The 57,671-nt window shown below is 52.2% G+C and carries 60 protein-coding genes (2 of these 60 only partly in view); 33 read left to right on the top strand and 27 right to left on the bottom strand.

What is annotated here, in order from left to right; all coding sequences use genetic code 11:
* A protein-coding gene (locus M1136_12370; protein ID MCL5076419.1) for an NAD-dependent epimerase/dehydratase family protein crosses the window boundary here: on the bottom strand, positions 1-36 show its start. Its footprint begins 879 nt before the window's first position; only the first 36 of its 915 coding nucleotides appear in the window; the start codon lies at positions 34-36; its stop codon lies off the left edge, out of view.
* A protein-coding gene (locus tag M1136_12365) for a radical SAM protein (GenBank protein MCL5076418.1) crosses the window boundary here: on the bottom strand, positions 1-1,333 show its 5' portion. The gene continues 14 nt to the left of window position 1, outside the view; the window shows 1,333 of its 1,347 coding nt (coding positions 1-1,333); it begins with the start codon at positions 1,331-1,333; its stop codon lies off the left edge, out of view. The genes M1136_12370 and M1136_12365 overlap by 50 nt, the downstream gene beginning before the upstream one ends.
* 10 nt (positions 1,334-1,343) lie before the next feature.
* Positions 1,344-2,024: a glycosyltransferase family 2 protein gene (locus tag M1136_12360; GenBank protein MCL5076417.1), complete on the bottom strand. Its 681-nt coding sequence runs from the start codon at positions 2,022-2,024 to the stop codon at positions 1,344-1,346.
* A gap of 183 nt (positions 2,025-2,207) precedes the next feature.
* Positions 2,208-3,515: a glycosyltransferase family 39 protein gene (locus M1136_12355; GenBank protein ID MCL5076416.1), complete on the bottom strand. Its 1,308-nt coding sequence runs from the start codon at positions 3,513-3,515 to the stop codon at positions 2,208-2,210.
* Positions 3,516-3,732: 217 nt separating this feature from the next.
* Positions 3,733-5,238 (bottom strand): hypothetical protein, encoded by a 1,506-nt coding sequence (locus tag M1136_12350; GenBank protein ID MCL5076415.1) that lies wholly within the window; start codon positions 5,236-5,238, stop codon positions 3,733-3,735.
* A gap of 13 nt (positions 5,239-5,251) precedes the next feature.
* Positions 5,252-6,421, bottom strand: a complete 1,170-nt coding sequence (locus M1136_12345; protein MCL5076414.1) for a glycosyltransferase family 4 protein — start codon at positions 6,419-6,421, stop codon at positions 5,252-5,254.
* Between the two features lie 11 nt (positions 6,422-6,432).
* Positions 6,433-7,515: a glycosyltransferase family 4 protein gene (locus M1136_12340; GenBank protein ID MCL5076413.1), complete on the bottom strand. Its 1,083-nt coding sequence runs from the start codon at positions 7,513-7,515 to the stop codon at positions 6,433-6,435.
* A gap of 18 nt (positions 7,516-7,533) precedes the next feature.
* Complete coding sequence (locus tag M1136_12335; protein MCL5076412.1) at positions 7,534-8,646, bottom strand: DegT/DnrJ/EryC1/StrS family aminotransferase; 1,113 nt, start codon at positions 8,644-8,646, stop codon at positions 7,534-7,536.
* A gap of 57 nt (positions 8,647-8,703) precedes the next feature.
* On the bottom strand, positions 8,704-9,270 hold the full coding sequence (locus tag M1136_12330) for a methyltransferase domain-containing protein (protein ID MCL5076411.1): 567 nt from the start codon (positions 9,268-9,270) through the stop codon (positions 8,704-8,706).
* A 6-nt stretch (positions 9,271-9,276) separates the two neighbouring features.
* Positions 9,277-10,065 carry a class I SAM-dependent methyltransferase gene (locus M1136_12325; GenBank protein MCL5076410.1) on the bottom strand — a complete coding sequence of 263 codons (789 nt, stop codon included), beginning with the start codon at positions 10,063-10,065 and terminating at the stop codon, positions 9,277-9,279.
* 2 nt (positions 10,066-10,067) lie between these two features.
* Complete coding sequence (gene murJ, locus M1136_12320; protein ID MCL5076409.1) at positions 10,068-11,681, bottom strand: murein biosynthesis integral membrane protein MurJ; 1,614 nt, start codon at positions 11,679-11,681, stop codon at positions 10,068-10,070.
* On the bottom strand, positions 11,668-12,618 hold the full coding sequence (locus M1136_12315) for a GDP-mannose 4,6-dehydratase (GenBank protein ID MCL5076408.1): 951 nt from the start codon (positions 12,616-12,618) through the stop codon (positions 11,668-11,670). The genes murJ and M1136_12315 overlap by 14 nt, the downstream gene beginning before the upstream one ends.
* Entirely contained in the window at positions 12,615-13,874 is a 1,260-nt protein-coding gene (locus tag M1136_12310) for a Wzz/FepE/Etk N-terminal domain-containing protein (protein ID MCL5076407.1), read from the bottom strand. Before M1136_12310 ends, M1136_12315 begins: the two co-directional genes overlap by 4 nt.
* 587 nt (positions 13,875-14,461) lie before the next feature.
* Positions 14,462-14,758 (bottom strand): hypothetical protein, encoded by a 297-nt coding sequence (locus tag M1136_12305; protein MCL5076406.1) that lies wholly within the window; start codon positions 14,756-14,758, stop codon positions 14,462-14,464.
* Positions 14,759-14,786: 28 nt separating this feature from the next.
* On the opposite strand from M1136_12305, the gene M1136_12300 reads away from it, so the two are divergent.
* The 6 genes from M1136_12300 to holA all read left to right on the top strand — a co-directional run bounded on the left by M1136_12300 (position 14,787) and on the right by holA (position 19,163).
* Positions 14,787-15,338, top strand: a complete 552-nt coding sequence (locus M1136_12300) for an FxLYD domain-containing protein (GenBank protein ID MCL5076405.1) — start codon at positions 14,787-14,789, stop codon at positions 15,336-15,338.
* A 198-nt stretch (positions 15,339-15,536) separates the two neighbouring features.
* Positions 15,537-15,926, top strand: coding sequence for an adenosylmethionine decarboxylase (gene speD / locus M1136_12295; protein MCL5076404.1), 390 nt, complete (start codon positions 15,537-15,539; stop codon positions 15,924-15,926).
* A gap of 39 nt (positions 15,927-15,965) precedes the next feature.
* Positions 15,966-16,871 (top strand): fused MFS/spermidine synthase, encoded by a 906-nt coding sequence (locus tag M1136_12290; GenBank protein ID MCL5076403.1) that lies wholly within the window; start codon positions 15,966-15,968, stop codon positions 16,869-16,871.
* A 16-nt stretch (positions 16,872-16,887) separates the two neighbouring features.
* Positions 16,888-17,265 (top strand): adenosylmethionine decarboxylase, encoded by a 378-nt coding sequence (gene speD, locus M1136_12285; GenBank protein ID MCL5076402.1) that lies wholly within the window; start codon positions 16,888-16,890, stop codon positions 17,263-17,265.
* 89 nt (positions 17,266-17,354) lie between these two features.
* Positions 17,355-18,152, top strand: coding sequence for an agmatinase (gene speB / locus M1136_12280; GenBank protein ID MCL5076401.1), 798 nt, complete (start codon positions 17,355-17,357; stop codon positions 18,150-18,152).
* An 18-nt stretch (positions 18,153-18,170) separates the two neighbouring features.
* Complete coding sequence (gene holA / locus M1136_12275; protein ID MCL5076400.1) at positions 18,171-19,163, top strand: DNA polymerase III subunit delta; 993 nt, start codon at positions 18,171-18,173, stop codon at positions 19,161-19,163.
* Between the two features lie 23 nt (positions 19,164-19,186).
* Here holA and lexA read toward each other — a convergent pair whose 3' ends face one another.
* On the bottom strand, positions 19,187-19,828 hold the full coding sequence (gene lexA, locus M1136_12270; protein MCL5076399.1) for a transcriptional repressor LexA: 642 nt from the start codon (positions 19,826-19,828) through the stop codon (positions 19,187-19,189).
* Positions 19,829-20,090: 262 nt separating this feature from the next.
* On the opposite strand from lexA, the gene M1136_12265 reads away from it, so the two are divergent.
* From M1136_12265 to dtd, 14 genes are all read left to right on the top strand, one after another.
* Positions 20,091-20,363: an AtpZ/AtpI family protein gene (locus M1136_12265; GenBank protein MCL5076398.1), complete on the top strand. Its 273-nt coding sequence runs from the start codon at positions 20,091-20,093 to the stop codon at positions 20,361-20,363.
* Positions 20,363-21,226, top strand: coding sequence for a F0F1 ATP synthase subunit A (gene atpB, locus M1136_12260; GenBank protein ID MCL5076397.1), 864 nt, complete (start codon positions 20,363-20,365; stop codon positions 21,224-21,226). The genes M1136_12265 and atpB overlap by 1 nt, the downstream gene beginning before the upstream one ends.
* Positions 21,227-21,319: 93 nt before the next feature.
* Positions 21,320-21,514 carry an ATP synthase F0 subunit C gene (atpE, locus tag M1136_12255; GenBank protein MCL5076396.1) on the top strand — a complete coding sequence of 65 codons (195 nt, stop codon included), beginning with the start codon at positions 21,320-21,322 and terminating at the stop codon, positions 21,512-21,514.
* A 50-nt stretch (positions 21,515-21,564) separates the two neighbouring features.
* On the top strand, positions 21,565-22,074 hold the full coding sequence (gene atpF, locus M1136_12250; protein ID MCL5076395.1) for a F0F1 ATP synthase subunit B: 510 nt from the start codon (positions 21,565-21,567) through the stop codon (positions 22,072-22,074).
* Between the two features lie 71 nt (positions 22,075-22,145).
* Complete coding sequence (gene atpH, locus M1136_12245; GenBank protein MCL5076394.1) at positions 22,146-22,673, top strand: ATP synthase F1 subunit delta; 528 nt, start codon at positions 22,146-22,148, stop codon at positions 22,671-22,673.
* A gap of 63 nt (positions 22,674-22,736) precedes the next feature.
* On the top strand, positions 22,737-24,245 hold the full coding sequence (gene atpA / locus M1136_12240; GenBank protein MCL5076393.1) for a F0F1 ATP synthase subunit alpha: 1,509 nt from the start codon (positions 22,737-22,739) through the stop codon (positions 24,243-24,245).
* 15 nt (positions 24,246-24,260) lie between these two features.
* A complete protein-coding gene (gene atpG / locus M1136_12235) occupies positions 24,261-25,118 on the top strand; it encodes an ATP synthase F1 subunit gamma (protein MCL5076392.1) in 858 nt (285 codons plus the stop codon).
* A gap of 81 nt (positions 25,119-25,199) precedes the next feature.
* Positions 25,200-26,588 (top strand): F0F1 ATP synthase subunit beta, encoded by a 1,389-nt coding sequence (atpD, locus tag M1136_12230; GenBank protein ID MCL5076391.1) that lies wholly within the window; start codon positions 25,200-25,202, stop codon positions 26,586-26,588.
* A 4-nt stretch (positions 26,589-26,592) separates the two neighbouring features.
* A complete protein-coding gene (locus tag M1136_12225) occupies positions 26,593-27,009 on the top strand; it encodes a F0F1 ATP synthase subunit epsilon (GenBank protein ID MCL5076390.1) in 417 nt (138 codons plus the stop codon).
* Positions 27,010-27,119: 110 nt separating this feature from the next.
* Positions 27,120-28,373: a UDP-N-acetylglucosamine 1-carboxyvinyltransferase gene (murA, locus tag M1136_12220; protein ID MCL5076389.1), complete on the top strand. Its 1,254-nt coding sequence runs from the start codon at positions 27,120-27,122 to the stop codon at positions 28,371-28,373.
* A gap of 83 nt (positions 28,374-28,456) precedes the next feature.
* Positions 28,457-29,467: a rod shape-determining protein gene (locus tag M1136_12215; protein ID MCL5076388.1), complete on the top strand. Its 1,011-nt coding sequence runs from the start codon at positions 28,457-28,459 to the stop codon at positions 29,465-29,467.
* 101 nt (positions 29,468-29,568) lie between these two features.
* Positions 29,569-31,125: a bifunctional phosphoribosylaminoimidazolecarboxamide formyltransferase/IMP cyclohydrolase gene (gene purH / locus M1136_12210; protein MCL5076387.1), complete on the top strand. Its 1,557-nt coding sequence runs from the start codon at positions 29,569-29,571 to the stop codon at positions 31,123-31,125.
* A gap of 23 nt (positions 31,126-31,148) precedes the next feature.
* Positions 31,149-31,418 (top strand): zinc ribbon domain-containing protein, encoded by a 270-nt coding sequence (locus M1136_12205; protein MCL5076386.1) that lies wholly within the window; start codon positions 31,149-31,151, stop codon positions 31,416-31,418.
* Positions 31,419-31,856 (top strand): D-aminoacyl-tRNA deacylase, encoded by a 438-nt coding sequence (gene dtd, locus M1136_12200; protein ID MCL5076385.1) that lies wholly within the window; start codon positions 31,419-31,421, stop codon positions 31,854-31,856.
* Here the strand turns inward: dtd and M1136_12195 are convergent.
* The 7 genes from M1136_12195 to M1136_12165 all read right to left on the bottom strand — a co-directional run bounded on the left by M1136_12195 (position 31,853) and on the right by M1136_12165 (position 38,673).
* Positions 31,853-33,052, bottom strand: coding sequence for a hypothetical protein (locus M1136_12195; GenBank protein ID MCL5076384.1), 1,200 nt, complete (start codon positions 33,050-33,052; stop codon positions 31,853-31,855). The two genes, dtd and M1136_12195, sit on opposite strands and share 4 nt — an antisense overlap.
* A 3-nt stretch (positions 33,053-33,055) precedes the next feature.
* Positions 33,056-33,646: an SH3 domain-containing protein gene (locus tag M1136_12190; GenBank protein ID MCL5076383.1), complete on the bottom strand. Its 591-nt coding sequence runs from the start codon at positions 33,644-33,646 to the stop codon at positions 33,056-33,058.
* Between the two features lie 226 nt (positions 33,647-33,872).
* Positions 33,873-35,288: a penicillin-binding transpeptidase domain-containing protein gene (locus M1136_12185; GenBank protein ID MCL5076382.1), complete on the bottom strand. Its 1,416-nt coding sequence runs from the start codon at positions 35,286-35,288 to the stop codon at positions 33,873-33,875.
* Complete coding sequence (locus tag M1136_12180) at positions 35,285-36,430, bottom strand: FtsW/RodA/SpoVE family cell cycle protein (GenBank protein MCL5076381.1); 1,146 nt, start codon at positions 36,428-36,430, stop codon at positions 35,285-35,287. The genes M1136_12185 and M1136_12180 overlap by 4 nt, the downstream gene beginning before the upstream one ends.
* A gap of 130 nt (positions 36,431-36,560) precedes the next feature.
* Complete coding sequence (gene mtnP, locus M1136_12175) at positions 36,561-37,421, bottom strand: S-methyl-5'-thioadenosine phosphorylase (protein ID MCL5076380.1); 861 nt, start codon at positions 37,419-37,421, stop codon at positions 36,561-36,563.
* Between the two features lie 41 nt (positions 37,422-37,462).
* Complete coding sequence (locus tag M1136_12170) at positions 37,463-37,900, bottom strand: FHA domain-containing protein (protein ID MCL5076379.1); 438 nt, start codon at positions 37,898-37,900, stop codon at positions 37,463-37,465.
* Positions 37,897-38,673 (bottom strand): DUF3662 and FHA domain-containing protein, encoded by a 777-nt coding sequence (locus M1136_12165; GenBank protein MCL5076378.1) that lies wholly within the window; start codon positions 38,671-38,673, stop codon positions 37,897-37,899. Before M1136_12165 ends, M1136_12170 begins: the two co-directional genes overlap by 4 nt.
* A 282-nt stretch (positions 38,674-38,955) precedes the next feature.
* On the opposite strand from M1136_12165, the gene M1136_12160 reads away from it, so the two are divergent.
* Complete coding sequence (locus M1136_12160; protein MCL5076377.1) at positions 38,956-39,192, top strand: Lrp/AsnC ligand binding domain-containing protein; 237 nt, start codon at positions 38,956-38,958, stop codon at positions 39,190-39,192.
* Positions 39,193-39,310: 118 nt separating this feature from the next.
* On the top strand, positions 39,311-40,654 hold the full coding sequence (locus tag M1136_12155) for an MFS transporter (protein ID MCL5076376.1): 1,344 nt from the start codon (positions 39,311-39,313) through the stop codon (positions 40,652-40,654).
* Between the two features lie 24 nt (positions 40,655-40,678).
* Here M1136_12155 and M1136_12150 read toward each other — a convergent pair whose 3' ends face one another.
* Positions 40,679-42,052 carry an FAD-binding protein gene (locus tag M1136_12150; protein ID MCL5076375.1) on the bottom strand — a complete coding sequence of 458 codons (1,374 nt, stop codon included), beginning with the start codon at positions 42,050-42,052 and terminating at the stop codon, positions 40,679-40,681.
* Between the two features lie 2 nt (positions 42,053-42,054).
* Complete coding sequence (locus M1136_12145; GenBank protein ID MCL5076374.1) at positions 42,055-43,173, bottom strand: NADH:flavin oxidoreductase; 1,119 nt, start codon at positions 43,171-43,173, stop codon at positions 42,055-42,057.
* A gap of 241 nt (positions 43,174-43,414) precedes the next feature.
* Here M1136_12145 and M1136_12140 point away from each other — a divergent pair, with 241 nt between their 5' ends.
* Positions 43,415-44,308, top strand: coding sequence for an NAD(P)-dependent oxidoreductase (locus tag M1136_12140; protein MCL5076373.1), 894 nt, complete (start codon positions 43,415-43,417; stop codon positions 44,306-44,308).
* A gap of 123 nt (positions 44,309-44,431) precedes the next feature.
* Here M1136_12140 and M1136_12135 read toward each other — a convergent pair whose 3' ends face one another.
* Positions 44,432-45,628, bottom strand: coding sequence for an IS256 family transposase (locus tag M1136_12135; protein MCL5076372.1), 1,197 nt, complete (start codon positions 45,626-45,628; stop codon positions 44,432-44,434).
* A 166-nt stretch (positions 45,629-45,794) separates the two neighbouring features.
* On the opposite strand from M1136_12135, the gene M1136_12130 reads away from it, so the two are divergent.
* The 10 genes from M1136_12130 (at position 45,795) to M1136_12085 (ending at position 54,576) form a co-directional block, all read left to right on the top strand.
* On the top strand, positions 45,795-45,956 hold the full coding sequence (locus M1136_12130; GenBank protein MCL5076371.1) for a hypothetical protein: 162 nt from the start codon (positions 45,795-45,797) through the stop codon (positions 45,954-45,956).
* Positions 45,957-46,011: 55 nt separating this feature from the next.
* Positions 46,012-47,394 carry an extracellular solute-binding protein gene (locus tag M1136_12125; GenBank protein MCL5076370.1) on the top strand — a complete coding sequence of 461 codons (1,383 nt, stop codon included), beginning with the start codon at positions 46,012-46,014 and terminating at the stop codon, positions 47,392-47,394.
* Between the two features lie 81 nt (positions 47,395-47,475).
* Positions 47,476-48,375, top strand: coding sequence for a sugar ABC transporter permease (locus M1136_12120; protein MCL5076369.1), 900 nt, complete (start codon positions 47,476-47,478; stop codon positions 48,373-48,375).
* Between the two features lie 30 nt (positions 48,376-48,405).
* Entirely contained in the window at positions 48,406-49,329 is a 924-nt protein-coding gene (locus tag M1136_12115; GenBank protein ID MCL5076368.1) for a carbohydrate ABC transporter permease, read from the top strand.
* A gap of 121 nt (positions 49,330-49,450) precedes the next feature.
* Positions 49,451-50,434, top strand: a complete 984-nt coding sequence (locus M1136_12110; protein MCL5076367.1) for a nucleoside hydrolase — start codon at positions 49,451-49,453, stop codon at positions 50,432-50,434.
* 153 nt (positions 50,435-50,587) lie between these two features.
* Entirely contained in the window at positions 50,588-51,652 is a 1,065-nt protein-coding gene (locus M1136_12105) for an ADP-ribosylglycohydrolase family protein (protein MCL5076366.1), read from the top strand.
* On the top strand, positions 51,649-52,692 hold the full coding sequence (gene add / locus M1136_12100; protein MCL5076365.1) for an adenosine deaminase: 1,044 nt from the start codon (positions 51,649-51,651) through the stop codon (positions 52,690-52,692). The genes M1136_12105 and add overlap by 4 nt, the downstream gene beginning before the upstream one ends.
* Positions 52,661-53,638, top strand: coding sequence for a sugar phosphate isomerase/epimerase (locus M1136_12095; GenBank protein MCL5076364.1), 978 nt, complete (start codon positions 52,661-52,663; stop codon positions 53,636-53,638). Before add ends, M1136_12095 begins: the two co-directional genes overlap by 32 nt.
* Before the next feature lie 10 nt (positions 53,639-53,648).
* Positions 53,649-54,119, top strand: a complete 471-nt coding sequence (locus M1136_12090; GenBank protein ID MCL5076363.1) for a nucleoside 2-deoxyribosyltransferase — start codon at positions 53,649-53,651, stop codon at positions 54,117-54,119.
* Positions 54,120-54,123: 4 nt separating this feature from the next.
* The gene (locus M1136_12085; GenBank protein MCL5076362.1) at positions 54,124-54,576 is read left to right on the top strand and encodes a nucleoside 2-deoxyribosyltransferase; all 453 of its coding nucleotides are present in this window, start codon (positions 54,124-54,126) and stop codon (positions 54,574-54,576) included.
* A 165-nt stretch (positions 54,577-54,741) separates the two neighbouring features.
* Here M1136_12085 and M1136_12080 read toward each other — a convergent pair whose 3' ends face one another.
* Both M1136_12080 and M1136_12075 read right to left on the bottom strand, forming a co-directional pair.
* Positions 54,742-56,241 (bottom strand): leucyl aminopeptidase, encoded by a 1,500-nt coding sequence (locus M1136_12080; protein MCL5076361.1) that lies wholly within the window; start codon positions 56,239-56,241, stop codon positions 54,742-54,744.
* A gap of 95 nt (positions 56,242-56,336) precedes the next feature.
* Positions 56,337-57,320, bottom strand: a complete 984-nt coding sequence (locus tag M1136_12075) for an HD domain-containing protein (GenBank protein MCL5076360.1) — start codon at positions 57,318-57,320, stop codon at positions 56,337-56,339.
* Positions 57,321-57,671: the final 351 nt, after the last annotated feature.

Below are 57,671 nucleotides of genomic sequence, written 5' to 3'. Positions count from 1 at the left end.
TCCGACGAATCCAGTGGCGCCTGTTACAAAAATCATAGGCTAATTCCTTAAGAAATTTTGCGATCCAACGCGGCCGATAATAGTAGCGCAAGAAGGCCTTCTCTTTAAGATTTAGAATCTCTTGTTTAGACAAATGCCAGTGACGAAAAACCAGTGTATAGGCGTTGAACTGTTCCCAATCCTCATCAACTATACGTTCCTTGACATCGTCGTAGAACTGTGTCCCCGGGTAGGGGGTACACACGGTGAATTGAGCAAAACTAGTATTCAGGCGAATGGCGTAGGCGATTGTCCTTTCGATGCTCTCGCGCGTTTGATCGGGCAAACCGAGAATATAAAAAGCCCCAATACGTATGCCCTTTCTTTCGCAATATCTGATAATCCTTTCCTGGTGGTCATGTCCTATTGGTTTTCTCTTAGCCTCCCGTAGTACCTCATCGTCGGCTGCCTCTATCCCCACGTTAATAGCTCGCAGTCCTGATTTATAGAGGTTGTCTATCATCCTCTCATCCAATAAGTTCAGATGTGTTTCACAGGCCCAGACGATAGCAGCGGCTTCCTTGATCCCTCTGGCTATCGCTTGGGCTCTTTCCTTATCGAGGGTAAACACGGGGTCTCGAAATAGCAAGCCCTTGATCTTATATTTTTCAACGAGGTATTTTACTTCCTTGACAACATTATCCACACTTCTATGTCGCCACCTTGTTCCCTCGTAGAGTGGGTAGGGACAATAGTATCGGCAAGAGAAGCTACATCCCCGACTAGACAAGATGGGTAGGAACGGCCTTTGATTCACCTGAGCATAGGTGTATTCCTGAACGGGGAAGACGCTCCAATCCGGAAACGGTAGACTATCAAGATCTTCGATCTGCTCACTAACGACCTCCCCGTTTGGCAGCCAACCCCCTGAAATGCGCCTGGCTGCTGCTTCTGGCTCACCCTTGATTACGAAATCGGCGTAATCCAGAAAAAGCTCTGGTTTCAGCGAGGAAAAGGGCCCGATGAACCCCACTTTGGCTTGAGTCAATTTCTTGATCTTCGCCGCCATAGCCCTTTCGGTCCTGTAGTCCACGATGGATGACGGGATGATGACCAGGTCCGCTTGAGGCACCCGATTGCGCACCACCTCGACTTCCCAGCCGGCATCACGGAAGATCGCTGCTAGGTAACCTAAGGATATTATGGGCAGATGGAAGGTTCTCCGTTTAGCAAACATTAGTAGCTTCGCTGCAAACGATACTCCATAGTTACTGGCTGTACCGAAACCCCCGGCCAAGTCTTTGTTCATCCGCTCCGGTCGTGCTGATTCTACTTCGAGTAGAGCTACCTTCATTTAAGATCTTTCACTCGATAAAGCGGAACTTAATGAGAGTCCAAAGCGCCTGCCAACCATCCTTCCAGGTGATTTTCTTGCCTTCAGCCACACTCCTAGCCCTGTAAGTGATGGGCACCTCAAAGATTCGGTGACCCCTTTTCAGTACCTTGGCCGTGACCTCTGGGCAGATATCAAAACGATTGGCCCTGATCCGGAAGCTTTTAATAACCTCTTTGTCGAAGACTTTATAGCAGGTCGCCTCATCCGATATTTTCGCCCCATATAGCAGGAGAACGGCCAGCGCGAGGATCTTGTTGGCCAACCAATTAGCGAAGCGCATCCCTTCGATTCTCCCCTTGAATCTAGACCCATATACAACTGAGGCCTCGCCTTGGACTATCGGTCGTACCAATTTCGGATATTCTATGGGATCGTATTCTAGGTCTGCATCTTGTAGGATAACTATGTCGCCTGTTACGTAGCCCAAACCCTCTCTGATGGCTGCCCCTTTACCGCCATTTTTCTCACACAGGTGGATCGTGATATCTTCGTATCCTTTATAGTTTTCGAGCACGGCGCGTGTTCCGTCAGTGGAACCGTCATCCACGACGATGATCTCTTTGGGTATATCTATGGCTCTGACCCTTTCGATGACCTCACCTATGTGCTTGGCTTCATTATAAACGGGGATGATCACAGATACTTTCATCGTAACAGCCTCCGGTTTCATATTTTGGCCCATAGGAGATCCATCCAAGGTTATGATAGACATTAGGTAGGTATTAAATTAGCTACGGTTTGCTTACTGTACGAACCTTCTCTTATAACTTAGTTGCTGCTTGGAAGGCACGAAGGTCTGAGTCGTAACTAGCTAATTAGCTCAAGTTATCCATTAAGTTCTATGAGCAACCTCAAGATGATGGATATTACGCATCTGGCTCCAGGCTGTTACAAGAAAGTAACTGGCAGTCAGCATAAAAACCGGAACTATGGGTAATCTATAGCGTGGGACTCCCTGAGAGATGATCAGGGAAGCCGCCTGCGAAAGAACTATTGCGTACAGGAGGGCTCTCTCACGGAGATTGGCGGTTGGATGGGTGGCCATGCCAAGTAATCCCAGAATCAAGATCGTGTACCAGAAATAGGGGTCTTGCCTTGTCCGTAATATGAAGGGCTCGTCCCTCGGACCTGGGTTTTTTACAGGATCACCGAGGTATGTAGAGTAATCAAGGAACATATTATTGAACCGCTCCAATAAGATTTGGGGCAGCTCTTGGGGGTGACGCCGGAGGTAGAATTCGGTCAGGGTGTAAAAGAGGCGATCCTCACTTGCCTCAGACAGGCCCAAGTTTCTTATCTCCCCTTTTGTCTGAAGCACAGCTGTATCTCGCAATCCCGGCAATGAGACAACACCAGCCCAGACGCCATACCCTCCGTGCGTATCAGTAGCTACGAAGACACCGTGAATCTGATAGCTCTTTACGACTGTGGGAGGGAGATACACAAGGGCTACAGCCAAGGTCAACCAAAAGGAATTAATAATCCATTTCTTGAGCTGTCTTTGGGAGAAGGCTAGCCAAAGGAGGAGCAGGGGAAGGAGAAGGAGGAGGACCCCTCGCGTGATGGCTAGATAGCCAAAGAGCATGCCCAGGCTAAAAGCCTGGGCTAGGTTAAGGTTCCTTCCCCATCGGAGGGCCAACAGCGTGAGGGCATAAAGCAGGAAAAGGAAAAGGGGCTCTGACTGAAGGTGGGACGGCATCTGTATGAAAGGCGAGTAGATAGCGAAAAGTAGGGCGGCGATCAGGCCGGTGCTCCGGCCGAAGACCCTGTCGCCAATTAGAAAAATGAGGAGGCAGGTGACTGCATCCAGGACGGACTGGAAGGGTTTGGCGATGCCTACACTATAACCAAAGAGCGTATAAATTGCGGCTAGGAAGTAGATATAGCCCGGGGGACCATAAGTGAATGGGCCGAGGGGATGATTCTGGTACATTCCCCAATCAGTTATCATCCCTCTGCCTTGCTGCATCTCCACGGCAAATTTGCGGTACCAGTCATCATCGCCCGGATAAGCTACATTGTAGTTATAAATAGCGAAGGCTAGCCTCGGTAATAAAGCGATAAGGAAGATAAGGATGGAGAGAATCAACCCGTCGTGTTTTTTGTAGATATCAGCCGCCCGCTGCACCCACCGTATCATTCGTCTCCTTGGGTTGCTTCCCTTGATCGGATGGCCAGGCCTGAATTATGGGGAGCCTAGTGTACCCGATGGGATACATATATACATATTAATCTAATGACCCATGGGCATAGCTAACGACTAGTCTGCCCCATCGTGGGCTTGCAACGATTATATTCAAACGCCTTAATCCGGTCAAGCCTGGTGGTCCACTGGCAGAAATAATTGCAGAGCGTCTTCACTGAGAGGGTGGAGAATTTGAGTTATCGCCAGGTCTGGCGCTTCCCTTGTTGACTTCCCCCCTCGATCCCAGCCGATCCGCCCGAGAGAGAGTACCCAGCAGTAGCCAGAGATAGGCCTGGACGGGGCGCAAAGGAAGGACCGTCGTGGCTACGGCATTGGCGATCAGAATACCGATGATGATTGAGTACATAGCGATGGTCGCCCGGCGGGGAAAACCGGGGGGAACCTGCCTGATTCGTTGCCAACCAACCCTTAGAAAACGCCAGATGAACCAGAGGAACAGGGTTAAGCCGACCAAGCCCAGCTCGTAGGATATATCGATCAGACCGATATGTGACACTTGCTGGAATTGCACAGCTCCTGTCCGCCAGGCAGCCCACATCATTCCCGTGCCATTTCCTGCTATCTTGTAGTATGAAGGATCTTGCAAGAATCCCCGAATAGTGTTAATCCGGGCGGCGTAGGTGCCCGTCGTAAGAGCCCGTTCCATAAAGGGGTTCTGGGCCAGGGGAAGACGACTGATGACCTGGGTGATCACTAAGAAACTGATGATCAGACTGAACGCCAGAAGTCCAGTGTAAAGCAATCGTCTTCGCCTCTCTTGGAGCAGGAGAAATGAGCTCGTCGCTCCCACCAGGAAGGTCAGCCAGGAGGCGCGGGAGAGCGTTCGAAGGAGAGCGCCAACGATGTAGGTGAGTATGAGGCCTCCGGATGGTTTATTCACGGGGAGCATGGCTATGGTGAAGATGCCGGCGAAACTGAGATAAAAACCGAATTGTTCGTGACTGGCGAAGGTGGAGAAGATACGGGCGATGCCATAGAGGGCTATTGTCCCCGGCGCAGCCAGCTCGGTGAGGCCGCTGGCCAGCCACTCTCTTTCAAACCAGGCGAATCCAAATAGGGCTTGATAGAAGCCGTAGGTGGCAGCTATAAGAGCACAGGCTATGGTTAGCTTGAAGACCCTCGCCAGGTCAGCCCAGGTGCGCATGATGATAGCTGCAGCGAAGTAAAGGAGAATATAAATTTCGAACAGCTTGAATCCAATGAGCCCAACTATGATGGAACCGGCTGGGTTAAATATATCTATGATCGACCAGAGGAAAAAAAGTAAAATGGGTAAATCCAGGTACCCCAAACGATAGCTGATACTCCTTCTCAGCAAAAGGTTATAAGCCAGGTTGATCACTAGCCCAATGAGGATAAGGTCGGGAAGCAGCAAGATCCATTGATATTCCAGTCCAGTAGCGCCCGGGACGAGGAATAACAATCGTTTGGCCAGATCGACAAATGGCACAAATAAAAGAAAGAGGACCAGCCCCTTTCGAGCATTGGTCAGGGCGATGCCTACCATAAAGAGCACCAGGGCGGTCACCAACACCAACCAGGGGTTGAATTCTAAATAAACGAAAAGGCCCAGGGCGGCCACAGCCGCTAAGATGATAAATAACTGTTGAGGCGATAGCAGTTTATAGGGACTATTGTTCGTTTGGGAAATGTTCAACTTAATCTTCCCCTCAGTTTCCTTCGGACAGTGAGGCGTAGAGCTCCTCAATCTGGGAGACTGTTTTATCCAGTGTAAACATCTCCTCTAAGCGCCTTCGCGCCCCAGCCCTCAGGCTGTACTGGAGGGCCTTGTCTGTTAAAATTCTCTCTATGGCCCTGGCTAACTGTTCTGCACTATCGGTGGGAACCAGGATTCCAGATCGTTCGTGCTCTATCTGCTCCAGAGTCCCCCCCACATTGGTGGCTACGATAGCTTTGCGCATGGCCATGGCCTCCAGAACGACCCCTCCAAAGGGTTCGCCGAGGATGGAGGGGAGAACGAAGACATCGGCCCGGGCAAGTACCGGGCGGGTATCAGCGATGAATCCAGTGAAAATCACCTGCTTTTCGAGGCCAAGCTCTTTGACTAGGCGCTGCAGATTTTCCAGATAGGCTTCATTGCCCGGAAAGCAATCGCCCACGATCATGAACTTAGCCCTGGGAATTCTATCCTTGAGCAGAGCACAAGCTTTCAAGAAGAAGTCATGTCCCTTCCAGGAGCTGATGCGGCCTATAGCTACCACCAGCTTTTCCTCAGGGTCAAGTCCAAAGCGATTTTGGAAGTCAATCACGGCTTCCTGAGGTAAATTGTCGTACGTCCTTAGGTCCAGTCCATTATAAATCAGGCGAACATCATCGTTCGCCTTCGATCCGAACTGATCCCGCACAGCCTTGGAGACGCAGATGATCCTTTGTGAGGTCCAAAGTGCCAGAGGAGCAAAAAAGGACCATAGGAGTGGATATTCGGCGTAGATTTCCCGCAGGTGCCAAACGTGGGGTCGTCTCATCAGTTTTGCCGCCAGGGCGCCGGAGAGCACCACCCCATTGTTGCTGTGGACGATGTCGATGCGTCTTTGTCTGATAAGATTAGCCAGCTGGACAACGGAGATGATGATGGAGAAGAGAAAAGGCACCACTCGCCAGCTGTGGAAGAGGCGCCGCCGAATGACGCTCAATGATGGCTGTACGACCACACCGATATCGTTCGATTCCAGCTCTTTTCTGAGGGGTCCTTCGCCTGGTAAAACGACGATAGGCTCATAGCGTTGGCGGTTGAGGACGGAAAGCAGGCGCAACAAGGAGCGGCTGGCTCCGTATAAGTCTGCAGTAGCGTTTACGTATAGGATCTTGGTTCTACCCATCGCTCTCCTCGCTAATAGCGAGCGGCCGTGGCTCTGATCGTCTCTAGGAATTGTGGGGCACTGGCCCTCAGGGAATAGTGCTCCTCTACCAATCGTCTCCCGACCATGCCCATCTGGTGCCTGAGCTCCCCGTTTTCAATCAGGAGGCTTAGCTTCTCGACCCATTCCTCAGGCGAATCGGCTAGAAAGCCAGTCGTCCCTTCCTGAATCAGCTCACAGTTGATGCCTACCGGTGAGGCTACGCTGGGGATACCAATGGCCATGTATTGTAGTAGCTTATAACCACCCTTGCCTCGTGACCACTCATCATCGGGTAAGGGCATCAATCCTATATCGAAGCGTTGCAGGTCTTGCACCTCACCTTCTGATCGCCACGGCTTGATAAGGAGTGGAACACCGGCCAGGCCGACGGGGCCTGCTCCTACCAGTTCGATGGAAAGGTCCTTGTAGCGTCGACAAAGCTGGCGGAAGACAGCGTACAACGGTTCCAGGTAGACGGTGTTGGGTGGACTGCCGACCCAGCCGATGACTAACTGGGCTGATCCCTTGTCTTGCCTCGGTCGATAGTATTCCGTATCGATTGGCCCAGTGATCATCACTATATTCCGGTTATATTGGGAGGCGAATTCAGCGGTGTATCTGTTCTCCAGGATCACATATCGGCTCATTTTCAGAGAGCGTGCCAGTCTTTCTACCGCTCGTGCGGTAGAACGAAGACCGATGAGTGTTGGGTGGCTGGCGTAGATGGCATCGTCAAAATCGAAGATAATTTTGCCATTTAGGCGCTGTACCATCTTTTGTAAACCTATAGGCAGGAGCACTTTTTGGATGAAAAGTACATCGAAGTGTGACGCCAAAGCCAAGAAGAGAAGCACCCTTAGCACTCTTCCCAGTTTATGACGTAGCGCAGTGAAGTCCAGCGGAGATTTCTCAATCTGGGGGAAGAGCATCGCCCTTTGGCACTCCTCTTCCGAGAGGAGGGGGATCACCTTATAGCCGATGCCCTCTTGCTCCAAATAGGGCAGATATTGATAAACCCTAGTTCGACTACTGGCTACGATTTTGGTGCCGTATGTAAGAAAGAGAACCTTCATCGGTCGGACTTCACTCTGTTATGGCTTGAAACTGCGCACGGCGGTTATGATTCTATCGCTGTCTGAGGCGGTAAGGTCAGGATAGAGAGGCAAGGTGACCAGCTTGGTCCAGACCCTCTCGGTCAGCGGAACATCGGCTGAATACTGTTTGTACATTGCGTAGTGGTGATTCGGTATATAATGCACGCTGCTGGCAATGCCTGCCTCCTGAAGATGGGCCATGAACCTATCTCGTTTTTCGACCTTCACGACATAGTTGTGACAGGCGCTCTTAGCCCACTCCTTTTCTACAGGGGTTTGCAACCAATCAAGATCGGCGAAGGCCTCACTGTATTGCTTCACTATCTGACGCCGTCTGGCGTTGCTCTGCGCCAATTTGCGCAATTGAATAATGCCGATAGCGGCGGCTATATCGCTCATATGGTTCTTAAAACCGACCTCCTCCACCTCATAGTACCAGGAATACCTCTCGCCTGTCTCTGAACGTTTCCAAGTATCCTTAGTGATGCCCATCCAGCGGAGCTTCAACAGGCGCTTGGCCTCCTCCTCGGAATTGGTGGTGATCATACCACCTTCGCCAGTAGTGAGGTTTTTCACTGCGTGGAAACTGAAGCAGCCCAGGTTGCCGAGCGTGCCTGCCTTCCGTCCCTTATATTCTGATCCGCAGGCATGTGCCGCATCCTCGATGACCGTTATCCCTCTGGCCCGAGCTATCTCCATTATAGGATCCATATCACAAGGGTGACCACCGTAGTGTACTACCATGATCGCCCGTGTCTTAGCCGTTATTTTGCGCTCGATGTCCGCTGGGCTTACACAAAGGGTATCCTCCTCAATATCAGCGAAGACTGGTGTGGCTCCCACATAAAGTATAACGTGATTCGTCGAGATGAAGGTCAAGGAAGGACTGATGACCTCATCGCCGGGACCCAGGTTAGAAATGACAACGGACATATGCAGGGCGGCGGTGGCTGAGTTAAAGCCAACAGCGTATTTGGTGCCGATGTAGTTGGCGAACTGTTGTTCAAACTCTTTCGTTTTCGGTCCCAGCCCAATCCAGCCTGAGGCCAGCACCTCTCGAAGGGCTTCCAACTCCTCTTCGTCAACAGAAGGCTTGAATACTGGTATCATCGTCTCCCCCTCAATTTATTGGTATTATTGGTATGTGTTCTGGGGATACCCCTCGGACTATATTTTCACTACTCTGAGCTCTAGGCGCATAGAATGGACGACATTCCATAGATAGCGTCGGAAGAGCCACATAAAGGGCAACCGGCCTGAGAAAGGGCGCCTGTAATTATAGGTGATCTTGACCACTTCGAAATTTGTGTTGATCCCATAGTCGGAGCCGTACCACCTATCCGTCGTGAAATAACGGATCGTCTCCTCGGTGAAGAACTGGACGTGGGTTGGATCTTTGAAGGCACCGATGGAGGCATAATAGGGAACAATGATCTCCACGATGGCATTGTGCCGGCAGACTCGGTAGACTTCCTGAAACAGGAAGATGAGATTCCGCACATGCTCGAAAAGGAACTCAGAATAGATATAGTCGACACAATTGTCCTCGAAAGGTAAGCCATTTTCTACATCCCAAACGATGTCTATCCCAGGCAGAGAGTGCTTATCCACACCGATATGTCCGGGTCTCTTACGGTTCCCACAACCCAAATCGATACGGATCTCCTGGCTATCGCGGCCCAAGAGGGCCCGCAACTCTTTGATACCTAAGCGAATCTTACTCTCCTCAGTCATATTTGGCTATCTCTTTCTGGCAGCTACAATAAGCACTGGCCCGTATTCTCGTGTGGGGTTCCAGGTACCCAGGAATCTATTTAGCCAGACGGCAAGGCGGAGTATCAGGGGCGCCAATCCTTTTATTTTGATCTTGGCTGCCACATTCACCAGCCGTGTCGGAAGGCCAAAGAAGGTTGAACTATAGAACAGCAAATCTAGGCCGGTGATGCTCAATTTCTCGGATAAATCCCTGATCCGATAGCTAGTTGTTCGATAATATTGATCTCGAACCTGTGGCGAAGGCTTCCGGCGAATTAATGTTTTGATTATCCCTCTTATAGCTTGGGGCAGTATTTCTCTGGTCCTTTGGTGGCAGGTGAATACGAATTCGCCCCCAGGTCGCAGGAGGCGGAAAACCTCCCTGAGAAAGGGGAGTGGGTCATCAATGTATTCGAACATTCCTAAGGAAAGGACTAAGTCAAAGGCGTCGTTGTTGAAGGTTGTCTGTGAAGCATCCATAACATAAAACTGAACGTTTTGTTCGCCCCTGACCTTTGAGTTAGCGATCCTGATCATTTCTGCAGAGATGTCGATGCCGATAACCGTCTTGGCCCGCTCAGCGACGGCCAGAGCGAATCTCCCTCCCCCTGTACCTAAATCAAGGATGTCTTTGCCGCACACGTCAACCAGCTCGTGAACCAGGTTCTCCTCGAATTCCTTATAGTACCAACCACCGAAGCCACAATATCTCTGTTCAAATTGCGCCGCGGTCTCGTTATACCAGCGCCTGACACCATTTGCAGCGTGGCCCAAACTCAAATTGGCCTCTTCAAGACTCGCAGCCGTTCGCTAACCAGCTGCTGAACATAGCGACATTCTTCCAGCTTAAACACATAGAAGGCAAGAAAGGTGTAGGCGAGCGTAGCCAGCAAAGCAGAGGACATTATTTTCAGAGCTAAATAACCATTAAATAGGTTTAAGACGGTTACTCCCATATGGGCAACCAGCCCAGCCACAGCAGCTGCCAGCAGGATGGGCAGGGAAAATTGAACGATCCTTTGTCCCTCGATGCCGCTCAAGCGGCGCCGCAATACTATTAAGTTAATCAGGATGCTTACCAGGTATACTATTGAGTAGGCTAGAGCCAATCCCAGGTAAGATAGGAATTGAACTAAGGTCACACAGAGCACCACGTATAAGATCATCTCTAGTATTCCCAGGATAGCTGCGGTCAGCGTATCCTGTAGAACGTAATAACCTTGGCCTAAAACCATGCCTATAGTTCCAGCAAAGAGGGCTCCGGAGTAGAAAAGCATGATCATAGCCATCGCCTCTGTGGCTTGGTGATCGAAGGCACCCCTTTCGAAGAGGAGCTGGATGGTAGGTGCCATCAGTGGAATCAAGACGATAGTAACTGGGGCAGCGATGAGGATGGATACTCTCACTCCCAAGGAGAGGATATGGCGCAGCCTTTCCAGGTCTTTCTTAGCGGCATATTGAGACATTAAAGGTACGATCGATAGTGAGAGTCCACTGCCAGTGATGATGAGCAGTACAGTGAGGAATCGGTGAGCGTAACCCAGATAGGAGATGCTTCCTTCTGGTAAACTAGAGGCCAGGAAACGATCAACCAGGGTAGTGGCCCGGTAGAAAGCTGCCGCAGCCACCAATGGCGCCATCAAGCGCACGATCTGGCTGACGCCGGGGTGCCTAAGATCAAATCTAGCTGGAAATCCATGCTCCTTTATAAGTTTTGGTGCCAAGAACAAGCACTGCACTATCGCCCCAGCAGGAGTTCCCAGGGCTACGCTGGAGATACCGAGACGACCGGCCAGCGCGATCACGACAACGAGCAGAGTGAGGCTGTTTGACACTAGCGCTATAGAGGGAAGAGCAAAGCGCTGTTCTGAGTAGTAGACGCTGGCTAGTAATGCTCCCAGTCCACTGAAGATGATACCTGGAAAGAGGATACGGGCCAGAAGGATCGCTAATTCCTGCCGCTCCCTATCGAATCCGGGCGCAGTTATGGTGATTAACCAGGGTGTCAATACCATTCCGATCATAGTTATGGCGGTAAGGGCTAGAAGGAGCAGGCTAGTGAAATTGCAGGCAATAGACCAGGCTTCCTTTCGGCTACTCTTGGTCTCGTATTCCACAAATACCGGTATGAAGGTGAGATTTAAGGAACCAATCAATACAGTAATGACCAACTGTGGTAGTGTCGTCGCAGCTAGATAGGCGTCCATCTCCGCGCTTGTGCCGAATTTGGCCGCCAGAACAACCTGGATGATAAAGCTAACGATGATATTTAGAAATGAAAAGAATGTTATAGCCAGGGTAGAACCGAATAGCCGTTGGCCGGTAGCCAGCTCCTGCCTTTGGATAACGATGTCCTCTTGAGCAATATCTGACGAACTACTTATAGTCATAGTACCAGCGTATGAAGGACCTTATCCCCTCCTCGATCGGGGTTCTGGGATTATAACCCAGTAGCCTTTGCGACTTGGATATATCGGCAAAGGTTATGGGCACATCCCCTGCCTGTTCGGGTAGCTCTGCGATTATCGCTCTCTTACCTAGATTTTCTTCGATCAGGTGGATTAGATATCTTAATTCTACCGGGTGTGAATTGCCGAGATTGAATATATCGAATTGGGTCTCATAGTTCATGGCCTTTGCGACACCATCAATAACATCATCAATGTAGGTGTAGTCTCGCTTGGAGCTTCCATCGCCGAACATGGGCACCTCTTTGCCCTGGTCGATCAGCCTCGTAAACTTATGGATGGCCAAGTCTGGCCGTTGTCGTGGGCCATACACGGTGAAGAAGCGCAAGATGATGATGGGTAGATGGTGAAGGTGGTGGTAGGTGTGGCAGAGAAGCTCTGCGGAGGCTTTTGACACGGCATAGGGAGAGATCGGGGACGAGACATTGTCCGTTTCGCTGAAGGGGACCTTCTGATTGAGGCCATATACCGAGGAAGAAGAGCCGTAGATGAATTTTGGGATGTCGCTATCTACGCTACATTGCAGGAGGTTCAGGGTGCCTCTTACATTGACATCCAGATACAAATGGGGATCTTGCAAGGATGGCCTGACACCTGCTCGGGCAGCCAGATGTACGACTATCCAAAACTTGTATCTCTGGAAAAGCTCCGTGAGCAGAACTGTATCTCGGATATCACCCTTGACGAATTCGAAGGAGGGCTTGGCGAGGAAGGGAGCAATGTTGGCTCGCTTGATGTTGGGATCGTAATAATCATTTAAATCGTCCAGGCAGACGACGTAAAAATCGTGTTCCAGGAGTCTTTCGACCAGGTGTGAACCGATAAACCCGGCCCCACCTGTGACGAGAATGGTTTTCATTCAATCTCTGCTGGCAATCGCTGAGCTGGATGTAATACCTTCTGTGGCCGGGCAAAATATTCTAAGGCGTAGGTGCCAAGCACTCCAACCAGGAGACCGAAGAGCGCACCGAAGGCAATATTTTGGACCTTCCTTGGTCCGGATGGGGCAATTGGCACTTCTGCGGGGCTGACTATTTGCACTTCGGTATTTGTGGCGCTGGCCGCGATTCTGGTCTCATCAGCTTTGCGCACTAGCGTCAGGTAGGTCTCCCTGGCACTGTCTCTCGTTCGCTCGAGGCGATCCAGTTGGATTTTCAGGTCGGATAGCTGTTTTTGGAGATCAGCGACCTCCTTGGCTACAGCGGCTATAGATTCATCCGTAGCCTTTTCTTTGGCCTCCAAGGTAGCTATGATGGTATCAAGGCTGGATTTCTTCTCAAAGCCGGGGCCGATGAGGAGCTGCACGCGGGAAGAGATTAAGCCTGTCTGGAGAACCTCCAGGGTCATTCCAGAGCCATCAGTGTCGAGCCCCTTCGCTTTTAATTCTCTGGCTCGCTCAAGTACAGTATGTAAATCGTCCCTTATGCTTTGGTAGGTGGCCAGCGTAGCGATCTTGGCCTCCAGTCGCCTTCCAATCACCCCCATGCGCTCAGGAGAGGCATAGGGTATGGATTCCCCAGCGATTACCGGACCAGAGGGTCCCAACAGTCCCACCCCCGTCTTTTCCTGGAAGTTCCTTAGGTTATCCTCTGCTACCTTCAAATCCTGCTCGGCCTTGGCTAACTGGTTGGATAGATTTGCCTCTGTCTCAGGGCTGAGGGCGAACAGCTCATTTATTTGCTTAACATAATTAATGACCCAGGTATTAGCTATCTTAGCGGCTGCACGTGGCTCGCTCCAGTCAGCGCTAACCTCAAGGACCCAGGGGTCATCCTTCTGTTTTAGGTGAATCTTCGCCATCAACTCCCCGGGCCTAAGCCCCGGGACGATGGGGCCAAGCTGCTGAAGCACGCGCTTTTCCAGGTCAGGGTTTCTCAAGAGAGCGTAATACGTCTCGTAAGGAGCCGTCTCTACCACGGTCTGAAAGCGCGGGTCGAATTGCAGTCGATAGCGTGGTTTAGTGATGACGATGGTAGCTGTTCCAGTGTAAATCGGAGGGAGAAGGAAGCTTACCAGAGTGGCGATCAAAGCGCAGACCAACATAGTCATACCTATAAAACGGATATGCTTTATGAGGGGTTTCAAGTACTCACGTAGGTCAATTTCGAATTCCAATGGCCACCTCTTCAAGAACTATGTTTTACATCTTGGGCAATAAGGAGTAAGTCTGTGTTTGTCTTAGCAGATGAAGGCTACAAACTCATAGCCGTAACTATGCTCTTTCTAGAGGAATTTCAGGATTATCCCTGAACGAAGGATTGGCTGTAATTTAGCACAGGCTAGAGGACTTGTCAAGCAACCAGCCAGCCAAGGTGGAATGGATAGTGATAGAGGTGTTAGACGCCTCACATCGTTTTTGGAGTATTGGATATTTCCAGAGGATGTGTTATTCTTATGAACAGGAAGAGTCCCCTTGAAGTCCACTTTATCTTAAAGATAGTAAGCCAGCCTTAGAAAGAAAAGGATAGCTACCCTTCGAGCATGGCCCTGATGCACTCGCTATGTAGTTGCACATCAGGGCCGGGCCCCGTGTTCCAAAATCTAGTGCCAGACCATTGAGGGTAGAGGAATATGGCCTCGTGGGTGCCATTCCGCATCCTTGCGGTAGGGGCGTGGTCGGCTGTGGTAGTCCTGGTTTGGTTAAATGTTCTTAGTGATAGCTCCCTTATTCTAACAGTAGACGCCCAAGGTCATCACTACGCTTATGTACCCCTGTTGATCATGGGAACCGGTTGGAACCAAATACCGAATGATCCTGTACTCAGCCCAACACCCACCGCCTCACCGATAGCCACTTCAATTCCGCCCATTGCGACATTCACCCCAACGCCGACCTCAACTCCCATCTCTAGCCCAGAACCAACAGCGATGCCGACGGCTGTGCTCACAGCCACCTCGATGCCCCCGCTGACATTCACTCCCACGCTGATCACAGCCACCCCGACCCCCTCAGCGACATCGACCCCGATTCCAACTCCCACCCCAACAGCTACTGGCACACCTACTCCGAGGCCAGAGAGCGTTTATGTGCTGAGCAGCAGCGCCTTTGATGGTAACGATGGCCACCTGTATATTGCTGGTGAGACCTACAATAATAGCCGTGAAAATGTTAAGTCGGTGAAGATTACAGCTCGCTGTTACGACGCGGCGGGACAGCTATTAGCCGAGGGATCCGCTTCTGGCTATATATTGATCCAGTCGCCAGGCCAAAATTCTCCCTTCAAAATCGCTTTAGACTATCCGGTTGGCTGGGCCACTTATGAGCTATCCGTCTCCTTTCTATCCACGCGAGATGTTCCCCCCTCAGGATTAAACATCGTGGCGCAGAGCACTGGCTTTGATGCCGATGGAGATTATCGTATCAGCGGGGAGATAACCAACAACTCCAAGTCGGCGGTCTCCAATGTCGCTGCTGTAGCGACGATTTATGATGCGGCGGGGCGGGTTCTCAATTGTGGCTATAGCCCATCAATTCCCACAAGGCTGTTACCTGGTAGGAAAGGATCATTCACCATCATCACTTCGGGCAATTTAGCTGACTTCGCTGGATACTCTCTGCAGGTCTCCGCCTCGTTCTGAGAGTCGAGATGTGGTTGGGACAATCCACTGAGGATCTGGCGAATTTTCAGCCGCCAAACTATCTTGACATGCTATCAAAAGTTGCTATTATATGGCCGGCAATATCTAAGACCACAAACAGGCGTTACGTTGGGTGGTGAGAATAGGTCCAAGGCAAGTAAGTCCTTGGCGACCAAATCTTGAAACAGGGCCGCAATAGTGAAAGTATTAGGAAGGCATCTCCTCATTGAGCTTCACGGCTGTGAACCTGGCATCTTGAATGACGTTAAGTCTATCGAAGACATCATGGTGGAAGCAGTATCACTGATTAAGGCAACCATCATTGATGTCTTTTCTCATCGGTTTCAGCCATACGGTGTATCTGTTATGGTGATGATTGCTGAGTCCCATTTGTCGATCCATACCTGGCCTGAATTCAGCTATGCAGCGGTAGACGTCTTTACCTGCGCCGATGATGAGATTCCAGAAGAAGTAACCGCCTATTTTGCGAGCGTGCTGAAGGCTACAGATTTTAATGCTCTAGAAGTGAAAAGGGGTGTCCTTGATCCAGATAAACGAAGAGTCTATCGTGTGCTGGAATCGGTCTAGGTTGAGATCGTCTTCGACGAAGGATAGGATGGCTCGGTGATGGAAAAATGGAAGACATTCGTCAAGCGGCGGGGAGAAGAGGGCAGATTCCGCATTGAAAATGTCCTGTATGGTGGGCAGACAAGATTCCAATTCATCGAAGTGTTGGACACAACTCCTTACGGATTGAGTCTATTTCTTGATGAAAAGCTTCAATCCGCTGAGTTAGACGAATTCATTTATCATGAGGCTCTGGTCCATCCCTCTCTAGTCACTCATCCGAACCCTCAAACAGTGTTGATCGCTGGAGGAGCAGAGGGGGCAACCCTGCGTGAGGTGCTTAAACATAGTACGGTGCGTAGAGCAGTTATGGTCGATATAGATGAGGAGGCAGTTCGAATTTGCCAAGAGTATTTACCCTCATGGAGTAAGGGGGCGTTTCAAGACCGGCGTGTGGAATTATTACATCTGGATGCCCGAAGATACCTGGAAGATACACGAGAGGTATTCGATGTGATCATCGTTGATGTGACCGATCCCATCGCCGGTGGTCCTTCCTGTTTGCTGTTCACCAAAGAGTTTTATCAGCTTGCCTACGATCGCCTGGGCGATGACGGTTTACTAGCTACCCAGGCAGAATGCATTAATCTTAATGATCTAGATTACTATCTGGCAATCGTCAATACCCTAAGGAGCGTATTCCCAATCATTTTCCCCTACCAGGCCGGCATTCCCTCCTATGGTGAAACCTGGGGCTTCGTCTCGGCTTCTAAACGATATAACCCAGCTGATCTTACAAAAGAGATGACGGACCATATCCTACAGGAGCGGCGTTGCCTTGATCTTCGCTATTACGATGGTCTTACGCATTATTCGCTTTCCTTCCTACCAAAATATTTAAGACAAAAATTGCAGGAATGCCAGCACATAATAACCAACCAAAATCCTCTTGTTATCGCAGATTGAGCTAAGGAGTGGATAAGTGCACCTCGTGCTCGATGGTCGCGGTGGCGACTACCAGAAGCTACAGGATTTAACCTTAATCTATAACATTCTTGAAGAGCTCCCAGGTCTGATCGGGATGACTAAGATTATGCCCCCTTATGTGTTCAGGTATGAAGGGACAAGAGTAGAAGATGGGGGCATTTCTGGCTTTGTATTGATCGCTGAGAGCCATATTAGCATCCATACCTTCCCGGAACGTCACCTGGTCAACATGGACGTCTTCTCTTGCAAGGAGTTTGACCCGGAGAAGATGATCAATTACATCCAAGGAAAATTCGGCCTACAAGAAGTGGAAAGGTATATCTTAAGAAGAGGATTGGAATATCTTGAGCCTCTCTCAACCACGATAGAGTGAAGAAAGAATATTTTTATCCTCCACGAGTCTTTGCATCCCTACCCCCTGAGTACTGCGCTTTTGACAAGGCTAAGGTTGTCATCTTGCCAGTGCCCTATGACAGCACTATCTCTAATACGCCGGGGACTCGCGCTGGACCACAAGCGATAATTGACGCCTCTCAAGATTTAGAACATTATGATAGTGATCTGGGGAGAGAGATTGGTCAAGTGGGCATTCATACTCTCCCCGAACTGAAGCCCCTTATGGGCGGCCCCAGGCAGATGATCGAGAGGATAGAACAGGTAGTCACCGAGCTGGCCGAGCAGGACAAAATGGTCGCCATGCTCGGGGGGGAGCATACCATCACCATCGGAGCGGTGGCGGCGCTCAGTCGGCGATATCAGCCACTGAGCGTTCTCCAGCTTGACGCCCACGCCGATCTACGCGACGAATACTTAGGTAGTCGTTATACCCATGCCTCAGTGATGCGCCGTGTTCTGGCCCACTGTCCTATTGTTCAGGTAGGTCTGCGCAGCCTAAGCAAAGAGGAAGCCGCTTTTCTGGCGGCCGGTAGGGCTAAACCCCTTTTTATGGAGGAGATTCACCAGGCGGCCGACTGGATCTCAAAGGTGGTCTCGAGCTTGGGAGAGAACGTCTATGTGACCATCGATCTAGATGTACTTGATCCATCGATTATGCCCGCCGTGGGTTTATCAGAACCGGACGGCCTCACCTGGCGGCAGGTGCTTGCGCTTTTACAGGCTGTGGCACAGAATAGAAAGGTGGTCGGCTTCGACGTGGTGGAGCTATGCCCAAGTCAAGGTCCGAAGTCCTGCGCCTTCCTTGCGGCTAAGTTGATCTACAAATTTATTGGCTATACACAGACGGTTGTGCTATCAAGTTAAGGCGATGAGATCGGTATAATGATCTATATCTTACGCGATGATCCCCTTGGTTGGGAACGGATCGATCAGATCAAGCAGCGGTTTTCAGATAGAAGCCTACTTGATCTGAATACAACCACCTTCGATGGTCGGAAGGTCTCCCTGGCTGATCTGGTTGACGCTTGTGAGTCTTTGCCATTCTTAGCTGAAAAGCGTCTGGTCTTAGTTAAAGGACTCCTCTCTCGATTCGAGACTAGGGTCGGGCCGAGCAATGGGGGGGAAAGGAGGCGCGGCACCAGCTCCGAGTTGGAGAGGGGATTCGCCGAGTATATTTCCAAGATGCCCGAAACAACCGACCTTGTCCTCATAGAGGAAAGCGATATCGGAGGGAACAGTGCTTTATGGAAAGCGGTTGAAGAAGCTGGTGGGCATATTGGACGTTTTAAACCGTTAAGCGAAGAGGAGTTATACAGATGGATCACTGAGCGGGTGAGTTATAAAGGGGGTCGCATCAGTGCCTTAGCTGTCCAACAGCTGGCCATCTTCGTTGGGCATGATCTTCGCTTGCTTGCTAATGAGATTGATAAATTGATTGCCTATGCTGGTATGAATGAGATCGGCGAGGATGATGTTCTTCTCCTCAGCAGTGATGCGAGGAGGGTTAGTGTATTCAAGATGGTGGATGCATTGGGTCAGCGGGATAGAAAAACATCTTTACGGGTGCTTCACGAGCTTCTCGCTCACGGCGAAGCTCCGGCGTACCTTCTCGTTATGATCACCCGCCAATTCAGGCTGTTGATTCAGGTAAAGGAGCTCGTTCAAGCAGGCATTTCAGTTGATGATATCGGAAAACGATTACATCTAACCTCTTTCATTAACAAGAAGCTTATTGATCAGGCAAGAAAGTTCACTATGCCCCAATTGGAGAGAATCTATCAACGGCTAGTTGAAGTGGACACATTCCTAAAGAGGGGAAGGCTGGAGCCTACTACGGCTCTTGACCTCCTCATCGTGGATCTGTCCAGGCAATGAGGCTGCTATCCTCAGGGAGGAGACTACAGTCTCCGGATGACAGCAACCACCTTACCTTGCACAATAAGATTATCCGGCTTGACGTAGAGCGGAGCCATAGTGTGGTTGGCGGGCTGGAGACGGATTCGGTCTTTCTCCCAATATATGCGCTTCAACGTGGCCTGTCCTTCTCCTCCGGGACTGTCCATCAAAAGGGTAACGACGATATCGCCATTCTCGGCCGTCTGTTGAGGGCGTACTACTACAAGATCGCCGTCATCAATGAGGTCTTCAATCATCGACTTGCCCTTCACTCGGAGGGCGTAGGCTCCTTCAGGGACAAGGTCACGGGTGAGCAACACTTGTTCAGCATGCTCTGGAAGAGCTTCGATCGGTTCGCCGGCGGCTATACGTCCTACTATGGGCACGTTGATCAATGCAGAGGGGAGATGCTTGGCTGAGTCGGTTATAAAGCTGATCCCACGGGATATCTCTGGGTCTCGGCGAATATAGCCCTTGCGCTCAAGTATATTGAGGTTGTAGTCCACCGCTGATGTAGAAGAGATACCGATGGCGTCCCCAATCTCACGGATGGTGGGCGGATATCCATTTTCCGCAAGGAAATCCCTGATAAAGTCGAGTATGCGCTGTTGTCGTGTTGATAAGGGGGATGTAAATGTGCTCATTTTTTACCTCACCCTCTTGATTGATAGATTATCTGCCAGTATTTAGAACAAAAGTTCTACAAATATTATAATACGAACAGGCGTTCATAGCAAGCTTTATTTTGGTGTTTTTTAGAGGGATATAACGTCGGGCCATGAGCATTAGTCGGGCTCGTATATCGGATGCAGGGTAGTATCGCCCCTTAATTGGCTTAAGGCGGTCAATTTGCCCGTGATAGACAAATATGCTATACTTGGGCATAACAATTGATAGGGGAAAACAGTGAAACGGGATATGCGCCCTTGGGCGTTGGTAACGCAGTTGGGCGTATCTATGTCTCTATCAATTGTTTCAGGCCTGGTGGCTGGTATCTGGATCGATAATAAGCTGGGGACAGCACCTCTCGCCACCTTAATCTGTTCCTTGATTGGTATAGCTGTGGGAACATTCAGCGTTTATCGTTTGGTAGTATCATCTATTTACTCTGCTGAGGAACGAGACGTTGATAAAAAGCGACGCCATAGTGACCGGTCCTCAAGAGGGGAGAACGATTAGTGCCGCACGTCTCAAATCGTAATAAGAAACTGATGCTGATCTTTCTTATCGCCTCCCTCTTCGTCGGAGGCTTGTTTATGCCTCATAGGATGGCCCAAGTTCATCTACCAGCTGAACGTGTATTTATAGTGTACGGCTTTCCGGTGACAAATACTATGCTGGCCTCTTGGTTAAGCATGCTCATTTTAGTGGGGCTCTCTTTTGCCGTAACTCGCAATATGCGCATTGTACCGAGCGGGTTGCAAAATCTAGTGGAGTTCGTTGTAGAAACTATGCTCAACCTAGTGGAGAGCGTGGCTGGCCCAGAGAATGGACGGCGCTTCTTCCCCTTAGTAGCGACCATCTTCCTTTTTATCATTACTTCCAACTGGCTGGGACTGTTCCCTGGATTCGGCACTATCGGCTTTTGGGAGGTGGGCGAACGTGACCAGGCCACCTTCGTTCCTCTTCTCCGCTCGGCTAATACCGACTTGAACATGACCCTAGCTTTAGCCATAGTATCTGTAGCTGCTACCCAGTATTTTGGTATCCGGATGGTTGGCTTCTTTCGCTATACCAGCCGTTTCATCAACTTCGGTGGTCGAGGCATTATGGACCGCGTCGTTAATGCCTTTGTTGGTCTCCTCGAGTTGGTCAGCGAGCTGGCTAAGCTGGTCTCTTTCAGCTTCCGCTTGTTTGGTAATATCTTTGCGGGAGAGGTGCTTCTGGCAGTAATGGTTTTTCTCATACCGTTGGTTGCTTCCCTCCCGTTTATGGCCTTGGAGCTGTTTGTTGGCTTCATTCAAGCGTTCATCTTCGCTGTGCTCACCCTGGTTTTCCTGACCATCGCTACGGCTCAGCACGAGGGGGCCGGCGGAGGCTGAGCTGGGATGGCGCTTTTTAAAAAATGGCCGACGTTCGGCAGAAGGAGGACAGTCCGAGTGGATAAGGAAAGTATCAGGTTACTGGCCACCGCGATGGCGATCGCCATTGGGGCGATTGGTCCGGCTATGGGCATCGGTCACCTTGTAGGTAAGGCTATGGAGGCGCTGGGGCGAAACCCAGAGGCAGAACCGGCTATCCGCCTGAATATGATTCTGGGCATCGCCTTCACCGAGGCTATCGCTATTTATGCTTTGGTTGTCGCTCTGATCATCAAATTTGTTTCCTAGACAGAGGTCTTTCTGCCTATAATCTTGCATGATATTGGAAGGAGATCCATTTGGGGGCGTTAGGGGCTTTAGGCATCGACTCACCAGTCTTGATCGCCCAGGCTATCAATTTCGTCTTGCTGCTCGCTCTGGCCTATATTTTCCTGTATAAACCTATTCTAAAGGTGCTTGATAGACGCTCAGCCCATATCAGGATGAGCATGGAGCGTGTGGAGCATATTAAAGAAGAGGCAGAGCGTATAAAGAAAGAGCACGCTGCTCAGATGGAGCAGTCGCGCCGTGAAGGGCAGGCGATCATCGCTCAAGCTACGGAGGCAGCAGAACGCATAAGGCGTGAGGCGCAGGCTCAATCTCAGGCGCAAGCAGAGGAGTTTCTGGCCAGGGCACGAGCCCAGATCGAGAGAGAAAGACAGAAAGCGATCGTTGACTTGCATGCTCAGATCGCTGATCTCGCTATCCTGGCTGCAAGCAAGGTGGTGAGACGCACACTGGACACCTCCACCCATGCGCAGCTGATCGAAGAGGTCTTAGCTGAGACCGAAGAGTTACATCTCAGTTAGGTTTGTGTGCTGTGCGCATCAGAATATGCTGAGAAACTGGTTCATTATACCGGCTTTGGGGATAAAAACCGATGCGTGTAGGAACTGTGGGGCGGCGGTACGCCCGGGCGATTTTTGACCTGGCCTTGGAGAAGGGCGACTTCGATAAGTGGTTGGCCGATCTACAGACTATCTGCAATCTCTTGCGAGATGCGGAGATCGGTTCTTTCCTGGCTAACCCAGAAGTATCCTTTACTGAGAAAAAGGAAGTGGTTGATACAGCCCTGCCAGGACTGGAACAGACGAGGCGCAACTTCGTTTATCTCCTCTTTGAGAAACGGAGGATTGGGGAGATAGAGGTGATCGTTGAAGAGTTTCAGCGTCTGATTAACCAACAACGAGGTCTGGAAATAGCTCAGGTCACGACGGCGATACCTCTCAGTGAGACGATGGCTGCTGCGGTAGCCCGCTCGTTGAGCGAGCTGACCGGCAAGCAAATAGTCCTTAGCTGCACGGTCGATCCAGGTATTATCGGTGGAATCATTGCTAAGATTGGGGATCGCTTGCTCGATGGCAGCGTGGTGGGGAGATTGGAGTCCTTAAGGAAACAGCTGAGTTAAGTAATTATCAGCCTACTGCAAAACTGGTTTAGAGTAGACCTCTTGAGGGGAGCGTTAAGTGTTATGGTAATCAGGGCAGAGGAGATCAGTTCTATATTAAAACGGCAGATCGAGAGCTTCGCCGAGACTGTAACGGCGGTCAATGTCGGAACAGTCGTTGAGGTCGGTGATGGAATCGCGCGCATTTATGGATTATCGGGAGTGATGGCCAGCGAGCTCATTGAGTTTCAGAATGGGGTGATGGGACTTGCCTTGAACCTGGAGGAGGAAATGGTCGGGGCGATCATCTTGGGCCCCGATGTGGATATCCGGGAGGGAGAAGAGGTGCGCTGTACAGGGCGCATCGCTGAGGTACCTGTAGGTGAGGAGCTCTATGGCCGGGTGGTGGATCCCTTGGGCGAACCTATCGATAGCAAAGGCCCGCTTATGGCTAAGAAGACGCGTCCCATAGAACGAATCGCCCCCAACGTAGTTATGCGGGAGCCTGTCAGCGTGCCTTTGCTAAGCGGAATTAAAGCCATCGACTCGATGATTCCTATTGGCCGGGGACAGCGTGAATTGATCATCGGTGATCGGCAAACAGGTAAAAGTGCCATTGCCATCGATACCATCATCAACCAGAGGAAAGGCGGTGTATTTTGCGTTTATGTAGCCATCGGTCAGAAGATTTCAAACGTTGCTCAAGTGGTGGCTACTTTGGAGGAATACGGTGCTATGGATCACACGGTGGTCGTCTCCGCAGCAGCGAGCGACCCAGCAGCCTTGCAGTACCTGGCTCCTTACGCTGGTTGTGCGATAGCTGAGGAGGTAATGGAACAGGGGGGTGACGCCTTAATCGTCTACGATGATCTATCCAAGCATGCTTGGGCTTATCGTCAGATATCTCTGCTGCTGCGGCGTCCACCTGGACGGGAAGCCTATCCTGGTGACATCTTCTACCTGCACTCACGCCTGCTTGAGCGGGCAGCTAAACTAAGTAAGGAGTATGGCGGTGGCAGTATGACTGCCTTGCCCATCATCGAGACCCAGGCCAATGATGTGTCGGCATACATTCCCACTAACGTTATCTCCATCACTGATGGCCAAATATATTTGGAGTCAGACCTTTTCTACGCTGGCATTCGTCCGGCCCTGAATGTGGGTCTGTCAGTCTCTCGGGTCGGGGGCAAGGCTCAGACCAAAGCGGTGAGGAACGTAGCAGGGAGACTTAAACTGGATTTTGCCCAATATCGCGAGCTGGCTGCCTTTGCCCAATTTAGTACTGAGCTTGATAAGGCTACAAAGGACCAACTTGACCGTGGAGCGAGGATCCAGGAGATCTTCAAACAACCTCTCCATAATCCCTTACCTTTAGAGAAACAGGTGATGATCATCTTCGCCGTCACTAATGGTTATCTTGACGATATTCCCTTGGAGCAGGTCAAGAAGTTTGAAGCGGAACTTTTCCGTTATTTAGACGCTACTCACCCTGAGATCGGCCAGGATATCGCCGAGACCAGAGACCTGAGCGACCAGACGATTGAACGTCTGAAAGCAGCTATCATTGAGTTCAAACAGGGCTTTACTTACTAGTTACAGGGGGAAGCGTTGGCCACCATACGACAGATTCGACGTCGCATTCGGAGCGTTAAGAATACGGCCCAGATAACGAGGGCTATGGAGCTGGTTGCTGCTTCAAAGATGCGGCGAGCTCAGGCTATGGTGCTTGCCTCACGCCCTTACTCTGAGAAGATGTATGAGTTATTATCGCATGTGGCCAGCGTAACTCCTGAGGAGGAAGCCCCACATCCGCTGCTTCAAAGGCGTCCCATTAATCGTGCCGCACTCATTATGATTACCTCTAATCGAGGCCTTTGTGGCGGTCTGAACAGTAATATCATTCGCCAGGTGGCCAGCTATCTGCTTGAACGGGAGAGGCCTGTTGACCTGGTCACTGTCGGCCGTAAGGGACGAGACTGGATGGCCCGGCACGGGCAGAGCATCATCGCTGATTTCAGTCAACTTGGTGATCGCCCCACACTGGTCGATACTCGCCCTATCGCTTCTCTTATCATCGAAGGATTCGTGGCTGGTGAGTTTGATGAGGTGCAGCTGTTCTATACACAGTTTGTATCCACCCTCATCCAGCGGCCGGTGACGCGCCAGATTCTGCCCATCGAGCCATCCCCAAAAATTGAGAGGCGTTATTTAGAATATATTTATGAGCCTGATCCACAGGCAGTTTTGGCTCATTTGCTACCGCGCTTTGTGGAGGTGCAGGTGTATCAGGCTGTTCTGGAGGCTATCGCTAGTGAGCATAGTGCCAGAATGGTGGCTATGCGCAACGCAACTGAGAATGCCCACGAGATGGTTGCAGAATTGACGCTTATTTATAATCGCACTCGCCAGGCAACCATAACTAAAGAGATCATAGAGATAGTGTCTGGGGCGGAAGCCCTTCGCTAGCCTAAGAGCGGCCTCGCTACCTCACATATAGAGGGGGTGAGCGATTTCGTTCTGATGCAGTAGTTGAATAGGGAGGAGCTAGTGGCTGTAGGTAAAGTAATAAGGATCGTTGGTCCAGTAGTGGATGTAGAGTTCCCGCCGGGCCAATTACCTGAAATATATAATGCTTTGGAAGTGTCCAAAGACGGCTCCAAGTTAGTTATAGAGGCCGAACAGCATTTAGGGAACAATTGGGTACGCTGCATTGCGATGTCTAGCACCGACGGGCTACGGCGTGGTGTAGAGGTGCTGGATACAGGGAAGCCTATAACCGTGCCTGTTGGCCGGGCGACCCTAGGACGTCTCTTTAATCTTCTAGGCGAACCGATTGATGAACTTGGTACAGTGGAGACGGAGAAGCACTATCCAATACATCGATCTCCTCCGCCTTTCGAAGAGCAAGAAACGAGGGCGCAGGTGTTTGAGACCGGCCTCAAGGTCATCGACTTGGTGGCCACTTTTACTAAAGGCGGCAAGATAGGCATCTATGGCGGAGCCGGCGTGGGTAAGACGGTCATCATCCAAGAGATGATTCGTAATATAGCTACCGAACACGGAGGTTTCAGCGTCTTCGCCGGCGTTGGTGAAAGATCTCGTGAGGGGAATGACCTCTGGCTGGAGATGAAAGAATCTGGTGTCCTCGGGAAAACAGTTCTCGTTTTTGGGCAAATGAATGAGCCCCCAGGTGCCCGTTTGCGCGTCGGATTGGCTGGGTTAGCGATGGCCGAATACTTTCGCGATGAGGAGGGAAGCGATATCCTCCTGTTCATCGATAACATCTTCCGCTTCACCCTGGCTGGTTGTGAGGTCTCTGCGCTCCTCGGACGTATGCCCTCAGCTGTGGGTTACCAGCCCACCCTGGCCACAGAAATGGGGGAGTTGCAAGAACGGATCACTTCGACGAAGAGGGGTTCGATCACCTCCGTCCAGGCCATCTACGTGCCGGCTGATGATTATACGGATCCGGCCGTAGCGACAACCTTCGCTCACCTGGATGCCATCGTTTCGCTCGATCGGGGTATCGCTGAGCTGGGGCTTTACCCAGCGGTGGATCCTCTGGCCTCCAGTTCACGCATCCTTGAGCCGCGCATCGTCGGAGAGGAACACTATGAAGTAGCACGTGGCGTCCAGCGGGTGTTGCAACGTTATAAGGATCTTCAGGATATCATTGCCATCTTGGGCATCGATGAACTCTCTGAAGAGGATAAGCTGACCGTCGCCCGTGCCCGTAAGATCCAGCGTTTTCTCTCACAACCGATGTTTGTCGCCGAGGCATTCACGGGTCGGACAGGTAAATATGTTCCCTTGAAAGAGACTATTCGCGGTTTCAAAGAGATCCTGGCGGGTGAACATGACGACTTACCAGAGCAAGCCTTCTATATGGTTGGCACGATCGGTGAGGCCCTGGAGCAAGCGCAAAAGATGAGATAAGTCCGTGGCTAAGATAAAGCTAGAGATAGTCACAGCTGAACGCCTAGTCTTCAGTGATGAGGTGGATGCAGTCATTGCTCCAGGTGTAGAGGGGCAGTTGGGTATCTTGCCCCATCATGCGCCCCTTCTCACTGCACTCCAAACTGGCGAGCTGCGGGTGAGGAAGGGTGATGAGGAGGTTCTGATGGCCGTCAGCGGTGGGTTTATGGAGGTGCGCCAGGATAAGGTGATCATCCTGGCCGATACCGCTGAACGAGCTGAGGAAATTGATGTGGCCAGGGCGGAAGCGGCTCGACAACGCGCCTTGGCGGTCCTGGCTGAGAAGAGAAGTGCGCAGGATATAGCTCAATCTGAGGCAGCCCTGCGGCGCTCTCTTATACGCCTAAAGATAGCTGAGCGCCGGCGGAAGCGCCAACGGTAGGAGTCTGAGAGGGGCGCCTTTATATCTGGATGAATCCAGCTATAAAGGCAGTGAAAAGATCCCGGATAGAACTAATTCTGAGCAGGCTACCTATTGGGGGGATGACAGAGATGGGAAGGATGTTGGTTAGCGGACGGTGCCGTTTGGCAGGGGAGGTGTCTGTTAGTGGCTCCAAGAATGCAGCGCTGCCGATTTTGGCCGCAGCGCTCTTAACTGATGAGGAGTGTGTGTTTGAGAACGTACCCTGTATTGGTGATGTACAGACGATGTTAGAATTGTTGGCCAGGCTTGGCTGCGCGGTTGAATTCGATGTAGCTGAGCACCGGGTGAAGATCTGTGCTAGGAATGTCCAGGAGTGCACAGCTCCGGCTGATCTAGTTACAAAGATGCGGGCCTCATTTTTGGTTACAGGGCCATTACTGGCCCGCTTCGGACGATCAATGGCACCCCATCCAGGTGGTTGTGCCATTGGTGTTCGTCCCAAAAATGTGGATGTGAAGGGCTTCGCCGCCATGGGTGCTAGTATCGATTATGTTGATGGGAATTATCTATTCAAAGCAAAGTCATTGGGTGGTACCAGTTTGTATCTCGATTATCCCAGTCACACAGGGACGGAGAATCTGCTTATGGCCGCTAGTCTGGCAAAGGGGAAGACTATCATTAAGAACGCTTGTGTGGAACCTGAGGTTGTCGCCCTGGCCGACTGTCTCAAAGCTATGGGAGCCAAGGTTGAGGGAGCGGGGAGTTATCTGGCCAAGGTGGAGGGGGTTGGGCGCCTGCACGGTGCACATTATCGCATGATACCAGACAGATTAGAGGCAGGTACTTTTGCGATCGCGGCGGCCCTCACCTATGGCGAGGTATTGCTCCGTGATGTTGACGTTTCACACCTAGACCCACTTACCCACAAGCTGAGGGAGGTTGGTATCACTGTAGAAGAGGGTGAGGATACCTACCTGGTCAGGGGCACTGGACATCGCGAAGCAGTCGAGGTTCAGACGCTGCACTATCCAGGATTTCCTACCGATTTACAAGCGCTATTTGCCGTATTGCTTACCCAGGCTAAGGGCACTAGTTTTATCCATGAGAGGGTTTTTGATGACCGTCTTCAGTACGCCAGCCAATTGCGTAAGATGGGGGCGGAGATCACAGTGGAGGGACAACGGGCGACGATCAAAGGACCGACACTGCTTAAAGGGACAACTGTGCAAGCCTTGGATATACGTTCGGGCGCGGCCCTGATTCTGGCTGGGTTAGTGGCCGAGGGAAAAACAGAGATCCTTGAGGCCGATCACGTGGATCGTGGATACGAGAGGATTGATGAAAAGCTTAATGTCCTCGGGGCCCAAATTCAGAGGGTATAATGGGGAATATGCTGCACATAAAATATATAATATTAGACTGATTTTTCGTCCACAAAATAAGGGCCAGTGGTTGGGAGACGTTTATGTTTTCTAAACAGATTGGTATCGATTTGGGCACCGCTACAGTGCTTGTTTATGTGAGGGGCAAAGGTGTCGTCCTGAATGAACCCTCCGTTGTGGCCATCTCCAATACCGATAACCGTATCATGGCTGTTGGAGAAGCCGCCAAGGCGATGTTGGGCCGTACACCAGGGAGCATCACGGTTAGTCGTCCTATGCGTGATGGCGTTATCGCTGACTATGTGGTTACCGAGGCGATGTTACGTTACTTTATCGGTAAAGTCTGTGGGAAGCTGCGCCTCTTTCGTCCAGAAGTGATGGTTTGCATCCCGGCTGGAGTGACGAGCGTTGAGCAGCGCGCTGTTCATGATGCCACGCTCCAGGCTGGAGCCAAGGTAGCTTATCTCATCGAGGAGCCACTTGCCGCTGCTATCGGCGCTAATATACCGATTCATCTTCCCAATGGCAACATGGTGGTTGACATCGGTGGCGGCACAGCGGAGGCGGCCGTGATCTCGCTTAATGGCATCGTTGTTAGCTCCTCCGTACGTGTGGCCGGGAACAAAATGGAAACCATCACTTCTGGACGAAAGAGGCGCAAGTACAATTTGATGATAGGCGAGCGAATGGCTGAGGAGATAAAGATCCAAATAGGCAGCGCTCTTCCTTTAGAATCAGAACTAACAATGGAGGTGCGTGGTCGAGATCAGGTGGCTGGTCTGCCTAAGACCATCGTGGTAAACTCGGGCGAGATCAGGGAGGCCATATCCGAACCATTAGAGGCCATCATAGACGCTATCAAAAGCGTATTGGCAAAGACTCCACCGGAGTTGTCCTCCGACGTCATCGACAGAGGGCTAGTACTGACTGGAGGGGGTTCATTACTTCGGGGTATCGATCGTTTGATCACGAAGGAGACAGGAGTCCCAGCCTATATCGCTGACAATCCCATTGCTTGTGTGGCCATAGGCGCTGGCCTGGCCTTAGAAAGGCTCGAGGTTATAAGGAAGAATCTTCCCTCCGTCGAGGCATAAAGTTTTTCAAGTGATCGCGACATAGGTCGTTGGACAATAATGCACCAGCCCTTGGCCTCATTGTAGGGTTACTTGAGAAAGATGGTATAGGGAGAAGTATATTGAAAGTAATCATCAGCGTCTCAAATAAGAGTGGAATCGTTGAGTTCGCCAAGGAGTTACAGGAAATAGGGTGGCAGATTTACGCTACTGGGGGCACTATGGCTATGCTCGCCGCGGCTGACATCACTGTGCACAGCGTAAGCGATCTGACCGGTTTTCCAGAGATACTGGATGGGCGTGTTAAGACACTACATCCAGCTATCCATGGTGGTATCCTAGCCGAACGCGGTTCAGCCAGACATATGGCTCAACTGGTAGAGCACGGTTTCGCCGCAATTGATATGATTGTCGTAAATCTTTATCCTTTCGCAGAGACGGTCGAGCGTCCTGGGGTAAGCCTGGCCGAGGCGTTGGAGAACATTGATATTGGCGGGCCAACGCTTATCCGGGCCGCAGCCAAGAATTTCAAGGATGTCGTAGTTCTTGTTGACTCTGCTGATTATACCCTGGTCCTGAAGGAGCTCAAGGAGGGAGGGAATGTCGGCGAGCAGACTCGCCTCTCCTTGGCCGCCAAGGCGTTCCAGTATACAGCGGCTTACGACGCGCATATCGCTGATTACTTGCGGCCGGCCGATCCTCTGTTCCATCCCACTCTAACTATCGCCTTAGAAAAGATCCAGGATCTGCGCTATGGCGAGAATCCTCATCAACAGGCTGCCCTTTATGCTGATAGTCCACGTTATCATCACCTGGCTAGTGTTGCTGGTCTTTCTCAACTCCACGGTAAGGCGATGTCCTTTTGCAACCTTTTAGATGTGGATGCTGCACTCAATTGTGTGCGTGAGTACAGTACCACGGCCGTGGCCATCATCAAGCACGGTAACCCCTGCGGGCTAGCCTGTGGACAAGAGCTCCTTGATACTTATCAACGTGCTCATGCCGGAGATCCCATTTCTGCCTTCGGTGGCGCTATTGGAGCGAATCGTGTCGTAGACGTGGCTACAGCTCGTGAAATCCAGCAGACATTCTATGAGGATATCATCGCTCCTGGTTACGATGAGGAGGCGCTGACCGTTCTGAAGCAGAAAAAGGACCTGCGCATCACCCAGGCAGATTTCGCCGCCCTCGAAATCAGGGAGCGTAGGCCCTGTTCTTGGACCCAGTTTGACTTCAAGCGGGTCAGTGGTGGTTTCCTGGTTCAGACGCGGGATGAGGTGCGGGAAGATGATATCACTTTGGATGTGGTTAGTGAACGCGAGCCATCCTTAGCTGAACTTATGGATCTACTCTTTGCCTGGCGTGCCGTGAAGCACGTGCAGTCTAACGCCATCGTCCTGGCTAAACGGCTGGCATTGGTGGGGGTAGGAGCAGGACAGATGAGTCGGGTAGATAGCGTCGAGATAGCTGTGCGTAAAGCTGGGAGTCGCAGTGTAGGTAGCGTCCTTGCCTCTGACGCCTTCTTTCCCAAACCGGATGGTGTGGAAATCGCTGCCGCTGCAGGGGTTACTGCTATCATTCAGCCCGGAGGCTCGATTCGCGATGACGATATCGTTCGTGTCGTGAATAGACAGCACATGGCAATGGTCTTCACCGGCCGACGCCATTTCAAACATTAAGGATTCTATGGAGGGAGAAAACTATGCCTATCTACGAGTATGAATGTCTCTCTTGCGGCATTCATTTTGAGACTAAGCAGTCCGTGCAAGATGAGCCGATAAGAAGATGCCCTGAATGCAGTGGGTATACTCGGCGGGTATTGCACCCCGTGGGCATCGTTTTCAAGGGTTCCGGCTTCTATACGACGGATAATCGTGTCGGTGCATCAACGCCGAGCGATAATGGTAAGGGTGATAGATTGGGTGGGGATAAGAGTGAAGCGAAGGCGGCGGTGGAGAAGGACGACAAGTAGGTGCGGGCCCTAATTCAGCGCGTTCGTGAGGCTTCGGTTACCGTTGATGGAAAAGTGGTATCCCAGATCGGTCCCGGTCTGGTAGTTCTCCTTGGTATTGGGCACACTGACACTGAGGCTACGGCCAAGAAATTGGCTGAGAAAATATCCCATCTGCGGATTTTCCCCGACGCCTCCAGCAAGTTCAACCTCTCTGCCCTGGACGTATCTGCTGAGGTGCTAGTTATCTCCCAGTTCACCCTTTATGCCGATACCAAAAAGGGGCACCGTCCCAGCTTCACCGAGGCGGCTCCTGCTGGGTTAGCCAAACATCTGGTACAACGGGTAAGCGAGTTTCTCCAGGAAACTGGTCTCAGGGTCGCAAGTGGCCGGTTCCAGGCGTCAATGCTGGTCAAAATCCTTAATGATGGTCCGGTCACTATCATGCTGGAGGTCTAAGATGAGCCTTCTCGGGGAAGAGGCTGCTTGATCTTTGTGTCAAACTTGACGACCAATCTGGAGAAGCAGGTCTCTGTTTGATCCTCGTTGCTCTCATATGTAGCCTCTAAGATGGTCAAATCAATTCTAAGGTTGGCCGTTTCAAGGGTAGCCGTTGCTTTTTCTTGGACAGGTATAACCTGATCAACAGAACTCTTCTCTATCCAGGCAGAGAAGATATGCGGCTTCTCACTCTGCAGCCAGCGACTGACCAGGGCAATACTCTTCAGGGATTCTCCGCTTAAATAATCGTGCGCCCAGGCGGTGAAGGCGTAGTAGCGTCCGGGACTGGAGCGGCCGAATTTTGCGGCTGAGCTTAGACCACAGGCCCCAATCACCCTTCCTGATAAGCGGTCGATGACGGGGTGAATCTCATCGTAGGGGTCTTCTCCCATCTCATAGTGTGATTGAAATGAGAGAATTTTTTCTGGCCTTGATTGGGGCAATGGGCCGGTTCGAAGGCGGGTAGCTATGCGTGTTGCGGGCGCACTCCTCTCAAGTTTGATCCCACTCTCTTCTGACAACGGCTGTTCCGCCCGGTCACCCCACGGTTTCCCCTGGCGCTTTCGAGTCCCACCGAAGAAGGAACGGGACTCACGACTCCCAACGAACTTCGCCAAGAGGCTGCTGCCTACAGCCAGCGGTCGCCTGTCGCCGAGAGACCTGAAGCTCAAAATGGCCGTGATAACTAAGGCGCACATCAGGGCAAAGAGCATAATCGCTCGGATCAGGGCTGATAGCGGATCAGATCTTAGGGCGCTCTCCTTCTCTTGGCTAACATCCCTCTCCCCAGCAGCACTTGTAGGGGCAAGGTTTGTCTGTGTAAGGGCTGCTGCCAATTGGTGGAGGCTCGCTGCATCAGCTGTTTTTTGAGGATAGAGTTGCGGGTAAACGTTCGCCAGGGCAGCGACTGCGCCGGCCATATCCTTTTCACCGAGGACGGCTAAGCGCTCTCTGGCAAGTCCTATGTCCTTCTCTTGGTCGTAGAGGTTACTGACTAGGACAATGTATTCCTCGTTGAGGTATCCCTGTGGAGCTGGAGCTGGCCACAAGGCAACGATTAGGAAGCCAAGAACGAAGCTCAAAGAGAAAACGATCGAAGATAGTACTATCGCTTGTCTACCATTGGAAAGACCCCACCTTGGCCAACTCTCCACAGCTTATTCTCCAGGCGCGAGTAACTTGAAATATACATAACCAAACGAGTCCTTATATTTCACCTGATACCAACGGTTCTCGACTGAGTCTATCGCTTCTCCAGCGACGATCTGCAATACCTCTACTTTTTGACCATTTGGGATGATGCCCAAAATCGGGGCTTTGGTCGTCGGTTGAGTGCGCAGGTTAGCCGCTTCGCCAGTGGCCGTTCTTATCACACCTGATCCACTTATGGCGGGTGGCGTCGGTGAGGCGAAGACCACAGTTGGCGTGGCAGCTATTGGGGTTGGCGAAGCGGTTGGGGCAAGGACTCTCGGTGTCGGGCTAGCTTCGGCGCGTCGCGGCGAGGTCGGGGTTACCAACCCCACCCCACCGATAGTTGCGGCCAGTTGATGCAAACCCTCTGCCTGGCGTTGTTGCCTAATATCATCTGAGCGGCTGTAGCGCTCGGCCAGCTCCAGAATATGGGGGACGGCCGCAGCTCGGCCAAGGGGGGTCAACCGATCAACGATCAGACTGCGACTCGCTCCTTTGCTAAACAGAGTGCTCACCAGGGTCAAGTAGGTATCTTCATCTACAGTCTGGCTGACCAATGAGCGACAGCTCCTCGCGCCGACGAGCAACCCGGAAAGGAGCCCGAGGGCTGCTACTATAAGGAGGAGTGACAATAACCGGTTTCTATTGCCCATACTTGCTTGGCTGGTTTTCGATTGCATGAGGCTACACCTGTTGCCACTGATCTGGACCGTAGCCCATGGAGAACATCACCTATTGTAACATGAAAGTAGTGTTGGTGAGACGCTTTTCTGAAATTTCTTATTAGCGCATTATTTTTAGGGCAGCTTCGATCACCTGCCGTCCTGAGGGGGTGGCCTCGGTGGATCCCCCACCGGCATACTCTTTGATAACAGCCACAGCAATTTGGGGCTTATCAGCGGGGGCGAAGCCAATAAACCAGGCGTGCGTAGGTAAACCTGGTATGACCTCAGCTGAACCGGTTTTGCCGGCTACTGCTACATCAGGAATGCGCGCTGGCTTGGCCCATCCCTCCTCTACGCTGATAATCATCGCTTGCTTTACCGCCTCAGCGGTCTGTTCACTTATCACCTTTCGCCACGTTTTCGGATTAGCTGTATATAATATGCGTCCATCAGGACTTTGCACCCGGGCTACCAGGTAGGGCTGAGGTGTCAAGCCGCCATTGGCTATCGTAGCTGCTATCAAGGCCATCTCCAGAGGTGTCGCTTGCAATTGTCCTTGTCCAAAAGCGGTGGAGGCTAGGGCGGGTCTGCTCCGTAAGAAGTCGGGCGTGCTCATGATCTGGCTGGCTGCGGTAGGTATCTCCAGAGGAATTATGGACCCAAAACCGAAAGCACGAGCATAAGCGCTGAGACGGTCAGCGCCGAGAGCCAAACCGATCCGAGCGAAAGACACATTGCAGGAGTAAGCATAGGCATGGAACAGGTCAAATCTCGTTATTCCGGGGTGATTGTCATCACGGATGGGGAAGCCGTCGACGATAAAGACCCCAGTGGCATCGGTGAAAGTATCTGATGGCTTTACTGTGCCTGTCTCGAGAGCGGCTGATAGGGTCACTGTTTTAAATGTAGAACCTGGGGTATAAAGCCCCTGAGTAGCCCTGTTTAGAAGAGGCTGATCCGGATCTTCTCGCAACTTAGACCAATCGTGTTCCAGAGTATTGGGATCGAAGTAGGGGTGACTGGCCAGGGCCAAAATCGCGCCCGAGCGAGGGTCAAGAGCAACAATTGCCCCTTTTCGTTGCCCTAGAGCAGCCTCGGCTATTTTTTGTAGCCTGCTATCGATGGTCAAGACGACATCTGATCCAGTGGTTGGACGATGGAAAAGGTCGTTTTTGAGGGAGGTGGTGAGATCCAGACCTGTTGCTCCCCGCAGGTATTTGTCGAAACTCTTCTCTATATTAGAATCACCATAGCGGAACGAGTGATAGCCTGTCACGTGAACCAGCCAGGGTTGGGGATAGATGCGCCTTGCTCCTTCGGGGGTGAGCTCGGTCTTAGCTAACTCAATCCCATTTCGGTCCAGGATGCGGCCACGCTTGGTCTGTTTCTCCCCTTCCAATAGGCGATAGCGGTTTATTTCTATATTGTTTGTCAGTTCTGCGGCCCTAATCACCTGCCAGTAGCCCAGGTCTAGACCGACTATGGTGAAAAAGAGTACGAATAGCAGTGCCAATCCTCTGATATTCTGCTTCATTGTCCCTTTGACTCGTGCGAAATACGTAAAAGTAGCCCGATAACGATAAAGTTGGCCACCATACTACTACCACCGTAGCTAACGAAGGGAAGTGTGATCCCGGTCAAGGGGAGCAGCCCAAGGTTACCACTGATGATCACCAGGGATTGGATGGCAATGATGGTGGTAAGTCCTGCGGCCAATAGTTGGTCAAAGCTGTGCGGGGAGCTCAACGCCGTGCGGAAACCACGATAGATCAAGAGAAGGTAAAGAGAGACTATTGCTATAGTGCCGCTCAGGCCGAGCTCCTCACCGATAGCAGCGAGGGGGAAATCGGTGTGAACGGCGGGAATGATATCGGGGTGCCCCCAATTTAGCCCTACTCCAAAGAGGCCGCCGCTAGCGAAGGCTACCAGCGATTGCACCACTTGATACGAGGCTCCCCCGGGATCTCTCCAGGGGTTCAGCCAAATATCAACGCGACCTTGTACGTGAGGAGAGAGGTGATAGGCGATATAGGCAGCTATCAAGAAAAGAATTAGCCCACCCCAGACGTAGGTTCCTCTCGAACTGGCAACGTAGAGCATAGCCAGGAAAATGCCAAACAAGAGGAAGGTCGCCCCCAAGTCTTTCTGGCCGACGAGTAGGATGATCGAGAGTCCCCACATAGTCAGGAGAGGTCCCAAATAGGGTAAGGGAGGTAAACGTAGAAATCCTATTCGGTAGACATCAAAGGCTAGTAGTTCGCGCTTATCATCGAGATAGGCAGCCAGAAAAATGACTAACAGCACCTTTAGGATCTCCGACGGCTGGAAATATATTCCGGCGAAGCTAAACCAAAGTCGTGTTCCCGTGTGGCTGGGATCTGTGCCCAGGAGAAGGGTCAAAGCGACAAGAAACAGGCCTAAGATGGCCCAGGTGTATTTATAGCGCTTAAGCCAGAGGAGATCTCTAGGAAAAGCTATCACCCCACTCATAATACCTATCCCTGACGCGATCCAGATGACTTGTTTTAGCAAAAGGTTGGGCTCTAAGCGCGAGACTATAGTCAATCCTAAGGCGCAGAGCATAGCCACGATGGGTAATAAGAGTTGATCACCGTGAAAGCAACGTAGAGTCAGCCAAATCCACAGGCCAAGGAACAGCCCTACAAACGTTATCATAGGCAAGAAGTCTCCGCTAGCTAGTCCTTTGTGGCGAACCAGGGCTACGTTAGCCAGTCCGAAAGCCAGGACAACGTATGCAGCAAGCAGTAGGCTGAATTCCCTTAAACATAGAGCCCTAAGCATGGAATTAAAAATACTTACCCAAGAGGGGCTTGAGGTCCTCCCTTAATTTGGCTGGAATCCTATCTCGCTGGGTTATTATGGTATTTTCCAAAGCGCTGGCACAGGGGCATTTCCGTTCTCTTGACAGGAAGGGTACAACGGATTTGATTATGCGTTGGGCCATCGCAGCATTGCGTCCTAGGTTTTCTACGACCATTTCAATGGTGACTGGAGCCTCGGTTTCGTGCCAAACATCGTAGTCGGTTACCATGGCGAGGGTAGCGTAGCAGATCTCTGCCTCACGTGCCAGCTTGGCCTCCGGAATAGCAGTCATTCCGATGATATCTATGCCCCACTGGCGATAGATGCGTGACTCGGCCTTAGTCGAAAATTGGGGCCCTTCGATGCAAAGAAGGGTACCCCCTTTGTGCACAGTTGCCCCATTATCTACAGCAGCGGCGTAGAGGGTGTTGCTCAATACGGGGCAAAATGGTTCAGCGAAGCCGATATGCACGACGATGCTGGAATCAAAGAAGGTATTAAGGCGTGTTTTTGTTCGGTCAAAGAGCTGGTCTGGTATGACGATATCAAGCGGTGCGATCTCTTCCTTCATGCTCCCAACGGCGCTCACAGAGATGATTTGTTCTACCCCCAGTAACTTTAAGGCGTAGATGTTGGCCCGAGCATTTAGGTTCGTTGGACTGATATAGTGTCCTCGGCCGTGACGAGGTAAAAAGGCTATCCTTTTCCCCATGATGGTGCCGATGGTTATAGCATCGCTTGGCTCACCGAATGGTGTTGAGAGGTATGCCTCTTCAATATCCGTTAGTTCCCCCATTTGATATAGCCCACTGCCGCCGATAACGGCGATGGAAACGCTCTCCATATCCTCTTACCTCCTGAATTGAAGGTTAGGAGTAAGTCCTCCTATTCGGTGAATTTCAGGATTACCCGTCCTATTTGGACAATATCGCCCGCTTTTAGTTGTACCTTCTCCTGAATGCGCTGTCGATTTACAAATGTGCCATTCGTACTGCCCAGGTCTGCCAACCACCACGCTTCGTTATGCTGAGCGAGCAGGGCATGCTGGCCAGAGACGAAACTATCAGCCAGCACGATCACATTATTGGGATCTCGTCCGATGCTCGTCACCGGTCGCAGATGAAAAACCTGTCCGGTGGATAGGTTACTCTCATTCCCCTCAATCACTGCCAATTGCCCAAGGGCGGAGCTCGCTTCGGTTGCCTCAGTCAGGGAGGCAGCACGTAGATCACGTAGGATCAGTAATATTAAAATAAGAAGGAAAAGGTATAAAGTTAACATAAAGCCGAGGCGAAGGAGGAAAAGCCCTATTTCGGTATTCAACCTTCATCGTCCTTCAAGGCGAGATGAAAGACCAACTCTGTATCACCCAGGCGAAGGTGGTCACCATCGGCTAAAATGGTCTCTTTGATACGCTGCCCATTAGTGTAGGTGCCGTTGGTGCTCTGCAAATCGTGTAGTGTGAATCGACCGGCTTTAGCTCTGATCTCAGCGTGGTAGCGGGAAACCCGCTGGTCCTCGAGGGTAAGGTTGTTATCGAGTCCTCGTCCAATAGTAACCGTAGGTTTGTCGATAGGGAGATGGATGCCCTTGGCACTGCCTGAGGCGATAACGAGCACTGCCTTTAGAGGTATGGGCTTGGTGAGATCTTTAACTGGGATGGATGGCAACCGCTGTGTCTGGTCGAGCCGAACCGCCAATTCTTTAGTAGCTGACTGATCGCTGACTGGATCAATCATTCTAGTTATGACGCGGATCTGAGAGTGTCCCAATCCGACATCAGGTTGTATCTTCACCGTGAGCTGGCCGATGATAGTGAAGTTTCTTTCTCCGGCTACCTCCTTAAGATAATCGGACAACTCCCTTTCCATCGAATGCTGTATTGACTGGTACGATCTGAAGTCTTCTGGGCAAAGTAGAATTTCATATTCGTTGGGGACGAAGGTTTTACCAGCACCGATGGTTCGCTCTGCCTCCATTGCCCGGGCCAGCCGCTTGGCCAGCTCCACCGGTTGCAAGTGACTCTTCAGCATGCGCGCAAAGGAGCCCTCCATCAAATTTTCGATGAACTCCTCAAACCGTGTTAGAGCTCCCATGCCCAGTCTCCCCGCTTAGATTACAGGCATTCAGAGTTAAGACACCTCCATTATAATTACCATTCTATCCAGGGTCAACGCGCTTGACCCGCCAGGTCTATCCGGAACCCCTTGTAGTTACTTTGCCCTCCAAGGAGATGGTACAGGTAAAGAGGAATCATTTGCCTCCGGTATAAGACCCATATGAGCAGCAAGGCTGATGTGGTATACTGCGATTAGAGGGATTGGGTGAGGTGATTGATCGTTGGCCCAATTCTTTAGCGAAGTAGAAGGAGGACAAGTATGGCGAAGGCATACGTTTTGATCAACGTCGATGTAGGTAAGGCTGCTTCTGTTGTGAACCAACTGCGCAGCATAGCGGGCATCAGCGGGGCAGATGTGGTCGCCGGGCCGTACGACATCGTGGCCACCATCCAAGCCGAGGATTCCAATGCCATTGGCCGGCTTATAATGAATCAGGTACACGGCCTCGATGGACTAAAGAGCACACTCACCTTGATGGTGATGGTTGTAGCCTGAGGGTCGTGACCAGGCCACCCTCGTCTCGATCCGGAATAGAACCCGCGGAGTGCATGCGTCCACCTAGTAGGGCAAGGTTGCATGTTGTTGTAATCCATCCTGAGGTGGAGAGCCATATTTGTCGGGGCTACTCTACCTTGAAGGGGTGTTGCATATCTTTGTTCCTCTCCATACCAAACTACGAGAAGCGGTAAGGAACGGGGTGGCGATAAAGAAGCTCGCCTTTTCAGATTACATCAGCATCAGTATTTACTGGTTCGCCTTAGCCTTCCTCTGGAATAGCCTCCACCCAATTATTCTACCGATAAGGGTGTTAGATTTTGCCCCCCAGGCCTTACAAGGCACCTACTTGGGGATGATGACCTTCAGCGGTCTGATGCTGGCTATGCTTGTCCAGCCTCTGGTAGGAGCGATCAGCGACCACACAACCTCTTCCTGGGGACGCCGCCGCCCTTACGTCTTCCTGGGTACACTGCTGGATCTGCTTTTTCTCACCGCCGTGGTGATTTCGGGCAATTATTGGTTCCTCTTCGTAAGCTACTTACTATTGCAACTTTCGTCCAATACGGCCCACGGCGCTTATCAGGGACTTATCCCCGACCTTGTTCCTCCCCAGAGAAGGGGGATAGCTGTTGGGGTGAAGAACCTCGCTGAGATGGTCGGTACCATAGCGGCGGTGAAGGTGGCCAGCTTTTTCATCGATCAAGGACAAGTTTGGCTGGCGGTGGTTTCGATCATGGCCGTGCTCTTGGGGACGATGCTTGTTACCGTCCTTACTGTCCAAGAAGAGCCCCTGCCGGCGACGGCGAAAGTGCCATTGCTTCCGACAATAAGAGATACGTTCAAGGTGGACATTCGTCGCTATCCCGACTTCGTCTGGCTCCTTGTTTCCCGCTTCTTCATTTTGATTAGCGCTACAGCCGTGCAGAGTTTCTTCCTCTACTTCATCAAGGATGTGCTCCAGGTCCCAAACCCGGCTAGCGTTACAGCCGATTTAATGATAGTTGTCGTTATCAGTCTTCTGGTTATCGTCTATCCGGCCGGGTATCTAGCGGATAGACTGGGGTGTAAATTCCTCCTCGTAATCTCCGGAGTGGGAGGGATGGTGGCCATGTTGTTGATGCTTCTCGCCCATGATTATAGCTACGTCCTAGCCTGTGGAGGGATTTTCGGCAGTTCTTTGGGTATCTTCCTTACTGCAAACTGGGCTCTCATCATCAAGTTGATTCCTTTAGGGGAGAGCGCTCGCTACCTAGGAATCTCTAACATCGCCACAGCCGGAGCGGCCGCCTTGTCTCGTCTGGCCGGACCATTGATCGATTTTTTCAATGCGCAGCAACCGAATCAGGGATACACGGTCTTATTCCTTGGTGGGGCTATCTGTTTTCTGATAGGCACGATCCTTTTGGTTAAGGTTCGTGAGGTCAGAGCATCTGAGTCGAGTGGCCTTTGGGGAAGATAAGATGACCGCGGGCTGGAATCCGATTCAGACAATCTTGTGCGGGTTTAGAATGTTATTAGGATCGAATAGACGCTTGATTTCTCTGGTGAGATGCATTTCCAGCGGACTGTATGCCAGGGGGAGATAATCTCTTTTCTCCAATCCGATGCCGTGTTCTCCACTCAGCGTGCCTCCCATCTCTAGGGCCGCAGCGAAGATCTCTCTTTCAGCGAACTGGACGCGTGCTACCTCATCCTTGTTGCGCTTGTCGAAAAGGATTAAAGGATGGAGGTTACCATCGCCGGCGTGGGCTAGATTTCCGATGGGAAGGCCGTATTTTTGAGAGATTTCACCGATCTTAGCAATGATGGCTGGCAATTGGCTACGAGGCACAGTGATATCTTGGAGATGATAGCTGGGTCGTAGCCTGGCCACAGCACCGATGACGCTTCGCCGTGCTAACCAGAGGTCGTCAACCTCCTTCGCTGTCCTGGCCTGTCGTACCTCACGCACCATATTTTGGCGGCAGATCGTCTCGATTTGTTGGACCTGTCTATCAAGCGACTCAGCGAAACCGTCTACCTCTATAAGCAGGACGGCTTGAGCATCTCTGGGTAGACCAGCCGAGACAAAGTCCTCAGCACACTGAATCAGGAGATTATCCATCAGCTCAAGGGTTGTAGGGACAATGCCAGCGGCGATGATGGCGCTAACGGCTGCCCCGGCCGCACCGATGTGATCGAAGATAGCCAGCAGTGTCTTCTTGGCTTCCGGCAGTGGAAGCAAACGTAAGATGATCTTAGTTACCACGCCGAGGGTGCCCTCTGAGCCGATAAAAAGCCGTGTCAGATCGTAGCCAGTCACGTTCTTGACCACACGTCCGCCGGTGTGGATGATCTCCCCATTGGCAAGGACTATCTCCAGTCCGAGAACATAATCTCGCGTGACACCATATTTCAGACAGCGTGGTCCTCCGCTACATTCGGCGACATTACCACCTAAGGTGCAAACGTTCATGCTGGCCGGATCAGGAGGGTAAAAGAGTCCATAAGAGGCCACGGCGATCTGGAGGTGGGCATTGACTACTCCCGGTTCGACGACAGCAGTTAGGTTCTCTTGATCGATCTCCAGGATGCGGGCCATCTTTGTGAGGCAAAGGACAATGCCCCCATTAACTGGGAGGGAGCCACCGCTGAGGTTGGTACCTGCACCCCGGGGGACCAGGGGGATCTTCAGCTCGTTGGCCAGGCGCAGGACCTGCTGGACGTGCTCAGTGTTCAGGGGGAAGACGACTGCGTCTGGCAGATATTCGGGCATAGTTGCATCATAGGAGTAGAACAATCTATCTTCCGCGCTGGTCAGGACGGCGCTTGCTCCAAGGATCTCTTTCAACCGGTCAATAACGCGCTCAGCGAGCATCCTTACAGGTCCTTATTTAGGGAGCATTTCAGCGAACCAGTAGTGCGGATGCTTCGAAAGCAGGTATCGCATTCATCGCAGTGTATAATAGTATCTCCCCTACCAGCAAGCATCTTGGCGGCGACCTCCGGATCGACGATCAATCCACGACCAACAGCGACCATATCAGCTAGACCCTCCTCTAGAATATTTGTCGCTACGGCCGGGTCGGCGATTTTACCCACGGTAATCACTGGCACCTTTACTACTCTCTTGATTCGCGCCGCATAAGGAGCATTATAGCCATCAGGTGCCCCTTTGGGTGGGGTAGAACCTGTCTCAACGTAGGTCTGGCCATAGTTGTCTCTGATCGCCGCACGGACGATAGCCGAGGTATCGATAACGTCAACCCCGGCATGCTCCAGTAGCTGGGCTATTTGCAGGATATCCTGCTCATCTAGCCCACCCTCAAGGGTTTCCCGACAGTGCGTGCGACAGAGTAGGGGGAATTCTGGACCCAGCTGTTGGCGCATTGCAGCGACTATTTCCAACAGGAAGCGGCTGCGGCCGACTACATCTCCTCCATAGCGATCATCGCGCCTGTTGGTCAGTGGTGAAAGGAATTGACTAAGTAGAAAGTAATGGGCGGCGTGGAGTTCAATAGCATCAAAGCCGGCTTGAGCAGCCCTTTCCGCTGCGCTGGCGAAGGCTAGTTTGATCTCTTCTATTTCAGTAAGGGAAAGCGGTCGGGGTCCTGGCCCTGGTCGAAGGGCAACATCCGATGGGGCGAGCGGTTGGAAAGTGGGCGAGAGGGAATAGGATTTGGCTCCCCCGTGCACCAGTTGGATAGCTACGGCTGCCCCGCTATGCTTAATGTTGTTGGCCAAACGACGTAGACCGTCCATGAATTGGTCAGCGTAGATATTTAGCTGTCGAGGCCCGATAGCTCCATCCGACGTAACAGCGGTCGCCTCGACGATGACCAATCCGACGCCGTTCCTGGCACGCTCGACATAATATTCGATCATCTCATCGGTGACGAATCCCTGTTCATCAGCGTAATTTGTCTTCATAGGAGGCATCACAATACGGTTTCTGATTCGGAGTCCCTTTATCTGAATAGGGGTATTTAAAGTGATCATTTCTCGCTCCTGTCTATATGATAGATGATTGTATGGCGTTTCCTTTTTAAGCCCCCCGAACTCTGGCTGTAGCATCCCTCATCGTCTCCGGCCTCCCTTCGCCGGGGGTACCGCCCTAACAATAGCATGGGCGGCCTTTCCTGGCAAGCTTCCCTGGCCGTTGCGGAGAAAAAATCTTTCTGCTATATTGGGGCTCAAAAGATAACCTGACGTCTTGTAGAAATCACTTAGGAGTTTAGAGATGAGGGTTGGATTCATCGGATTGGGTAAGATGGGTCGGCCTATGGCCTTGAATCTGCTGAGGGCTAATTTTTCGCTCACTGTCCATAATAGGAGCCGAGCGGTAGTGGAGGAATTGGTGCAAATGGGGGCTAGTGGGGCCGCTTCAGCCAGGGAGGTAGCACGGGGCTGTGATGTCGTCCTAACCTGCCTGCCGAACCCGGCCACGGTGGAGGAGGTCTTTCTGGGGCCAGAGGGGATCATCTCAGCCACAAGAGAGGGGCATATTCTCATCGATCACAGCACCGTTGGGCCAAGCACGAGCAGGGAGATAGCGGCGGCTGCCCGAGAGAAGGGGGCTTACTTTCTTGATGCACCTATCAGTGGAGGCCCGGCTGGTGCCCAGGCGGGCACGCTAACCATTATGGTGGGAGGAGATAAGGGTGCTTTTGATCAAGTGCTACCCATCCTGCAAGCGATGGGCAAGAATATCCATCACGTGGGCTCGGTGGGCAATGGGAGCATCGTCAAGCTAGCGAATCAGCTCTTGGTCGGCATAAATCTGGCCGGTGTGGTCGAGGCGATGGTCCTGGGGACAAGGGCCGGCGTTGACCCTCAGGTTATGTACGATGTTCTAAGTACCAGCTTTGGTAGTAGTGCTATGCTTATGCGCTCTGTACCACTATTCTTAAGACGGAACTTCCACCCAGCCACCTCGATCGGCCTCATTTGTAAGGACCTGGGAATCGTCGGCGAATTGGGGAAAGAGCAACAAGTCCGCTTGCTCCTGGGCAGCTTGGCTGAGCAGGTGTTCAATGAGGCTAAGGCCATGGGCTTGGGTGATCAGGACATGGCTGCCTTGGTTCTCCCCCTGGAACGTTTGGCTAACACAGAAGTGCGCGGGCCATCCCTGTAGGGTCAAATCAACCTGGGGGAGAGACTGAAGCATAACCTGGCCTGATCGTCTCGCTGGTAGCTAAGGACAGGGCATGGGATGTAGTGGGGCATTGGTGATTGTCGAGAAGGTTTGAAGGTAGTGTCAAGTATAGTGTGTAAATTCCGAGAGGGGCTTTCCCTTCCAGGTTGAGTTGAGATTATTGATGATGCCATAGATAATCCGATCCACGCTGGCAGGGTTCTGGAAGCAGCTCATAGGGTTGGTCCTGCGTCTTATCTCCCGGAAAGCCCGCTCTATGACATTGGTGGTGCGCACCTTACGCCAATGAGCTTTGGGGCAGTCCAGGAAACTGAGTAGTTCCTCCAGGTCTGTCTCCAGACAGTTAACAGCCCTGGGCTGGATAGGCCGCCACTGCTGGGCCCATTCCCGAAACCGAGCCACTGCCTGCCGCCGGTTAGGGGCCTGGTAGATGGCCTTGGCCCCTTTAAGGCAGGGCTCTTGCACCCTCCTGGGTAATTTGACTGCCACATTCCTGAGCTTGTGCACCCAGCAGCGTTGGCGGAGCACGTAGGGGTAAACGGTGTCCAGGGCCCGATGCAGTCCGGAGTTGCCATCGGTAACCACCAGGGCCAGGATCTTCCCGTGTAGCCCCCGCTCATACAGGTCCCGCAGGAAGGCCTCCCACTGGGCTTCGCTTTCGGCAGTAGCCTGGCGAAAACTTATCATCTCTCGCTGCCCATCTCTCCTGATCCCATAGGCGCATAGCACCAGCCGCTTCCTTACTCTGGTACCTGCCTTCACCTTCAAGGTAAGGCCATCCAGGAACAGATACTCAAAGCAGTCCTCTAAAGGCCGCTGGTGAAAGCGCCGCACCTCGGCATCCAGACTGCGGCTGATTCGAGAGACTGTCTGCGGGCTTAGCTCAGTCCCTAAGAGGGGCTTCAACACCTTCCCCACTTTTCTGGTGCTGACCCCTTGTAGGAACATCTCCCGTACCAGACCATTCACCTTCTCCTGGCGTTGCTGGTAGCGTGGAATAACAGTGGGCTGGAATGTTCCCTCCCGGTCCCGGGGCACTCGCAAGGGTTCCACCAGCCCTAGCTCAGTGAGCAGACTACGCTGTCGGTAACCGTTGCGGTATCCCCGCCTCAGCTCGGTGCGTCTATAGCGGCCAGCCCGAAGCTGCTCCATCATCTCTTCCTCCATAGCGCTTTCCAGAAGACGCTTCACCACCCTGAGGGTCTCCTCCTTCAAGTCACCCCACCACTCCTCTTCATCCTTGACCTCCTGCCATAAATCCGCTACTGTTAGTTTGGTCAGGTCTTTGACCTGCGCCATGGGGCGTACCTCCTTTCAAGTTTGTCTTATCTTTGGAAGGATACGCCCCTCTGTTTTTACACACAAGATGTTACACTACCGGTTTGAAAAATTTCTTGACAAGGGCTCTTTTTTACCCCTATAATGTATGCAAAGGTCTTTCACATTGTGAAAAATGTTATCGCCGATGTTTAGTGATAGGAAGATGGCTTTCTGGTTCAGGGATGATCCATCCAGGAGCGAGATATTGCTTTACCGCCGTGGGCGAGCCTGGAAAGCAGAAGTGGCTCTTGTTGAAACCTTGTGGAATAAGGAGGTGAAAGACAAGGGTATTGAGGTGGATGATTGATTGCGCCTTCTTTCTGTGGAAACGTGGTGCCTAATTTTATGAAAGGAGAGTTGCGGTGAAAAGACGATTTTTGCTGCCGATCGTTGTCATTTTGTTGTTGGGTTTTGTAGTGAGCGCCTGTGCTCCGGCGGCCGCCCCAACCCCTACGCCGACCAAGCCGCCCGCCCCACCAGCAGCGCCGACCCCCGTGGCTGTAGCCACTCCTACGCCAGCGCCACCGACGCCGACCAAGCCACCGGCCCCAGTCACCATAAGGTTCCTCTCTGTCAGCGGTGAGCCGCAAGATACAGCCTTCGCTAAGGCCCTCAAAATGTTCGAGGAAAAACACCCGAATATCAAGGTAGCGTATGAGACAGTGCCCTTCATGGAGTTCTTCCGCAAGATCGCTGTCTCCCTGGCCTCAGGCGATCCCCACGATGTCATCTGGGGCGATGGCCCTAATATCAAGGGCTATGCCTATGCTGGCTCCATCATCCCCCTGGACGACATCTACACCAAGGAAGATATGGATGACTTCGTCGATGCTTCGGTGAAAGAAGGGTCTTGGAAGGGCAAACTCTACGCTGGCCCGATCCAGCAGTCCTCCATCGTCATCTTCTACAATACCAAGATGTTCGATGAGGCGGGCATTAAGCCACCGAAGACCCTGGAGGATGCCTGGACCTGGCCCCAGTTCGCTGAGGCCCTGCGCAAGGTCGTTGGTCCTATCCCCCCCGGTGGCGTCCCCAAGGTCTGGGGGCTGGTGACGCGCAGCATCGGGACAGACTATGACTGGATACCCATGGTTCGTTCCAACGATAAGCCGGGCACGCCCACCTTTCTGGGGATGAGCCCTGATGGCACCAAGGTGACTGGCTACATCGACACGCCGCAGGCGCTGGAGGCCTTCCAGTTCATGTCCGACTTCTTCAACAAGTGGAAGCTCTCCCCTCAGGCGACGGTCCCTGATGCCTTCGAGACCGGCAAGGCGGCCACCTACATGCGCCCGGAGGACCTACGCATCATCCTGAAGACGAAGTACCCGGATATACCCTGGGCGCTCACGCCGTTGCCCTATTTCAAGACCCCTATCACCCATACAGGCAGTTTCATGTTTATGATCACCTCCGGCAGCAAGCATCAGAAGGAGGCCAAGGAGTTCGTCAAGTTCATGACCAGCAAGGAGATGTCGCCTACCTGGTATAGCCTGATTAGCCGGCTATCAGCGCGCAAATCTACCTTTGCCAAAATACCCGAGTATCAGTCCTTCCCGCTGAACATCTCCTACCTGGAGCTGGTCAAGTGGGGGCACTCGCGCCCGGAGACGCCCGGCTATACGGAGTACGGCACTTTACTAAAACAGGCTTTGGCTGACATCATCAAGGGACTGCCGGTGGAGAGCACGATCAAAACAGCGGCGACCAAGATTGATGCCGAGCTGAAGAAGTACGCCAAGTAGAGCGGCCTACCTGGTGGGGCATAACCTATGCCCCACCAGGTATATCTTTTGCCCATTCATATCCAGGGAGGGGGAAAAATAGTGAGCGTCACCGCAGAGGTGTTTCGAAAACGAGCATATCAGAAGTGGTTTGCGATTGTGTCCTTCGCTGCCCCGGCCCTCATTCTCTTGTTCATCTTCCGTCTTCTCCCCCTGATTGAGGCTGTCCGGATTGGCTTTTACGAGTACAGCCTCCTTAGCCCGACCATGACCTTTATCGGTTTAAATAATTATTACGAAGCTTTCCGTGATCCCCTCTTTCGTACTTCGCTCATTAACGTAGCCTATTATGTGCTGGGGAAGGTGCCCATCCAGATGGCCTTGGGCTTGGCTTTGGCTATGGCGGTGAACCGCAGCGGCTGGTTTATTCCCGTAACCCGTGCCAGCATCTTCATCCCGGTGGTGACCTCGCTGGTCATCGTATCGACGTTATGGCTGATGATGTATCATCCCAGCCAAGGCATACTTAACAGCCTGTTGGCCAGCGTGGGCTTGCCCCGCATGAAGTTCCTGATCGATGAGACCCAGGCCATGCCCTCCATCATTCTAATGTCCATCTGGAAGGATGTAGGCTTCAGCATGATCTTCTTCCTGGCCGGTCTACAGGGTATCCCCGAGGAGCTGCACGAGGCAGCAGCCATTGATGGAGCCGGCGCCTGGTCGCGATTTCGGCATATCACCCTTCCTCTTTTGAAAGGTACAACCCTCTTCGTCCTGGTCACGGAGACGATCTTCGCCTTCCGCGTTTTCACCCCGGTTTATTTAATGACGCATGGCGGGCCAGGGGATGCTACCAGGGTGGTCGTGTACTACATCTATGAGAGGGCCTTCTTCTACAATGCTATGGGTTACGCCTCGGCCCTATCCGTTATCTTGCTAGTAATCATTTTGGCTATAAGCCTGTTTCAGATGCGAGCCATCGGTCGTCCAGTAGAATATTAATTCAGTCGGGGCAAGAAGGAGATTAGCAAGATGCCACAGAGCATAGAAGTAAGCGAAAAGGCCATCCCTGTTGAACTACGAGCGATACCATCCAGGAGAGCGGTGGTGAGCAAGGCTTTGCAGCAGGCCAGCCAGAGAACCACCTTTGTCCTGCTCTACTTGGGGATCATCCTTATCTTCCTTATCCCTTATGCCTGGATGTTCTTCTCTGCCCTGAAGACACAGGCGGAGATCTTTAAGTATATCTATCCTCTCTCGCTGAATACATTCATACCAGTCTCTCCTACATTGCAGAATTTCTGGGACATCTTCCTTAAGCTGGACTTTGGTCGGGCGATGGCCAACAGCTTGTTCGTGGCTACGTCGTCGGTGGTTCTAGCCCTAGTCATAAACTCGCTTATCGCTTATATCTTAGCCCGGGTTCAATTCCCTGGTCGGGAACTTGTCTTCGTCCTCGTCCTGAGCTCCATGCTCATTCCCTTCGACGCCATTATCGTGCCTCTGTACCTGGTGGTTAAGAATTTGGGGATGCAGAACACCTACCAGGCGCTGATCGTGCCCTGGATAGCCAGTCCCTTCGGTATCTTCCTGTTGCGACAATTTTTTATGCAGATACCACGGGATCTTGAGGATGCGGCGGTCATCGACGGCTGTTCGCACTTTGGTGTCTATTGGAACGTGATGCTACCCAACGTACGTCCGGCCCTAGTCAGCTTTGCCCTGGTCCAATTCCTATGGTCTTGGGATTCCTTCTTCTGGCCATTGGTGATCATGCAGGATAAGAGTAAACAGGTTGTCCAGGTAGCCATCGCCGCCTTCAGCACCGATGTGAATATCTTCTGGGGCTGGATCTTCGCTGGTTGTGCCGCGGCGACCCTTCCTATCCTGATCTTGTTCGTGATCCTGCAAAACTACTACGTCAAAGGTGTGATTATGTCTGGCCTTAAAGGCTAAGACAAAAATCACTCCCCATCACTTCACCGTAGCGAACGGAATTTCTTAGGGGTTAACTACGCTTCGGCCGCTCAATATGGCCAAAATGCGATCAGCTATCTCAAGCAGTATGGAGGTATTAATGAAACGGGTGATCATCGATACAGACCCCGGGATAGACGATACGGCAGCGATCTTCTTCGCCCTCTCCTCCGGCCAACTTCAGGTAGAGGCATTGACCACTGTCTATGGTAATGTAGAGATAGAACAGTGCAGTCGCAATGCCTTGAAGGTTCTGGAGGTCGCTGGGAGGTCAGACATCCCTGTATATCAAGGCGCGGCCAGGCCTCTGTTGAAAGAGCCAAGATATGGCAAGCGCGTTCACGGTGATGATGGGCTTGGTGACGTCTCCTTCGCTCCACCACACAGCTGTCTGGCTCCTGGACGGGCTGCTGAGCAGATCATCACACGAATTATGGAAGCGCCGGGTGAGATAACCGTCATCGCCCTCGGCCCGCTGACCAACCTTGCCTTAGCCGTGAGCCTGGAGCCGCAGATAGCTCAAAATGTCAGGGAGGTTATCTATATGGGTGGAGCAATCTTTGCTATGGGTAACGCTACCCCGGTGGCCTCGGCCAACATGTACAACGATCCGGAGGCAGCCTATATCGTTTGTGAATCGGGGATGCCCTTGACCCAGATAGGGTTGGATGTCTGCGAGCATTGCTACGTAACTGAAGAGCAGATGGCTGTTATCGGAGCTGCTCATACCCCCATGACCGATTTCCTGACGGCTATAAGCCGAAAACATATGCTTGGCGAGCGCCAGGGATATATTGGCGCTGAGGGGTATACCTTGTACGGTGCAGGCCCTTGGATGCATTTTAACGATGTTCCTGCTGTGGCCTATGCCCTTGACCCAACCCTGTTTACGGTCAAGAAGCTATATTTAACTGTGGAGACGAAGGGGATGATCACCTATGGGCAGACGGTGGCTGATTTTCGCGGGCGGTTGGGCAAACCGCCCAATGTTAATGTCTGCCTTAAAGTGGATGGACGCCGTTTGGTTGATCGCTTTGTAGAGTGCCTCGCCAGAGGGTCAGGGGGAGCCGGCAGGAGCGCATAGAGCAAACCTCGTAGGATCCGAGGCGCTGATGGTTTCTTGTTCCCTGCTAGAGAGAGGAGCGAAGCCTCTCTAGGGGGTGAGGGCTCTGAAACCCGAGGTTTGGGGCGGGGCGGGATTTTCCTAATGCCCTGTATCTCGTTCGGGAGGTCATTAATGGAATCTTACCACTCGAGCATATTGTTTAGCAAGATTCATGGCTGTCTAGCTGGTGGGGCCATTGGTGATGCGATGGGTGGCCCAACGGAGATGATGCACTACAAGACCATTCAGCGGTTATTCGGCGAGGTGCGGGACCTGCTCCCTTATGGTGAGACGGCCGCTATCCATAAGGGTAGGCCAGCCGGTAGCTGTACTGACGACACTATCTTGAAGCATCTCCTCTGTCGGGCTATCATCAAGAAGGGGGGCAGGGTTACAGCAGCCGATATGGCTGAGGTCTGGCGGGAAGAGATGAATCCGAGGGATTTCTACGTGCCGGTCCAGAACTCTTATTATAAGCTCATGCTGGGCAATCTACCACCCCGGGAGATTGGACGGGGCAACATGATCAGCAACAGCTCAGCTATGGCCATCGCTCCAGTCGGTATCATTAACGCCTGCAATCCCCAGCAGGCCGTGTTGGATGCCTACGAAGTAAGCTCCCTGATTCATTCTGGGTTCCCTCAGGAGGCCGCCTGTGCCGTGGCCGCTGCGGTGGCGGAGGCTTTTAACCCCGAGGCTACCCCAGATTCGGTCGGTGAGGCGGCGGTGGTGTATCTGGATGGGGCTGGATTCAGACCCTATGTCGAAAGGGCCATATCCCTGGCCCGCGAGTGCAGGGAGTACACTGTCTTTCGCGAGCAGTTCTACAATAGATACCTGATGCCCTGGCCGCGCATTTTCCCAGAGGGATACGAGGATACCGTGGACCCTCGCGAGGCTGTCCCCTGTGCCTTAGCCCTCTTTTATCTGGCCCGGGGTCGGCCTGAGACGGCAGTGCTTTATGCCGCTAACTTTGGGCGAGACTGCGACACCATCGGCACGATAGCGGGAGCCATCGCCGGCGCCTTTAGCGGCGTGGAGGCCATCCCCCGCCGCTGGATTGAGCTGGTGGAACAGGTAAACAGTATAGATAACCTTTCCCTGGCTGAACAGATGTTTCAAGCCGTAGCGAATAACCTGCACCACCTTGAACGCCAAATTGAGCTGGTTCGTAGATTGCAAGGAGGGAACCTATGACAGTCCTTAATAGAGAGATGATACAGCGCCTTCCCAAAGCGGAATTGCATCTCCATTCCGTTGGGGCCCTGCGCTTAACCACGATCAAAGAACTTTTACGACAGAGAGGTCTGCCATTATCAGACGCATTTGAGGAATGGCAGGGTTCTTCCGAGATGCGTCTGCCGCTGGCCGCCTACCTTAGCCGGATAGATATGGCTTTCGCGGTGATGCAGGATGCAGAGTCCTTGGAGAGAATCTCTTACGAACTGATCGAGGACCTGGCCAAACAGAATGTCATCTACGCCGAGGTTAAATTTGCTCCCCAATCATGTACCCGAGGCGGTTTATCTTACCAAGAGGCCCTGCGGGCAGTGGCGAATGGCCTGACGAGAGCGGAAAAGAATTTCGGGCTGAAGAGTGGTCTTATCCTCGTCTGCCGCCGCGACGAGCCGCCGGAGCTCAGCACAGAGATCGTCAAGCTGGCCATCGCCAATCAGGGGATAAATAAAGTGGTCGGTGTTGACCTGGCCGGCGATGAAACTGGCTACCCCGGTTATCCACATCGAGAAGCCTTTCGAAGGGCGTATGACGCTGGATTGCATCGCACCGTCCATGCCGGTGAAGGAGCTGGGCCGGAGAGCATCAGGGAAGCGCTAGATATACTCTATGCAGAGAGACTGGGTCATGGGGTTAGATTGGCCGAGGATCCCCTCCTGCTCCGAGAGGTGGGAGACAAAGGGGTCACCTTGGAGATGTGCCCAACGAGTAACGTCCAAACGGGTGCCGCCGAATCCTTAAGCCAACATCCGATTGATCGCTTTCTGGCCCAGGGATTGGCCGTCACAGTCAATACGGATGATCCTACCGTAGCTGGCACTGACCTCACCCATGAATACGAGCTGTTAGTTGAGGAGTTTGGGTGGGGTCTGCCTGAAATAAAGAAGACTGTTCTCAATGCCTTGAATGGTGCTTTCCTGTCCGAGCCAGAGAGAAAGGCTATCCTAACTGTTTTTGAGGAGCGATGGAATGAAGTGGTCAACAAATCTAATACCATTTAGCCCCTGCATTGATCGCTTTTGCACAGGTGGTTATCGGCCCCCTATCTCCCTAAAAGAGCGCATTGAGCTGGCGGCTCAAATTGATGGATTGAATGGGGTCGAGCTGCACTACCCCAGCCTGTTTAGGGAAACGGATGTACCCAGGGTTAAGGATTACCTGAAAGATAACGGATTGGACTGTTCTGTGGTGAGCCCGGCTCTCAGCGGAGAGGCCAAATGGCAAAACGGCTCCTTGACCAATCCGGATGAACGCATCAGGGCAGATGCTATCGGGTTAATAAAAGAGGCGATGGATATCGCTAAGGAGCTGGGGGCAAACCGAATCAACCTGTGGATGGGGCAGGATGGCTATGATTATCCCCTCCAGGTTGATCACGGCCGAATCTGGGAGTTGTTGGTTGAGGGCGTGAATGAGTGCGCCCGTCATAACCCCCAGGTGAAGATCTGCCTTGAGTCCAAGCTGAAGGAGCCCAGAACGCATAGCGCTCTGGGCAGTATTGCCAAGGTGTTGCTCCTGGCCAACACCGTCGGCCTACCTAACGTGGGCGCCAATTTGGATACAGGTCACGCCTTTATGGCCTACGAAAATCCTGCGGAGTGGGCGGTGATCCTGCACAAGCACAACCGCCTATTTCACCTGCACCTTAACGATAACTATGGCGATTGGGATTGGGATATGGTTGTGGGCACCGTCCACTTCGCTGAATTCTTGGAATTGCTCTTTTGGCTGCGACAGATAGGTTACGATGGTTGGTATTCGTTGGATCAGTTCCCGACACGGGAAGACCCGCGAAAGGCCTTGGAGTTAAGCATAAGGAACGTTAAGGCTATGGACCAGGTGGCACAAGGGCTTAACGCTAAGGAGGTTTTGGCAGCTGTTCGACGACACGATGCTATATCCACCATCGACCAGATTCGCCAGTCCCTGTTCGCTACTTATAAGTAAGGAGGAGACGGTGAAGATCTACTGTGCTGGGCCACTTTTTACTCCCTATCAGCGGGAATTCACTTCCCACAACGCCAAGATCTTGAGGGATCACGGTTTTGAGTGTTTTGTGCCCCACGAACACGGAGAAACACGGATCACTACCGGACGTCCCCCAACGGCAGAGCAAGTCTTTATAGCTGATTATGGAGGCTTGTCCGAAGCCAATGCCGTCGTCGCTTTACTGGATGGGCCAGATATAAGCAGCGGCACCGCTTGCGAGATTGGTATTTTCTATGTCCTGATGCAAAACGATCCATCGAAAAAGGGAATCCTTGGTTTGCTGAGCGACTCTCGGGCTTATCGCCGACGAGCGGCTGGGGCAGAACAATTTTTGAACCTCTTCTCTTTGGGCTGCATAGAGAGGGTAGGAAAGGTATGCCAGGAGCTGAGGGAGATTGTCGTTCAGCTAGAACGATGGCGCAAAGAGCTGGAGGGGTGAGACAGTGAAAGTGTATTGTACCGGACCGATGTCTACGCCCTATGAGCGACGATATCTCGTCGAAATCGCAGCTGAATTGCAGCAGCACGGTTTCGACTGCCTCCTTCCCTGGGATGAAATGATGTCTACTACTGAAGCTAGGAGTGAGGCGAAGATGGCTATCGAAAGACGCCGCCAGCAATTGAGAGGGGCGGAAGCGATGGTGGCCATACTGGATGGCTTCACGGTGGACGACGAAGTTGCCTGCGAGATTGGTCTCTTTTATGCCTTGATGATGAACGATGAGTCTAAAAGAGGTATCCTTGGATTGTTGACCGATTGGCGAGTGGCTGGTCGTCACTGGACAGCTGGAGGCAAGGCATTATCGCCCCTCTTATTAGATTGTATAGAGCCGAAAGGAAAAGTGTGTCGGGATCTAGCCCAGGTCATCACCCAGCTGCAATCCTGGCAGTCCTAGAGATAGAAATGGTGCTGCATGATTCTCCAGAATATACCTGGATAAGATCGGCGGTTCATCAGAGAGGTAGCACATAGCGGCATTCTCTCTATAGGCTATAGGCCAATCCGATGAGGACTGCAGTGAGGATCGCTCTTTAATGGAATTAGGCTGGCCGTCAGTTTATTATTGACCGGCCAGCGCGCAGGCTAGATTGGCCAGCGTTCGTACCCCTACGCCGGTGGCCCAACGGGCAAGATAGGGTATCTCCTTCTCCGTCTCTTTGTAGGCTGTGCCAGCGATGTCCAGATGTACCCAGGGGACATCATTCCTGACGAATTGTTGGAGGAACAATGCCCCCTGGATGGTGCCGGCCGCTCGCCCTCCTACGTTAGTGAAATCAGCCACCTCGCTCTCTAGGTATTCTATATATTCTGGGACGAGGGGCAGTTGCCACATTGGTTCTCCAGCCTGCTCCGCGGCGGTGAAGAGCCTCTCGACCCATTCTTGAGGCCGTCCCATAACCCCGCTGACCATCGTCCCCAAGGCAATCACGCAGGCTCCAGTCAGGGTGGCTATATCCACCAGTCCATTGGCACCCTCCTGTTGGGCATAAACAAGGGCGTCGGCCAGGATCATGCGCCCTTCAGCATCGGTGCTGATGATTTCGATGGTCTTGCCATTCATAGCTCGTACAATATCTCCCGGCCTTGAGGCCTTTCCGCTGGGCAGATTCTCGGTTACTGGCACCATGGCTATGACATTGATCCTGGGCTGCAGCTCAGCGATGGCCCGCATTGTAGCTAGGACTGCAGCTGCCCCGGCCATATCCATCTTCATTGCCCGCATTCCCTCCGCGGGCTTAAGAGAGATACCCCCGCTATCGAAGGTCAAACCCTTGCCGATGAGCCCTAATGTCTCTTCTGCGGCATTATCCACCTTATATTTCAGAACGATCAAGTAGGCCGGTTGCTCACTGCCACGGGCGACTGAGAGGAGGGCTTGCATACCCAAGCGCTCCATCTCCTGCTCGTTGATGGCCTTGAACTCCAGGTTGTAGGTCTGCGCCAGTTGGCGGGCTTGCTCGACCATAGCTGCTGGAGTCATACTGTTGGCCGGCTCGTTCACTAAGAAGCGAGCATAATTAGTTGCCTCTGCCAGCACGCTTCCCCGTTCAACAGCGGTCTGCATAGGCTCGACATCGGCCAGGTGTGGGGCGACCAGGATTAGGTGGGTGAATGTCCTCTTCTCTCTCCCCTCTGTCTTGTGGTGATCTGGCTCATACAATCCGATGATCGTCCCCTCTGTGATGGCCACGGCTTGATCAGTCGGATTGAGGTTGCTGCGGAAGAAGAAACCTGCACGCTGCACTCCTCGCTTGCGCAGGAAGCGAGCAGCCGCACCCGCCACTTTCCGCACTCGTTCTCCATTCAGTTCGGCGCATTGATGTCCACGCACGAGGCAAAGGCGGGCGGGAGCGACCTGTCCGCCTGTATGCAGCAAGGCCGTAGCGTAGAGCTCACAGTCAAGCTCACCGCTCTCTAGCAATCGGGCGAGCGCTCCATTGAGCCGATCATCAAGCACTCGTAGCGATTCATCCAGCGTAGTTTCCTCCTTAAAGACATTGATGACCAGGGCATCGCAGTCTATTTCGGTTAGGGGTTGAGCTACTGTTGTTATATCCATTGCCTATCCTTTCAAATCGTGGAGTTGGCTTCTTGATATCATCTTTTACTCCTCATAACGATGGCTATCTCACCCTAAGCCTGCCAACGATGGCTCTAGTAACGTTCATCGTCTGAGGGGGGATGGAAGGCGGTGTTGCCGGTAAAAACAGAGCGATCAAGAAAACGATTGTAATCTGTCCAAGTGGTAGCGGAGTCTTGATTGTTAGTGAGGGAAGCCGCAAAGATAGCTACCTCGCTGCTGAAGTAGTCGGCGAGATAAAGGATACAAGCCTCGATAGTCTTCGGGCGCTTTGGCGATTTCCACTCGTATCGTCCATGGTGACTCAGGAGCATATGACATAGTTTCATTAGAAGGTCCTCAGGGAAGGCAGCGTCCTGGCGCGCCCTGTCCATAACCAGTTGTTCCCCTAAGACGATATGTCCCAGCAACCTGCCCTTGTCGCTAAAGTCGATGCTGCGCTCGAACACATATTCCTCTATCTTCCCGATGTCATGGAGAATGGCAGCGGTCAGCAGCAGATCGCGATCAATATGGGGATAGATGGTCAGAGCGGCGCGGCAGTATTCGACTACCTCTAAGGTGTGTTCGAGTAGTCCTCCTAAATAAGCGTGATGAACAGCCTTAGCCGCTGGGGCCCGGGCAAATGTTTCAAGGTCTTCCTCATCGAAGATGCGCTGGAGCAGCCCTTGCAAAAAGGGATTATTGATGCTGGCTATTATATTCTGTAACTCCGCCAGCATCTTAGCGATACTTTTGGTTGTAGTCGGCAGGAAATCATCCAGGGCGTATTCGCCATTCTTGGCCAACCAGAGCTGGTCGATCACTATTTCCAGGCTGCCCTCATAGCTCTGCGTGTGTCCGATGACCTTGATTATATCCTCTTCCTTAAGCTGTCTGTACCAGGATTCGCCATCATCCCAGAGCTTGGCTTGGATCTCGCCGCTTTTGTCACCCAGCTTCAGGACAAGAAAGGAGCCTACTTTGGTTCGGAAGGGGCGCAGGTAGCGGGATTTGACCATAAAGTGGTCGGCAATATCTTGTCCTTCGGTTAAGGAGGAGATAAGTGTCTTAGCCATGAACTCTTCTCCCATCTCAGAATAGCGGGGCGAGGTCTATATCCCTAGCCCGTGTGCCTTGCGAAGTGATGGTGGGGCCGAATCACCATCGGTGTACAGCTACTTTGGTGATTGACCTTGCCCTAAGTCAGATGATGCCGGCGAAGGACATATTATGGTTTCAAGAGGGCAAAAGTCAAGAGGTCTGAGACCTGTCGAACGACGGGGGTTCCAAGGGGGCTTGTCCCTCAGGAGTGGGCAGATTCGATTTTGATGGAGCACGTGACAAAGGGGACATTACATGGGATGATTGCCTTAATCTCGCATCTCGCTCACACGAGAGGAAGGATCGTGCCCATGTGTGTCCCCGAT

This window comes from Chloroflexota bacterium, assembly GCA_023475225.1.
GTDB lineage: Bacteria > Chloroflexota > UBA6077 > FW602-bin22 > JAMCVK01 > JAMCVK01.
The sequence above is the reverse complement of the archived record's forward strand: the minus strand, read 5'-3'. Positions and strand labels throughout refer to the sequence as shown.

Coding starts and splice junctions, on each gene's coding strand:
- M1136_12360 (MCL5076417.1), bottom strand. CDS start 2,024: ATGAAAGTATCTGTGATCATCCCCGTTTATAATGAAGCCAAGCACATA.
- M1136_12355 (MCL5076416.1), bottom strand. CDS start 3,515: ATGATACGGTGGGTGCAGCGGGCGGCTGATATCTACAAAAAACACGAC.
- M1136_12345 (MCL5076414.1), bottom strand. CDS start 6,421: ATGGGTAGAACCAAGATCCTATACGTAAACGCTACTGCAGACTTATAC.
- M1136_12340 (MCL5076413.1), bottom strand. CDS start 7,515: ATGAAGGTTCTCTTTCTTACATACGGCACCAAAATCGTAGCCAGTAGT.
- M1136_12335 (MCL5076412.1), bottom strand. CDS start 8,646: ATGATACCAGTATTCAAGCCTTCTGTTGACGAAGAGGAGTTGGAAGCC.
- M1136_12330 (MCL5076411.1), bottom strand. CDS start 9,270: ATGACTGAGGAGAGTAAGATTCGCTTAGGTATCAAAGAGTTGCGGGCC.
- murJ (MCL5076409.1), bottom strand. CDS start 11,681: ATGACTATAAGTAGTTCGTCAGATATTGCTCAAGAGGACATCGTTATC.
- M1136_12315 (MCL5076408.1), bottom strand. CDS start 12,618: ATGAAAACCATTCTCGTCACAGGTGGGGCCGGGTTTATCGGTTCACAC.
- M1136_12290 (MCL5076403.1), top strand. CDS start 15,966: ATGGAAAAATGGAAGACATTCGTCAAGCGGCGGGGAGAAGAGGGCAGA.
- holA (MCL5076400.1), top strand. CDS start 18,171: ATGATCTATATCTTACGCGATGATCCCCTTGGTTGGGAACGGATCGAT.
- lexA (MCL5076399.1), bottom strand. CDS start 19,828: ATGAGCACATTTACATCCCCCTTATCAACACGACAACAGCGCATACTC.
- atpE (MCL5076396.1), top strand. CDS start 21,320: ATGGCGATCGCCATTGGGGCGATTGGTCCGGCTATGGGCATCGGTCAC.
- atpH (MCL5076394.1), top strand. CDS start 22,146: ATGCGTGTAGGAACTGTGGGGCGGCGGTACGCCCGGGCGATTTTTGAC.
- atpA (MCL5076393.1), top strand. CDS start 22,737: ATGGTAATCAGGGCAGAGGAGATCAGTTCTATATTAAAACGGCAGATC.
- murA (MCL5076389.1), top strand. CDS start 27,120: ATGGGAAGGATGTTGGTTAGCGGACGGTGCCGTTTGGCAGGGGAGGTG.
- M1136_12215 (MCL5076388.1), top strand. CDS start 28,457: ATGTTTTCTAAACAGATTGGTATCGATTTGGGCACCGCTACAGTGCTT.
- M1136_12205 (MCL5076386.1), top strand. CDS start 31,149: ATGCCTATCTACGAGTATGAATGTCTCTCTTGCGGCATTCATTTTGAG.
- M1136_12185 (MCL5076382.1), bottom strand. CDS start 35,288: ATGAAGCAGAATATCAGAGGATTGGCACTGCTATTCGTACTCTTTTTC.
- M1136_12180 (MCL5076381.1), bottom strand. CDS start 36,430: ATGATAACGTTTGTAGGGCTGTTCCTTGGCCTGTGGATTTGGCTGACT.
- mtnP (MCL5076380.1), bottom strand. CDS start 37,421: ATGGAGAGCGTTTCCATCGCCGTTATCGGCGGCAGTGGGCTATATCAA.
- M1136_12165 (MCL5076378.1), bottom strand. CDS start 38,673: ATGGGAGCTCTAACACGGTTTGAGGAGTTCATCGAAAATTTGATGGAG.
- M1136_12160 (MCL5076377.1), top strand. CDS start 38,956: ATGGCGAAGGCATACGTTTTGATCAACGTCGATGTAGGTAAGGCTGCT.
- M1136_12150 (MCL5076375.1), bottom strand. CDS start 42,052: ATGCTCGCTGAGCGCGTTATTGACCGGTTGAAAGAGATCCTTGGAGCA.
- M1136_12145 (MCL5076374.1), bottom strand. CDS start 43,173: ATGATCACTTTAAATACCCCTATTCAGATAAAGGGACTCCGAATCAGA.
- M1136_12140 (MCL5076373.1), top strand. CDS start 43,415: ATGAGGGTTGGATTCATCGGATTGGGTAAGATGGGTCGGCCTATGGCC.
- M1136_12135 (MCL5076372.1), bottom strand. CDS start 45,628: ATGGCGCAGGTCAAAGACCTGACCAAACTAACAGTAGCGGATTTATGG.
- M1136_12130 (MCL5076371.1), top strand. CDS start 45,795: ATGTTTAGTGATAGGAAGATGGCTTTCTGGTTCAGGGATGATCCATCC.
- M1136_12115 (MCL5076368.1), top strand. CDS start 48,406: ATGCCACAGAGCATAGAAGTAAGCGAAAAGGCCATCCCTGTTGAACTA.
- M1136_12110 (MCL5076367.1), top strand. CDS start 49,451: ATGAAACGGGTGATCATCGATACAGACCCCGGGATAGACGATACGGCA.
- M1136_12105 (MCL5076366.1), top strand. CDS start 50,588: ATGGAATCTTACCACTCGAGCATATTGTTTAGCAAGATTCATGGCTGT.
- add (MCL5076365.1), top strand. CDS start 51,649: ATGACAGTCCTTAATAGAGAGATGATACAGCGCCTTCCCAAAGCGGAA.
- M1136_12095 (MCL5076364.1), top strand. CDS start 52,661: ATGAAGTGGTCAACAAATCTAATACCATTTAGCCCCTGCATTGATCGC.
- M1136_12080 (MCL5076361.1), bottom strand. CDS start 56,241: ATGGATATAACAACAGTAGCTCAACCCCTAACCGAAATAGACTGCGAT.
- M1136_12075 (MCL5076360.1), bottom strand. CDS start 57,320: ATGGCTAAGACACTTATCTCCTCCTTAACCGAAGGACAAGATATTGCC.